Source organism: Rhizobium sp. J15 (genome assembly GCF_002531825.1).
Lineage (GTDB): Bacteria > Pseudomonadota > Alphaproteobacteria > Rhizobiales > Rhizobiaceae > Rhizobium.
This window is the reverse complement of record NZ_NWSX01000050.1, coordinates 1-44,838: the sequence shown is the minus strand read 5'-3', so window position 1 is coordinate 44,838 and position 44,838 is coordinate 1. Positions and strand designations below refer to the sequence as shown.

Here is a 44,838-nt window from a genome sequence, read left to right as displayed (position 1 = left end):
TTGAAGATCTTGGAGAAATGGCCGGAATGCAGCACCAGCAGGCCCATGCCCTCCCAGACGCGCTTGGCGACACGCTCGACGACGATGTCGGAGACCGCGCCATGATCCTTGTGGCCCCACCAGGTCAAGACGTCGGTCTCGGCAAGCCGGGCTTCGCTCAGCCCATGTTCCGGCTCCTGCAGCGTCGCCGTCGTCGCGGAGATGGCAGGATCGGCATTCAGCGCATTGGCGATCGTCGTGTGCATGCCCTCGGGATAGATGCCGCGGACGATTTCATTGATATTTTCGTGGATGTTTTCACCCCACACAACGGTGCGAATGGTCACGTCGTTCTCTCCTTGTCGTAAAGCGGATCGAGTCTTGGGAGGAACATCGATCCTGGGAAGGTCAGGCAGCCTGCATAGATTGACGCTCGAGCGCCCGGCCCGAACGGTCGAAACGGTGGACATGGCCGGCAAGCGGGGCAAGGCCGAGCATCTGGCCCGGCTCGTGGCGGGAGACGCCGGCCTCGCGCACGATGAGCGGCTCGTCCGTTCCGATATCCACATAGACGAAGCTGTCGGAGCCGAGGATTTCCGAATGGACGACCGTGCCGCTCCAAACCGGCGAGTCGGACGTGATGCGAATGTGCTCCGCACGTACGCCGATCGTATGGCAGCCATAGGATTGCGCCAGTTCGCCCGACAGAAAGTTCATTTTCGGCGAACCGATGAAGCCGGCCACGAAGAGCGAGTTGGGGCTTTCGTAAAGCTCCAGCGGCGTGCCGATCTGCTCGACGACGCCGTCCCGCAACACACAGATCCGGTCCGCCAGCGTCATGGCCTCGACCTGATCATGCGTCACATAGATCATCGTCGTATTGTGCATGCTGCGATGAAGCTTGGCGATCTCAAGCCTCGTCGCGACGCGCAGCGCCGCATCGAGATTGGACAGCGGCTCGTCGAAGAGAAAGACCTTGGGGTCGCGGACGATCGCCCGGCCGATCGCGACGCGCTGGCGCTGACCGCCGGAAAGCTGCCGCGGCAGACGCTCCAGATAAGATGAAAGCTGCAGCATGCCGGCCGCCTGTTCAACCCGCTTGCGGCATTCGTCCTTGCTGCGTCCCGACAGTTTCATGCCGAAAGCCATGTTGTCGAAAACCGTCATATGCGGATAGAGCGCATAGGACTGGAACACCATGGCGATCCCCCTCTTCGAGGGCGCTTGCCGGTTCACCATCACGTTGTCGAAGGCGAGCGTTCCCGACGTAATGTCCTCGAGGCCGGAGATGAGCCTCAGCAGCGTGGACTTGCCGCATCCCGACGGCCCCACGAACACCATGAACTCGCCGCGGCGGATGTCCATCGTCACGCCCTTGATCACCTCGAAAGCGCCGAAGCTCTTGCGGATGTTCTCCAGTCGGATTTCTGCCATGTCCTACTCCCTCAACCTTTGACGCCGCCGGCGGTCAGCCCGGAAATGATGCGGCGCTGGAATATCAACACGAGCACCACGACAGGCACGGTGACGATCACCGATGCCGCCATGATGTTGCCCCAGGGGATCTCGAATTCGCTGTTTCCCGAAAGCAGGGCGATGGCCACCGGGACGGTTCGCTGTGTATCCGACGATGTGAATGTCAGCGCAAAAAGGAACTCGTTCCACGCGGTGATGAAGGCGAGCAGCCCAGTCGTCACCAGTGCCGGCCACATCAACGGCATGAATACCTGGGTGACAATGACCCATGGCGAGGCGCCATCGACGATCGCCGCCTCCTCGATCTCGATCGGCAATTCGCGCATGAAGGTCGTCAGCACCCAGACGGTGAAGGGCAGCGTGAAGATCATGTAGGAAAAGATCAGCGCGAAGGGCGTGTTGAAGATGCCGATCCAGCGAATGAGCTCGAAGAGGCCCGCAAGAACCGCGATCTGCGGAAACATCGACACCGAGAGAATGGTCAGCATCAACAGCGCCCGCCCGCGGAAGTGCACCCGCGCCAAAGCGAAGGAAGCTGTGACCGAAAGCAACAGCGACGCCGAAACCACGATGCAGGCGATCATTGCGGAGTTTGCCAGACTGCGGACGAACCCGCCCTGGCCCATTACCGATGTGTAGTTGCCGAACGAGATCGAGGTCGGCCAATAATCGACCTGGAAAAGCGCCGTGCCGGTCTTCAGGCTCGTCAGGATCGCATAGTAGAACGGAAAGACCGCAATGATGACGATAATCGTGACGAGCAGGTAGAAGAGCGTATTTCTGGTGATCGACAGCAGCATTAGCGTTCCTCCCCGCCGAGCCTGACGCGGCCGAGCCAGATATAAAAGACGGTGACGGAGGCGATGATCAGGAAGAGCACCGTCGACGCGGTGGCGCCGTAAGCGAACTTGTCGAAGTCGAACAGGTTCTCCCGCGCCATGACCGACATGGTCTTGGTCTGTGCATTGTTGGGCGTCAGAACATAGATCAGATCGAAGATGCGCATCGCATCCAGCATCCGGAAGATCACGGCAACCATAATGGCCGGCCGGATCAGCGGCAGCGTCAGACGCCAGAAGACCTTGACCGGATTGACGCCGTCGATCTTGGCAGCCTCGTATATGTCTCCCGGAACCATCTGCAGCCCGGCAAGGATCAGAAGCGCCATGAAGGGCGTCGTCTTCCAGACGTCGACGATCAGCACGGCCACCATCGCCGTCTCAGGATTGGCGGTCCAGGCGATCTTTTCGCTGATCAGGCCGAAGCCGAGCAGAATGTCGTTCAGGATGCCGAACTGGTCGTTGAGCATCCAGGCCCACATCTTGGCCGAGACGATCGTCGGGATCGCCCAGGGAATGAGGATTGCGGCCCGAACGATCCCGCGCCCGACGAAGCGTGCGTTCAACACCAGCGCGACGATCAGCCCAAGCATGGTTTCGAGCACCACCGAAAGGAGGGTGAATTTGGCGGTGTTCCAGACGGCTTTCCACCAAACCGGATCGGCAAGCAGCCCGCGATAGACGGTCTTTCCGCTCTTCAGCGTCACCCACGACAGATAGTTGTCAAAGCCGACGAAGCGAGCATTGCCGAGATCGTTGAGCGATGCATTCGTAAAGCTGAAATAGATCGTTCTGAACAACGGCCATCCCGCGACGATCGCCAGGATCAGCAGCGTCGGCGCCAGAAACATCCAGGCCGATCGAACCCGCTCGGATCGCAGCTCCGTAGAGGTTCTGAGAGCGGAAATCCTTGGTTCAATTGCTTGCGAAACTACGATTTCAGTCATGAAACGCCTCTCCCGTTCGCTCGTTCGAAACCGGGCCGGCGGCTACACAGCCGCCGGCCGGAATCTTACCAGGCGTCGCCCTTGAGGGTCGTGAGGTCGGCTTCGAGAAGCTCGAGGTTCTCGGCAGCCGAGCCGCTGCCGGACAGCGTGTTGTGCACCGCCGTCCAGAACTTCGAAGACACTTCGTTATACTTCACCTTTGCCGTCGCCGAAGGACGCGGCACAGCATCCTGGAAGATGGGTTTCCAGTTCGGCATGAAGGGCTGCGCGGCGGCAACGTCCTTGTCGTCATAAAGCTCGCTCAGCGTCGGCAAGTTGGACAGCTCGATGGCGCGCGCCTTTTGAACGTCCTTCGACGCCAGGAACTTTACCAGCGCGACGGCTGCTTCCTGCTTTTCAGAATATTTGGACACCGCCAGATTCCAGCCGCCAAGCGTCGAGGAAGGCTTGTCGCCGGCCGCCGCAACCGGCAGCGTCATCACGTCGAACTTGCCCTTCACGGCGCTGTCGGCGCCATTGCCGAGGGCATAGGCATAGGGCCAGTTGCGCATGAAGACGGCGTTGCCGGTCTGCCAGACACCGCGCGATTCTTCTTCCTGATAGGCGAGCACGCCGGGCGGCGAGATCGTGCCAATCCAGCCCTTGGCGCGTTCAAGCGCAGCCGCCGCCTTCTCGTTGTTGATTGAGATCGTCCCGTCCGGCTCGACGATCTGGCCGCCGCCCGAAGACTTCACCCATTCCAGCGCGTTGCAGGTCAGCCCTTCATAGGAATTGCCCTGGAAGACGTAGCCCCAGAGGTCCTTTTGTCCGGCCTGGCGTTCCTTCTCCTGAACTTCCTTGGCGGTCGCGGCCATCTCGTCCCAGGTCTTCGGCGGCTGCTTGCCATATTTTTCAAGCAGATCCTTCCGATAAAACAGCGCCGGAGCATCGGTAAACAACGGCAGCGCCACGAGCCGGCCATTGACCGTCTGCGAGGCGATGATCGACGGGAAGAACTGGCCGGCCACGTCCTTGGTGGCTTCCTTCAAATCCACGAATTGATCGGCGAGCTGCGGCGCCCAGATGACGTCGGTCTGATAGACGTCGATGTCCTTGTTTCCGGCGGCAAGCCACAGGCGATATTGGGAGAACTGCTCGCTGCTCGATGACGGCATGGTGACGAGCTTGACCTGATTGCCGGTCTCCTTCTCGAAAATCGCCAGCTGCTTGTTGAGAAATTCGACGTTCTTTCCCGTGGTGTTGGCGGCAAACGAAATCTCAGCGGCACGGATCGGACCGGCGACCGCGATGGCCACACCGAGCGCCGACAGACCTAATGCAAACTTTTTCATGATCTCCTCCCAGAAATTGAAATCGATTTGGCCCGCAGACAATTGCAAAAGGTTCCGGCGCCGTCAAGCCGCCAAATTGGCACTTTTTAGTTGTTCACACCGACGAAAAATGCAGCTTTAAAGGCAATTCAAGGCTTACCCACGCCTGACTTCTCGGCAAATGAATTGAAACCGTTTTCAATTATCTTCGAATTGGCACTTGGCCGTTGCGCATCGTCAACGCATCGTCCATTGATTTCCCGGACAAAGAAGACACCGATGAAACTTCGTGAATTTGCAAAGCAGCTAGGGCTTTCTCCGACGACGGTCAGCCGTGCACTCAGCGGCTATCCGGAGGTGAGCGAAGCCACGCGTGCGCGTGTCGCAACCGAAGCAATGCGGCTCGGCTATCGTCCCGACATCAATGCCGTGCGCCTAAAGACCGGACGAGCCGGAGCGATCGGCGTTATGATGGGACGTTCGGGAGAAATTCATTTCGCTGAATTCGTGTCGGGAATGGCGCAGCGCCTGGAAACGGCCGATACGGATATTCTCATCACGCCCATCACCGCACACAATGATGACGACGAGATCCAGGCCTATCGACGCCTGGTCGAAAGCCGCCGGGTCGATGCAGTGATCATTCATTCGCCACGCCCCCAGGACCCTCGGATCGAGATGCTGAACAGCCTCGGCGTGCCTTTCCTGGTTCACGGCCGCTCGGAGACCGAGCACGTTCATGCCTGGCTCGACATCGATAATGAAGGTGCCGTGCGCAGGTCCACCGAACACCTGCTCGATCTCGGGCACCGCCGCATCGCCATGATCAACGGCCTCAGGGGCAAAACCTATTCGATCCATCGCGAACAGGGTTTTCGGCTCGCCCATCAGGAACGTGGGCTCACCGCCGATCCCAACCTGATGGTGTGCGACAAGTTCTCCGACGAGAGCGGCTTTCGCCATGCCCGCTCCTTCCTCGAGAGAGCGAATGCGCCGACCGCCATCGTCGCCGGTTCCACGATGACGGCGCTTGGGGTTTACCGCGCCGTCCGCTCGCTCGGAATGACGGTGGGACAGGATGTTTCCGTCATCGCCCATGACGACGTCTTCCCTTATCTGACGGCCGAAAACATGGTGCCGTCGCTCTCGACAACGCGATCCTCCATGCGTGCCGCCGGCACACGCTGCGCCGAACTGGCGCTGCAGCTGATCGCCGGACGCGCCGCCGAGGAGATCCATGAATTATGGCCGGTCGAACTGATCCTGCGGGAAAGCACCGCGCCGCCGCGCTGACTGGGCAGTTCCTGTCGCCGCAACCTTTCGTCCAGCCCGCCAATCGGAGTGGAAACAGCTGAGTTGACCGGATGAGGCAACGGCGCAACCGCGTTGCAGCTGAAATCCATCACCCAGCATGTCGTCGTACCCCGCCATTCGCCCGCACGAGCGCCATCAGCATCGGACCGATCGCAAACTCGCCTCTCTCGGTCCTGCGGGTGAGATCGCGGAGATAGCCGCCCGGCGAATTGATATGCCCTCCCCTCTCCAGGATGCAGGCGATCACGGTGGCGGCGTTTTCCGGCCCCATGCCGGCACAGGCTTCCTCATAGGCCGAGGGGCTGACGCCGAGCATCGAGCGCACGACGACGGCGGCCGACATCAGGTCGCGCCAATTGCCGATCGCGCCACCCGGCCCATAATCGAGAATGGCAGGGCAGGCCTGCAGAACGAGGCCGAGCGGGAAGGATTTCAGGCCGTGGCCGGCGACCGCCGCAGCGGCATCCGGCATCTTGCCAGCAGGTCCGGCGAAAGGCTTCGGCGGTTTCAGCCTTCGCACTTCCGGCGGTTCGGCCATCCCATCGTTGTTTGCCACCGCCGTTTCGCCCTGCTTCGTTTCGAAGCTTGGTTCAAGTTCATAAATGGAGTCGGGGTTTGAATTGTGTTTGTGGCGCTCAATTTGAGACTCATTGGCGTCTATTTTTTCTCTTTTAATGTGTCTTTCCAGCAGGTTGACGGCTTCGTCGCGCAGCAGGCCCATCTCGTCGAGCAGCGAGGCCAGTGCTTCAACGCTCGCCACACGCGGAATCCTGGCGACAAGATCGCGGAACATCATCGTCATCTGCTCCCAGTCGCCGGGAACCACTTCGTCGATGGCCGTGGAGATCAGCTTGGAGATATCGCGCCGGCAGACCGTCAGGCGTTCTCTCGTCGCCCGCAGCAGCTCCCGGTCGGCAATCGCCTGGGCCGCGAGGTTTTCGATTTCGACGGCGCGGGCCAGAAGCGGCGCGACGCTGAAGCCGAAGGCCTCGCCGATCGCCCCTGCCCTGTCGCGGCGGGCATAGCGCTTCCCATTCGGGCTGTCCTTGCGCAGGATCAGGCCGGCCTCGACCAGGACGGCAAGATGGCGCCGAAGTGTGGCCGGCGTCATACCGCGGGCACGCAGCGAAAGCTGCGCGTTCGAGGGAAAGACGATCAGGCCCTTCTCCTCGGAAATCTCGTCATCGGGATAGAAGGTCAAAAGCGCATCGAGCACCGTCAGCGCCCGGTCGGTCACGCCGAGCGCCGGCCGCGCTTCGCAGATCGCCCGGAACAATTTCCACTTGCTGCGTTTCATCCCCGGCTCGATCGTCTCGGCCAGCTGCTGGCTTGCCAGCATGCCAAGCGACATCGGCCGCCGCCCGAAGGGCGTCGTCACATATCCACTCTCCATTGCCTTCACCTTCGTTCAGGCAAAAGAAAACCGTCCACCACTTTGGTGCCTAAGACGCTTGACTGTGATTCGTGGAAATGCGATTCTCGATGTGCTTAAGATCTGAGAAGGGCTTCCACGACGGCGTCGTTGGGGGCCTTTTTCTTTTGCGCGCTACGCTCCTCTGTGCTTTTTGAACTCCTGGAACAGGCCCTGCAGCCTTTCCTGGACGAATTGATCGAAACCGGGCGCGGTCTTGCCGTCGAAGACGAATGTCGCGCCGGATGCTGTCTTCTTGATCGTCACAGGCACGCCGCTGACTTCGGATTTGGCCGCCGCCGGCTTCGGCGCCGCTTTCTTCTTCGCCGCCAGAGCAAATGCCTTATGAAACCGCTCGTCGCTCGACATCCTGCGCGCGTCGTCCGCGGACAACTCGGCAATGATCTTGCCGATATCGGCGCTCTCGAGCTGCTCGCCGAACTCCAGCCACCGCCGGCGGCCGATATCGGGTGCCGCGCCAATGGCGTTGATGAGCTCCAGGGGAACCTGGCGCATGACGATCAGCATTCTCGACAGCGCCGCCTTATCGACGCTGAGAGCGGCCATGATCGTATCCCGGCCGAAGCCTCGCTCTTCGAGCCGCGACGCAAACAGCGCGCGCTCGATATAGGAGAGGTTGGTCCGGGCGCTGTTTTCCTGTCCCTGGCTGACGACCAGCTGGCCGTCGGTGAGATCGCGGACGACCGCGCGCACCCGGATGCCTATCGCTTTGGTGGCTGCCAGACGGCGATGGCCGTAGGCGACCTGATAGCGTCCCTTGGTTTCGGGGTGCGGACGCACGAGAATCGGAACTTGCTGCCCATGCTCGCGGATCTGCTCGACGAGATCGGCCAGTTCCGCCGCGTCGATCGCAAGGCGGTCGCTGACGAAGGAAGCGTCGATCAGGCCAGGATCGAGCTCGACGATCATCTGGCCCGCTGCAAGCTGCCGTTCCAGCTCGCTCGCCCGCTCCATCTTCTCGGTGATATTGCCGAGCGTCTTCGTAATGCCGCCGACCGGCGCGCCGACACGCTCCTGCGGCACGAAGCCGGCGATCGGGCGATTGTCGCGCGGCGCGACCGCTTCCACCCTTGCCGGGCTCGGAGCAGAGATTTCGATCAGGTTCTTGCGCGCCATTTCTATCTTCTCCCCCAGGTGGAGCGAAGATGCGCTTCGATCTCACCATTCACGAGGTTCAGCGACTCCAGCGCCCGGTCATAGGTTCCGCGCGTGAATTGCGACCGCTCGACCTCATAGAGGGTCTGCTTGGTGACGCCGGCGTCGGAGACCGCCGTCGATTTGACCATGGCGTTGTGGAGCATGCGATTGCCGAAGATCGCCCGCATGAAGCCGGTCATCTGGCTTTGCGGCCCGTCATTCGGTTCGAACCGCGTCACGAGGTAGCGCATCCAGTCATAGCTGGTGCGCCCGCCGGCCTTCTCGACGACCGACATCAATTCGCTGGTCATCGTCAGGAACTGCGACATCGACATGACGTCGAGCATCTGCGGATGGACGGTGATCAGAACCGAGGTCGCGGCGCAGAGCGCCGACATTGTCAGGAAACCAAGCTGCGGCGGGCAGTCGATGACGACGACGTCGTAGAGACTTTCGATGTCCGTCAAGGCCTCGCCGATCCGGGCAAAGAACATCGTCTCGGCCGTGCCCGAGGCCATGGCCTTCGGCGTCTCGTGCTCGAATTCCATCAATTCGAGATTGCCGGGGATGAGATGCAGGTTCGGGGTGTAGGTGGCGCGCACGATGTCGGCGATCGGGCGTGGATCCTCATAGCGGATCGCGCCGTAGATCGTCTCGCCCTCGCCGACGTCGAATTCCGGCTGATGGCCGAAGAGCGCCGACAGCGAGGCCTGCGGATCGAGGTCGACGGCGAGCACCCGGTAGCCCCGGAGCGCCATGAACTGCGCGAAATGGGCGGCGGTCGTGGTCTTGCCCGAGCCACCCTTGAAATTCATGACGGAAACGATCTGGAGCTTTTCGCCTCCCCTGCGAGCCGGCACATATTTCGGCGTTCCGTTGCGCTCGTCGAGGACGCGGCGGATCCGGTCCATATCGGTTGCGCTGTAGAGCCGCCGTCCGTTTGCCAAAGGATCCGGACCATGACCGTCGGCCGCTACCTGCCTGAGATAGCCTTCGCCGATGCCGATGAAGGCTGCGGCCTCGGCCGGAGAAAATGTCCTGATCGTCTTTTGCGACAGCGGGGGAAAGATTTTGGCCTGATGCTGCTGAAGTTGATAGGATAACTCCTTGGCATCCGTTGCCAGAAGCGACGGGAGGTGCTCTTGATCATCTTGAAGAGCAAGACTCGGCTGCATGATCTTTTTCCCAAGTAACTGCGCAAATTTGAACGAAAGCGCTTCAGTTGCGCAGTTACTATATGCCGCGATTCGTGACCGAATTACAAATGCTTAACCAAAGCAGGCCTCGAGGCATGCCAAACCAGCCCGCAAATCCAGCGAATTAGCCGACAAACAGGCAGGTGATTCGCACCGGCCCGAGGTTCTGGCAGACAAGGCCGATCTCCTCTTTATGCACATGAAATTCATTGATTTTCACAATGCCGCGACGAGCCGGAAATAAAGGCTCCGCTCGGCTATTGCCCATCATCCTTCAGATAGTTCTGGCCGTTGAAGAGATTGCCCTTGCCGGCCTTCCTCCAGCCGGAATCGGGCTCGGGCAGCGTCACCGTCAGGCCGCCGATATCGGTGGGCGCAGCGAATGCGAGCGGGCAGGAAAAGAGGCAAATGAAGCCGAGTACGAAGGCTAGGGCCGATTTGCTCCATCCAGTATACCTGCTGCCCATGCGCCCTCCCCTCCCGTTGCGGCAATCGCCGACGAGATTTGGAGCCGCTCAAAAGCTTTTCAACCCGGAGCTTCCATGAAGATTTCCTGAACCTCGCGCAGATTGCGCACAACTACGCCTCAGGAACCGGCGTAATCAATTTCAACGAGGGGAAATGGCTGCGATAACGGCCGACATCTCGTGTCAGCAGCGGCAATTGCTGTACGGCAGCATGAGCACCGATGAAAAAGTCGGGAAGCACGCCGGTACGCGTCCCGCCAGCCTTGCGAGATTGCGTGAACACCTTACCGGCAAGAAACAAGGCGGGCTTGGGTATAGGCCTGAGGTCGAGGCCAGCTTCTTCTACAAAAGCCTCCAGCGCCTCGATCCTTTCGTATCGAACCGCAAGTTCGGCATAGATGACATCGTTGATCAGCAGTGGTCCTTCGATACTCGCCGCTTCGAGCTGGGCGACGGGCCAATCCGACCACTTCGGGTCGTTGGTCACGAGGTCCAGGATCACATTGGTATCGACGAGCGTCACGTTTCGCCGCGCGTCAAAGCCATGATGGCATCCGTATCGAGGCCCTCGCCAGCATGGCCGCGCAGTTTCTCAAAGCGGCTGGCTGGCCGCTTCTTGTCGGCGCGCGTCAGAACCACGCTGCCGTCGGCAGCACGATGAAAATCGACTTTGCTGCCTGGAACGATGCCGAGCAGATCCCGGACAGGCCGAGGGATGGTCACCTGTCCCTTCGCAGTAAGGGTTGTGGCCATAGCGAACGCCTTGTAATACTCTTTTGACAGAAGGTATTACTTCAATGGATGACTTTCAAGACGGCCGCTAAGCCGCCATCGATTGGTAGAGCCAGTCGGACAGCTTCTCACTCGCCAAGCGCGCGCCAACGCCCGGAAGCAGCACATCGTCCGTCAGTTCGACGCCGAAATAGGAGGTGGACCGATCGGTGATCACCTGCCGGCCGTCTTCATTTGCGGCGAGATAGATCCGGGCGATTTCGTCGATGCCGAACTGTTCCGGGCCACCGATCTCGACGATATCGCCCGAGGGCCTGCCCGCTGTCAGTTCGGCAAGGAATGCGGCGACGTCGTGGGCCGCGACCGGCCGCATGAAGGCCGGCGGCAGGTGGAGCACGTTGCCTCTGGCACCGATGTCGATCAGTCCGTTTATGAACTCGTAGAACTGGGTGGAGCGAAGGATCGTGTAAGGTCTGCCCGCAGCCCGGATGAGATTTTCCTGCACCATCTTGGCGCGGAAATAATCGCTCTCCACCAAGCGCGGCGTGCCGACGACCGAGAGTGCGAGATAGTGCCCGACATCGGCTTCGGCCGCCGCGGCGAGCAGATTCTTCGTCGAGGCGCTGAAGAAATCCAGGGCCGAACTGTCACCGAACGATGCGGCGTTGGTCACATCGACGACGGCCTCGGCTCCCGCCATGACCGCTTCCAGGCCCTTGCCGGTTACCGTGTCGACGCCGAGCGACAATGACGCGGCCGTGACGTCGTGGCCCGACCGGCGCAGCTTTGCCGCGAGTTCAGTTCCGATAAGCCCGCTTGCTCCAACGACGGTGATTTTCATGCCGGCATCCTCTGCTTCATCTCGTCCGTACGCCTCGCGCGGATCGACAATGGCCGCAAAGCCGCACGCCTTCCATCATGCCCGAGGTCCGGCGCCCTGGACGCAGGGCGTAGCAGAGCCAGACCGAAGTCTAGGACGCCTTATCGGAAAAACAGGATTGCGCGCTCGCCCGAAAATTCCCGGCTACATTCCCGCGCAATGCATGGGTTTCCATGAGTTGCGGTTGTGGTGCGGCGGGATTACGGTTTGAGCATGAGCTTGCCAGCGCCGAAATCGACACAGACTGCTGTAGGAAATGCTGACGATCCCCTGGCCTTCTCTGCCCGGCAGGAGCGGTTGCTGAGAAGCGTCTGGTCGCATCGTCCCCGCTTCCTGCATCTGGCGCTCTTCTTTCTCGGCTATGTCCTTGCCTGCGGCTTTGCACAGTCGCTCGCAATCGTGCCGGGAACGGGTATCTCCATCTGGCCCCCGGGCGGGCTTTTCGTCGCGACACTCATCCTCGCCCCCCGGCGTAGCTGGCCATGGTGGATCCTGTCCGGCTGCCTGGGGGAGATGTTCGCCAATGCCCTGTGGTTCTTCAGTCCAGTCCTGGCCGCCTTCCTGATCTATGTCGGCAACGCCCTTGGAGCGGTGGTCGCGGCATGGCTGGTCAACCGGACGCTGAAGCAGCCGGTTCGGATGGAGACTTTGCAGGAGGTTCTGACCTTCGTCATCCTGGCCGCCGGCATTGCGCCGATCGTCAGCGCGACCATCGGAAGCGCCACATTGGCCTGGTTCGCGATCCAGTCGCAATCCTTCGCGACCGCCTGGCCCCTATGGTGGGTGGGAGACGCGACCGGCATCCTGATCGTCGCGCCGCTGGCGCTGGTCCTCTTCCATAGCTGGCGCGGCAAGACGCAGCTGTCGGCCGCGCAATGGGTGGAAGCCGGCGTGCTGGGCCTGATCTTTCTCGGCGTCGCGGCTCTGTCGCTGAGCGGCTATCTACCCTTCGCCTATATCATCATGCCGCCGCTTCTCTGGGCCGCGGTCCGCTTCGAGTTCAAGGGCGCTGCCGTCTCGCTCGCTCTGCTGGCCCTGATCACGGCGATCTTCACGATCACGGGCGTCAGCCAATCCGCCGGCGATCCGGAAGCCCAGAGGCACAGGCAGATCATGCTGCAGCTGTTTCTGGCGATCTCGGCCTTTTCGGCGCTCATCGTCGCGGCCATTTCCAGACAGCACCAGCTGGCGGTGCTCACATTGCGCCAAAACGTCGAGACCTTGCGCGACCGGGAACGGGAACTCTCGCAGCTCGTGGATATGGTGCCGAGCCATGTCTGGCGGCTGACGCCCGAGGGCGTGCCGACCTTCTTCAACAGGCGGATGGTCGATTTCCTCGGCATCGATGTGGCGGATATGGACAGGCCCGGCATCAGCCGGCTGGAGGCGCTTCAGGCCGCCGTCCATCCCGATGATGCGGCAGGCTTCGGCAACGCGCTTCGCCATTGCCTCGCCACCGGCGAAAACTTCGTCATGCGCTATCGGCTGCGCCGCGCCGACGGCAGCTACCGCTGGATGTCGAGCCGTGCCGAGCCGATGCGCGACGAAGCCGGAGACATCGTCCAGTGGTACGGGCTTTGCCATGATATCGACGATCAGGTGCATGCCGAAGAGGCGTTGCGGCGAAGCGAGCAGCAGCTCCAGCAGATGATCGATGCCGTGCCTGTCCGCGTCTGGAGCGTGGAGCCGGCGGGCGGGTCGATGTATTTCAACAAGCGTTATCAGGATCATTTCCGCTCCGTCATCGCCGATTTCGACACTCGCGGCGAGCCGCGCATCGAAGATCTGCTGCAGCAGCTAATTCACCCCGAGGATGCGCCCGACGTCCAGCGAACCTTGCAGAACTGCTTCGAAAGCGGCGGCGGCACGGCGATGCGGTTTCGCTGGCGCGAACAGGACGGCGTCTATCGCTGGGCCGAATGCCGCGTCGAGCCGCGGCGTGATGATGACGGCAAGGTCGTGCAATGGTACGGCGTTTCGCTCGATATCGACGAGGAGGTGCGCGCGCTGGAGACCCTGCGCGAGCGCGAACGCGAGCTCTCGCAGCTCGTGGACATGGTCCCGGTCCAGATCAGGCGCCTGACGCCGAAAGGCGAGCCGGTCTTCTTCAACAAGCGGCTGATCGACTTTTTCGGTGTCGATGTCGGGGATATGGACAGGCCGGGCATGAGCCGTCTCTCGTCGGTCATCCACACACTCGTCCATCCCGACGATGCATCGAGACTGCTGGAGACGGTCCAGCGCTCCCTCGTCACCGGCGATCCCTTCTCGATCAAATACCGCATGCGCCGTTTCGACGGAGCGTATCGCTGGGTCGACGGCCGGGCCGAGCCGCTGCGGGATCAGAACGGCGCGATCACGCAATGGTATGTCATATCGGTCGATGTCGACGACGAGATGCGCGCGCAGGAAGCGCTGCGCGACCGGGAGCGGGAGCTTTCGCAACTGGTGGACATGGTTCCGAGCCTGCTCTGGCGGCTCGATCCGCAGGGCAATCCGACCTTCTTCAACCAGCGCCTGATCGATTTCCTCGGCGTCGGCATCGCCGATATGGAAAAGCCGGGCGTGAGCCCGCTGGCCGCACTCATCGAAGCGGCCGTCCATCCGGACGATGCCGCCAGCCTCGCCGAAGCGCTCGAGCATTCCTTCGTCACCGGCGAGCGCTTCTCGAAACAGTATCGGCTGCGGCGCGCCGACGGCGTCTACCGCTGGGTGAAAGGCAGCGCCGAACCGTTGCGGGATGATAATGGCCGGATCGTACAATGGTACGGTCTCTCGCACGACATCGACGATCAGCTGCGCACCGAGGAGGCCCTGCGAGAGAGGGAACGTTCGCTCTGGCAGATCGTGGAGACGCTGCCGGTCATGATCGATTGCGCGGCTCCTGACGGAGAGCCGGTCTATCGCAATCCGCAGCTTCGCGACTTTCTCGGATACAGGCTCGAAGATCTCGACGGAACCGGCAAATCACGGCTCGCCGGCACGCTCGATGCCGGCGTTCATCCGGACGACCTCGCCGACGTCAAGGAGAAATACGCCCTTTCGCTCGCCACCGGCGAACCCTATGCGCGCAAGCATCGCCTGCGGCGGTTCGATGGCGAATATCGCTGGGTCGAGACGCGCGCCGCGCCGATGCGCAACGCCGAGGGCGCGATCGTGCAATGGAACGTGATCTGCCTCGATATCGATGGCGAGGTTCAGGCGCAGGAAGAGCTGCGCCTGACGCAGGAAGGCCTTGCCCGGGCAAGCCAGGCGGCGAGCCTAGCCGAGCTTTCCGCTTCCATCGCCCATGAGGTGAACCAGCCCCTGGCAGCCGTCGTGGCGAATTCTCATGCCTGCCAGCGCTGGCTGATGGCCGAGCCGCCGAACATGGAGCGGGCGCAGAGAACGGTCGAGCGCATCATCCGGGACGCCAATTCGGCCGCCGAAGTCGTCAGCCGCATTCGCGCCCTGTTCAAGCAATCCGCAGATACGAGAACTCAAACGACGCTCTCCGGCATTATCGACGAAGTGCGCAGCCTCATGGCCGACGAGGCCTGGCGGCGGCGCGTTCGCATCGAGGCCGATGTCGACGCCAATCTGCCGCTCGTCGCCATCGACCGCGTCCAGATCCAGCAGGTTCTGATCAATCTCATCCGCAACGGCATCGAGGCGCTGGACGTGGCAACGAGCGACAGGGTGGTCGAGATACGCTCACGTCACATCGGCAATGCCGTCCAGACCGAGGTCAGCGACCTCGGCCGCGGCATCGAGTCTCCCGAGAAGATGTTCGAGCCCTTCTTCACCACGAAGCAGAACGGCATGGGCATGGGGCTGGCGATCTGCCGCTCGATCGTCGAATTGCACGGCGGAAGATTATGGGCGGAGAAGAACGAACCGCGCGGAGCGACGTTGATCTTCACATTGCCCGTTGAAGTGAAGGCGGCGCCATGAAGGCCGACGACCATATTGTCTTCATCGTCGACGACGATGAACGTATTCGCGAGGCGCTTGGCGAGCTGCTGGCCTCGCACGGCATGCACGCCGTCGCCTTCGAGTCCGCCGGCGATTATGTCACGGCGGACAAGCCGGATCGGCCTGCCTGCCTCATTCTCGATATCGAGCTGCCCGATATCAACGGCCTCGACCTGCAGCGGCAGATCGCCGATGGCGATCATCCGCCGATCGTCTTCATTACGGGACATGGCGACATCCCCTCCTCGGTGCGCGCGATCAAGCGCGGCGCGGTGGATTTCCTCACCAAGCCGTTCAGCGACGAGGATCTCATGGCGGCAATCCACGCGGCTCTCGCCCAGGATCGGGAAAAGAGAGCCGAGCGCGCCGAACGCGACATGCTGAAACAGCACTACCTCGACCTGACGCCGCGCGAGCGCGAGGTGCTGCCGCTCGTCGTCAGCGGCCTGCTCAACAAGCAGGCGGCAGCAGAACTGGGGATCAGCGAGGTCACGCTGCAGATCCATAGAAGAAACGTGATGCAGAAGATGGCGGCGGCGTCGCTCGCCGACCTCGTGCGCATCGCGGAGAAACTGGAAATACCGATAACCCACTCGCGCCGAGTGGGAGGGAATTGAACATGAACAAGACAAGACATGTCGTGGCAATCGTCGATGACGATCCGAGGCTTCTGGAATCGATGGGCGACCTGCTGGAATCGGCCGGCTATGTCGCCCGCAGCTTCTCGTCGGCCGGCTCGCTGCTCGTCAACGGGCTGTCGGACCTCGACCTGCTCATCACCGATATCGGTATGCCCGGCATCGACGGCTTCGAGCTTCGCGACCTTGTCAGGAAATCGCGTCCGGAGCTGCCGGTCTTCCTGATCACGGGCCGCCACGAGATCGCCGATCAGGGCCGCGCTCAAGGCGCCGGCGGTTTCTTCCGCAAGCCTTTCGATGCCCAGGCCCTGCTCGCGGCCATCGCCAATGCTTTACACAAATCAAGAGATGGAGGGTGACATGAGAGTTGACCAGCCGTTCGTCCGGAGATCGGCGCCGTTATCAGTGCAGCGCGGATGTGAGGAGGATCAGCCGCTCGTCATCATCGTGGATGACGACGCACCCCTTCGCGAGGCATTGTCGGAGCTGATCCTGTCGGCGGGTTTCCAGCCGGTCAGCTTTGCCTCGACCCGCGAGTTGCTCGATGCGGATATATTGGACAGGCCCGGCTGCCTGATCCTCGATGTGCGCATGCCGGGGGCAAGCGGTCTTCATCTGCAGAGCCATCTCGCCGAAAACGGCGTCGTCAAGCCGATCATTTTCCTGACAGGGCACGGCGATATCCCGATGACCGTGCAGGCGATGAAGGCCGGTGCGGTGGATTTCCTCACTAAGCCGGTGCGGGATCAGACGCTGCTCGATGCCGTGACCGCAGCCATTGCCATGGACTGCGAGCGACGGGCGGAAGCGGCGATCGCCAATCGCAACATCGAGCGGCTGGAGACGCTGACGCAGCGCGAGCGCGAGGTTCTCCATGAAGTCGCCCGCGGACGGCTGAACAAGCAGATCGCCTTCGATCTCGGCATCAGCGAAGTGACGGTCAAGCTGCATCGCAGCAATGTCATGCACAAGATGGAGGTTGGCTCGATCGGCGAGCTGATCCGGGCATGGGAAACCCTGCCCGCGCAAATGCGCCAGAGCGGCTCGCGCTAGCTCAAGCCTCAAGCGCGATCCGAGGTGCGTAGGACGCCGGTCCTCGCGCATAAGCTGCCGCCGCTGTCCAATTTTTGCGAGTCCTATCCGATTCGCGCCAAAAACGACCACGCGGCGCCGGCAATGGGTTTCGGCATCTCACCCATGCGTTATCTCTAAATTAAAGCTCGGGGATTTGCCTGGTTCCCGCCTTTGGTTCCCTAAAGGAGATCTCGCCTTGAACAATCAACCGTCCGCCGCGCCCTCCCCTGAGGTCAACCCCTTCGACAACGAGGCAAATCTCCTGTCGGCCATGGGCAATGCCAAACGGCTTCACATCCTGCATCTGTTGGGCGAGGGCGAAATGTCCGTCTCCATTCTGGCCGACGAAGTGGGATTGAGCCAGTCTTCGACGTCCCAGCATTTGGCGATTCTCCGAGAACAGGATCTCGTACAGACCCGAAGGGCCGCCCAGACCATCTACTATTCGCTTCAATCCGGCGCGGCGAGAGCCGTGCTCGATACGCTCGCCGACATCTTCGGATCGCACCATCGCACCGTCGTCGAGCGCGTGCAGGCCGTAAACGCCTGACGAAATGACGGAGCACTGCTCTTGCCGCCATCCCTGATGAACGTTTGATGTACGCCTCCTAGACCAGGGTGTGATTACGTCTCCATCGCGCTTGGAGATAATGGACCACATCAGGAACGGTCAGGAGGAGACGCCATGAACATGGACAACATCTCCCGCGTCGACCGCGTCCCGACAAGCTGATTCCCTCGCGCCATGCGCTCAGGATCGGCCAACGGCATGGAGATGATCATGGACGTCTATGAGGCAGTCACAAGCCGGCGGTCGGTGCGCGGATTCAAGAACCAGCCAGTGGCGAAGGAGATACTCGAGCGGGTGCTCTCCGCCGCGGCCTGGTCGCCATCGGGATCGAATATCCAGCCGTGGAATACCTACGTGATGACCGGCGCGCCGCTCGCCGAACTCAAGACATCAGCCGTCGAGCGCGTGGCTCACGGCACCGCTTGGGACAAGCGGCAATACGAAATGTATCCGTCCGCGCTGAAGACCCCGTATGGGGAGCGCCGATCCGCCTTCGGCAAGGAACGCTACAGCGCGCTCGGCATCGCGCGCGAGGACTGGGAGGCGCGCCAGCGGGCAGCAATCGCCAACTGGAACTGCTTCGGAGCGCCGGCCGCCCTGTTCTGCTACATCGACCGTGAGCTGGGTCTGCCCCAATGGGCCGACGTCGGCATGTATCTGCAGACCGTCATGCTGCTGCTGCGCGCCGAAGGCCTGCACAGCTGCCCGCAGATGGCGTGGTCACAGGTGCGCGAGACGGTGGCGGAGGCCTTGTCGCCCCCGGACGGGCTCATCCTCTTCTGCGGCATGTCGATCGGGTACGAGGACCCCGCGGTCAATTTTGTCCGTACGGGCCGCGCCCCTCTCGCCGAGACGGTCACATTCGTCGGCGACTAGCGGCTTGCGCCGAGAGCACCAGAAATTCCTTATGATCCTTGCGGGAGAACGCCATGACCACGCTAAAGTAGGCTATCTCATCGGGAGCCTCGCCAAGGGCTCGATCAATCGCAAGCTCGCCAAGGCGCTGGTGCGCCTCGCCCCGCCGGAGCTTGAAATGTCGGAAATATCCTTCAAGGAGCTGCCGCTCTACAGCTATGACTATGACGCCGACTTCCCTCCGGCCGGCAAGGCATTCAAGGCTGATATCGCGGCCGTCGACGCCGTGCTGTTCGTCACACCCGAATACAATCGATCCATCCCCGGCGGGCTGAAAAACGCGATCGACTGGGCGAGCCGCCCCTACGGCACCAACTCCTTCACACGCAAGCCGTCAGCGGTCATCGGCACATCGCCGGGCGCCACAGGCACGGCAGTCGCCCAGCAGAATTTGCGCAGCGTGCTCAGTTTCTGCAACTCTCCCCAGATGAATGCTCCGGAAGCATACATCCAGTTCACGCCGGGCCTGATCACCGATGACGGCGAGGTCACGAACACCGCCACCGCCGATTTCCTCCGCACATTCATGCGAGACTTCCATACCTTCATCGCAAGGGTCCGCTCGGTGCTGCCGAGAGATGCCTAGCAGGCTGCTGACCTGGTCTGTTCTCCGTGGCAGCCAGATAGCCTGCCATGATGGTGCGCCGGTCACCCGAACATTTCGGTGAAATGGAATTTGTGGGCCTATGGGAATGTCCGCACGCCATTCCGTCGCCCTTGGTCTCGCCCGCACGATCTTGATCCCGTCCCTGACCTCGAGGCGGCCGAGGTCGTGGACAATCGATCGGCGTGAACACGCGGTTGCGCTTCGTTCCCGCTGGCCAGGCAGTGACCGCTGCGGACAACGACCAGCTTTCCGCACCATCGGCTATTTCGAACGCATCACGCCGTACTCTTTCTCTTCGGCATCGAAAATCGAACCGGCAGCGTCACACGCCATCGAGTTGTCGCGGTATCTTTCGCGAATATAGTTTTCGCTCTGCTCCATCGCCTGGAACTGCTCCTTGTAGTCTTCCGAGGCGCGCAATTGCTCAAGGGAGCGCCCGCTCCAGGCGATGACCTGCTTGACCGCGGCCTCGTCCACCTTCCACCATTCGCACGGAGTCCGGCGATAAAAGTCCGCCACGGCTATAGCCGAAGCGCCCCAGGCGGCGCGGCTGTCCGGCTCCATGGCGAGGCTCGGGGACGGTGCGAATATTGCCGGGACTATCGCCAACAGGAGCAATAGGCGTGACCCAAAGAACATGCAGGATCCATTCCAGTAGCAATGCGGCCTGATCATCTGTTCAGGGGCGCCCGGCTTCGAGTTCAATGACCGCGGCCCCACGGCCGTCCAGCCCGCGAAGGCTTACCTTCGTCCCATCGAGCGCTTGCGCCCGGACAACGCGCCGTCCACCGTAAGAGATTGAGCCACTAGCTTCTTGAACCCCATGGCTGAACACGAGGGTGATCGTGTCACCGGCATGCATCACGGTCTCGGGCGCGGTCACCGACTCGAACTCGTCAATGTCTCCGGGACTCCGCAGCACTTCTTTCGGAATCGCGAACCGCTGTCCCCTGAAGCGCACTTCATAGTGATAGGCAGTCCCGACGGACAGATGATGGATTCGAACGTAGTAGATCTTCCAGGGCGACGGACGGCTCTCGTACTGGAGCGTACGCTGCGCGCCGGAACAGCCGGCAAGTGTCCCCAGCATCAACAAGGGGATCCCCAGCCACGGCCAAGAGATATTTTGCCAATTTTTCATAGGTGCTTCTACTGCGGATGCCGCGCCGAGTTTAGAGCATGATGCCGAAAAGTGTGAGCGGTTTTCGGACGACATCCTGCTCTAACTCTTTAATTTAGAACAGGATTCGGATTTTAGGCCGAGCGGGCCTAAAATCACCTGTTCTAGTCTTAGCCTTTGATCGCTATCGATGCGGCGATTTCCTCCATCGCATCCTTCAGATCTCCATACTTGTCCTGCGCGGCAGTCCCCAAGAAACCGATCACCGCACCGCTTTCGGTCGCCGCAACGATCTGAACGAACTTCTTCTGAACGCCGTTTTCCGTGAAAGCGCCATGGCTGGCAACGCCGTCGAGCTCGGCGAACATGGTATCTTCCTGCGCTTCAACGGTGACGTCGTCGCCGACGGCGTTCAAGACGATTTTGGCATAGCCCTTCAAATCGCCGATCGGCGCAGCGGTTTCAGTGTAGGTTACAACGATCTGGGGCTGGCTAGCCTCCGGATCGATATCCTTCGGGCCGACGGTCAGGAGGACACCGGTATGGTTCGTGACGCTCGCCAAGCGGAACGGCTCGGCAATATCGAGTTCATAGGGCAGTTCGGCAAGCCGCGGGTCACTCCCCGGCTCGCCCGAAGCGCCAGCAAGTTTCACGGAAGCGAAGGCCGCCTTCATCGCGTCCTCGTCGAGCGCCTTGTCCTTGGGGACCGAGAATGTGACCATAACCACCTTTTCGGCCACATATAGCGCCATCCATTTTTCGAGCGTCACGCCATTCGCTTCCTGACTTCCGCGCAGAAGCGGGATCGTGTCGCCATCAGCGTTGTCGATCTCCTCACGGCTCTCGATCGTGATGCCCTTCTGCGCGAAAGCAGCGGCTGCGCCGCTTTGATCGGAAAACAGGCCCGACAGTTGCGAGGCGGCCTCCGCCGGGAACTCTGCGACGAGGAAACTTCCCTGCTTTTCGACACTCTCGAAGCCAACGAACCCGCCGGCAATCGTAAAGCCCTCGGGGGGTGTCATCATAACCGACGTGCCGGGCACGGCGACCTGAGCGACGGCTAAGCCGGCATGCATCGTCAGTGCGGCTAGTCCTGCTGCAAGCCTTCCAACAAAACGCGAAACGATGCTGGCTGACGAATTCTTCCTTCTGGTCATGCAATGCCCCTGGCTTTTACCTCGGTGTGTTAATGTCGTGTTCCACAAAAGGAACGTCAGCTCTTCCGGCCTGACTGCCCAGTCCAGAATCTCCAGCGCAATTGTCGACCGCGGCACCAGCGAACGGAAGTGTCGAAAGTCATGCCTTGATCGGAAAGGGCATCCGGAACTTCACCACACCCGGACCTCTTGAAGAAGGTGCGTTCCGTTTGCACGCGTCGGGCAAGCGGGGGCGGATCTGGCAAAACTGGGGATGGGCTCTCTACCGTCCGCCAACACGCACAGCGAAGGGGAAGGTCCATTCATTTCCCCAACACAGCTCGTCGGCACACGCTATCTAGATGCCGTCGCAGCGGTCACCTATCCGCGCCTGTGTGGCCGAAGTGATTGCCCTGCCTTCGATGGCGTAGGTTTCGCGATTGAAAACCGGATCGCTCTCAACAAAATCGTAGCAGACCCGGACCGTCGTCCTGTTCGACGATTGAGATTCAACCATGTAGCGGATATCGACGGACCCGAGCGCGTCGCTGTGCTGGCGCATATAGTCCATGAATTCGTCTTTGGTCTGCGTCGAGCCGAACTCCTCGAGAGTGAAGACTGCCCCCGGCGCGATCAGTTTTTCCAGGCCCTCCAGATCGACTGCCTCCAACTTTTCGTACCACTCGCTCAGAAATGCATCTTGTGAGCGGGCGGCGGCCGGCGTGAGAAAAGCCGACCACAGGCAGGCGATGGATACGATCGCGGCGATCGTCGGCGCACGTCGATATTTGGCAGTTGTCATATATCTTCCTCGATATGTCGAAGGGTCTTCATTCTTCTGCATGGGCGTCGCCGCCGTATCCTTGCTGCCCTGAAGCCACGATTCCGCCGCTCGACGGACGCGCCACTGGCAGCACCAGTCGAAAGCGGCTGCCGCGACCAGGGCGTGAACGAACGTCCACCGGGTGATCCAGCAAGCGCGACAGACGGTTGACGACCGACAGACCGATGCCCAGGCCGTGTGCTCGGCCCCTACCGGGAGTGGGAGCCTGATAGAACTCCTCGAATACATGACTCAGATGCTCGGATTCGATGCCGACTCCGGTATCGTGGACCTCGACCCATACACGCTCGCCGCGTACGCGCGCCGTGACAGTTGCGCCGCCGCGCACGGAATACTTCAACGCATTGTCGATCAGGTTTCCCAACATGCGGTGCAGCAACTGCGCATCGCTGCGCACCCACAACCCGCTGGCGCGCACGCGCAGTTGCAGGCCCTTCTGCTCGGCATGAGCCGCGAACATGTGATTGAGGGAAACGAATAGCGCATCCAACTGCACCGGCTGCAGATCGGGCGTCACCACGCCGGCGTCGAGCAGCGAGACATCGAGCATGCTGTCCAGCGATGTGCCCAGCACTCTGACAGCGCGCATCAGGCGTTCGGCATTTTTACCTTCAGGGCGATCCTGCAGCTCGTTTTCGAGCGCGGTGCCGAAGAGGGCAATGGCATGCAGGGGCTGGCGCAGATCATGGCTGGCAGCAGCCAGGAAACGCGTCTTTTCCTCGCTGGCGCGTTCGGTGGCGGCGATCTGCTCACGCAGCCGGGCCGCCAAATGTTCGTTCTCGAAGCGCAGGGTCAGCGACTCTGTCAAGAGCTTGTGTTCCTGCACACCGACGCGCAGCATCATCAGCAGGTAAATGAGCGCGAAGGCCGCAAGGAAGAGGTGCACCCGATCGCCCTGCGCGGCCAGCGCCACGATAAGGCCGCCCATCATGGGCAGGGTATAGCCGATCAGTGCCGCCTTCAGCGGTCGCAGCGATTGCACGGCGCGAGCGCAATTGCCCATCATCAGGACCATCAGCACACAGGTCACGGGCAAATTGCCGGCCGGAACGAAGAGCCAGGGCGCCAGGGCGTCCGCGAAACCGAGCAGGGTCACGGTGCGGATGATCCTGCGTGCCCACATCGCGTTCTCGCCCGCGGACGCCGCAGGGGTCCACCGCGGCGCGAAATACAGGAACAGATAAAGCAGCAGGTGCAGCGCAACGAAAGGCCAGACGAGCGGATGCGGTGTCTGCAAGTGTATGAAGACGCCGAGCACGATGACGAAGAACATCCGGAGAAGGCATGTTGCGTCGTAGATGAAATAGATCGAGGCCAGGTGTTCGCGCAGCACCCGCGGTCCGAACTCGCCGTCCATCGCGGCGTCATGCATTGCGCGGCCTCCGCGCTGGCCGGCACGCATCAACGCAGACTGCTGATCAGTTGGGCCCGCGACCGCATGCCGAACAACAGCAGGATCGTGGACACATGGTTTTTTACGGTGCCTTCACTGAGATTGGAGATGTGCGCGATCTCCTTGTTCGCCTTGCCCTCCAGCACCCAGTTCAGCACCTCCGTCTGGCGCGGCGTAAGCTGCTGCCATACCGAGGCATGCGGCGTCTGAGGCACAGGTTTTCCGGCCGTCCCCGACACAGATGGCGAACCGCCCGCCGCTTTGACGTCGATCAGGCCGCAGGCACGGATGAAATTCACGATCTCGCGCAAGTCTGCCGATTTGGGAAGAAATGCGCTCGCGCCCCACGCCAGCGCATCCCGGGCGAGCGATGCATCAAGCGTGCCGGAGAGAACCACGATGCGCGCCGCTGGATGGCGATCATGGAAAGCCTTCAGGCCGCTCAGGCCTTCGGTGTCGGGAAGCGCAAGATCCAGCAGCACGAGACCGATCCTGTCTTGTGCCGCACCGTAGATGGCCAGGGCATCGGCCAGGCTGCCGGCCTCGAGAACATCAAGAGCCTCACTGGGGTGATTGACCAGAGCCTGCACCAATGCGCGGACACCGAGGCGCAGCAGATCGTGGTCGTCCACAACCAGAATTGCGCGCGGCGAATGGCCGATCATATCACTCCCTTTTGGCTGATCGCACTGAATCGACAGAACTCTCTTGGTCGACACTAGCAAAACTGTGAGGCTGGAACAGCCGTGCCGAAAGTCATGTTCCGCCAGTGCGGGCGCACGCCACCGGCGTCTTGGCGAGATCGACGAAGGCGACGTCGCAGCTGAACGACGGCCGACCCACCGCCGAGATTTCCCGCGTCTTCCTAGGCGCTGCGGCCAAAGGGCCGCTCGCTGATTGTCCTTTAAGTTGGACGTTTTCAGAGCGACGTACGCACCGGGCCTAAAAGAAACTGGCCGCTTCCCTGCGGCAGCGGCCAGTTCCTGGTTTTCGAGTTACGTCTTTAAGCGAAGGCGTACGAACCATCAGGACGCTTCGGCACGCGCCGCTGCCAATGGATGTAGCCTTCCTCCTGCATTGCCTTCTCGTCCATTTCGACGCCCCAGCCCGGCCGGTCGGGACGCAGTTCGAGATAGCCGTCCTTCGGCAGATAGGGATCGACGACATAGCGGGTTTCGCCCTGCCGCTGCTCGATATCGAGCCCGCCATAGACATAGGCCTGTCCCTTGGGAAGCCGGTATTCGAGGATGCGGAAATTCTGCGCCGCGGCCGAGAAATGCACGTTGACGGCGGTGGCCAGCGGCCCCATCGGGTTGTGCGGCGCCACGCCGACGAAGTAGGCTTCGGCGAGCGTGGCGATGCGGCGCATTTCGCTGATGCCGCCGACGACGCAGATATCGGGCTGGATGAGGTCCGCGCCCTTGACCTGCAGCAGCCGCAGGAACTCGTTCCTGTTGTAGAGCGATTCACCGGTCGCAAGCGTGCAGTTGAGGCCCTGCTTCAAGTCGCCCCAGGCCTCGATATTCTCCGGACGCAGCGGCTCCTCGAAGAACAGAGGATCGTAAGGCGCCAGCGCATTGCCGAGCTGGCGCGCGGCGATCGGCTCGAAAATCTTGGCATGGGCGTCGAAGGCGATCTCATATTCGTCGCTGACCGTCTCGCGAAGCGAGCGGAAATAATCCGCCGAGGCCTTCACGACATTGCCCCAGCGATTGGAGTGCATGTCGATCCGCCAGGGGCTGAGCTTGAAGGCGGTGAAGCCCCATCCTTCCTTCAGCCGATCGAATTCCTCGCGGGCTGCCGGCGCATCGGGCGCGGTATAGACCCCGGCATAGACCTTGATGCGGTCGCGCACCTCGCCGCCGAGCAGCTTGTAGACAGGCACGTTCGCCGCCTTGGCCGCAAGGTCCCACAGGCAATGGTCGAGCGCGGAGATCGCGGCAAGGCCGAGCGCGCCGGGCGGGAAGCGGCTCTGCTGGATCAGCAGATTGACGAGATATTCGACGCGTGTCGGGTCCTGGCCCGAGATAAAGCCGTAGAGATAGTCGAGCAGCGGCGGCAGCGCCTTGTCGGGGCCGTGATTGTAGCATTCGCCCCAGCCCGTCAGCCCGTCATCGGTGTCGAGCGCGACGATCACGCGGGGGCGGTCCTTGTCGCGGGTCATGAAAACCCGCATCCGGTCGATCTTCATCATTCTGTCCTTCTAGCGATTGAAATAGCTGCGGCGCGCCACGCGCGTCTGCACGTAGACGTGCTGGTCATGGGTTCCGGGATTGTAGGCGCCGCTTCCCTCCGGCACGGGCACGGAGACATTGCCGCCGCTCGGGAACCGCGCGACGAACTCTTCGTCGATATCGCAGCCGAGCCCCGGGGCGTCAGGCACCGCGATCAGGCCGTCGACCTGCTGCGGGTGCGGCACGATCGTCTGGCGGCGGCCCTCCCAATCATCGTCGAGCCGTTCGAGTATCAGCGCGTTCGGGATGGCGGCGAGCAGATGCAGCGCCGCATATTCCGCCACCGGCCCGAGCGAGCCGGAGTGCGGCGCCATCTGGATATAATGCGCCTCGGCCATGGCGGCGATCTTCTTCATCTGGGTGATGCCGCCCGCCCGGCCGGTATCCGGCTGGATCACATCGACCAGCTCTTTCTCGATCAGCTCGCGCTCGCCGAAAATGGTGGCCGAGCGCTCGCCGGCCGCAAGCGGCAGATGTGCGGCGTCGCGAATGCGCTTGTAGCCTTCGATATTGTCCGGCGCGATCGGATCTTCCACCCACATGAGCTCATAGGGCTCGAGCGCCCGCACCAGCCGGCAGGCATCCGCGGGTGTCAGCCATGGCGGCCCGTGCAGGTCGATCGCGATATCCATATCGTCGCCGACGGCTTCGCGCAGTGCCGCAACCTTGCGGACGGGATCGGCCACCCCGCCGCATTTGATCGCCTTGATGCCGCGCGCCTTGAGCGCAAGCGCGCCCTCCGGCGTATTCGCATGCGAATAGATCGGGATCCTGTCGCGCACCTTGCCGCCGAGCAGCATCCAGACCGGCACGCCGAGCGCCTTGCCCTTGATGTCCCAGAGCGCCATGTCGATGCCGGTCATCGCGCCGCCTCCGACCGTGCCGAGCATGCCGTGACCCATCATGGCGATATGCATCTTCTGCCAAAGGCGCTCGATATGGGCGGGGTCCTCGCCGATCAGCAGCGGCGCAAGATCGCGGATCGCCGTCTCGACGACGCGCGGCCAGCCCGAGCATTCGCCGATGCCGGTGATACCCTCGTCGGTATCGATCTTCAGGAAGAGCCAGTTCCTGGTGCCGCCGAACGGCTTGGAGGCGCCGCTGCCGGCCTGTCGATCGGATGCCCATTTCGAAGGGTCCGGCTGGCCGACATGCATGAGAAACGTTCTGATGCCGGTGATCTTCATCTCTGAGAGCTCCCGTTCTTCAGGTTCTCCGGTTCGACGTAGCGGAAACGCCTGGAATGATCCCGGTCTCGTGGATCGGGGCGTGGGATCGCCGATAGGAGGGCCTGCGTATAAGCGTGCTCGGGCGTACTGCAGACCTTCTCCGCATCGCCGATTTCGACGAGCTGGCCCTTGTACATGACGCCGACGCGGTCGCACATGTAGCGGATGACGCCGATATCGTGGCTGATGAAGATATAGGCGAGGCCAAGCTGATCCTGCAGGCGCATCAACAGGTCGAGCACCTGCGAGCGCACCGAGACGTCGAGCGCCGACGTCGCCTCGTCGGCAACGATGACGCGGGGATCGAGCGTGATGGCGCGGGCGATGCCGATGCGCTGGCGCTGGCCGCCGGAGAAGGCGTGCGGATAGCGCTCGCGCGCCCTCGGATCGAGGCCGACCTGCTCCATGAGGTGGCAAACGCGCTCGTCCAGAGCCCGTCCCTTGGCGATGCCGTTGACCAGCAGCGGTTCGCCGATGATCTGCGAGACGGTCATGCGCGGATTGAGAGAGCCGAAAGGATCCTGAAACACCATGCGCAATTCGCGCCGCGCGGCGGCAAGCGTGGGCCCTTTCGCCGTCGCCAGATCGATGATGTCGCCGCCGGCGTTGCGATAGAGGATTTCGCCGGCGGAGGGATCGATCAGCCGCATGATCGAGCGGCCCATGGTCGTCTTGCCGGACCCGCTCTCGCCGACGATGCCGAGGGTTTCGCCCGGCAGCAGCGAGATGGAGACATCATTCAGCGCTTTCACCTCGCCGAAATCCATCGAGACGTTGCGCAGTTCGAGGATCGGCGCCTTCGTCCTGTCGAGCGGCGGGCGCGCCAGGCGGATCTCGGCCTTTTGCTCCAGCTTCAGGACCGAGCCGATCAGCATGCGGGTATAATCGTCCTGCGGCGCGTGGAAAATCTGCTCGACCGGCCCGTATTCCTTCGCCACGCCATTGTGCATGACCAGCACGTCGTCGGCGATCTGCGCCACCACGCCCATGTCATGGGTGATGAACAGCACGGCCATGCCGTTGGCCTTCTGCAGCCGGCCGATCAGGTCGAGGATCTCGGCCTGGGTGGTGACGTCGAGGGCGGTGGTCGGTTCGTCGGCGATCAGGAGCTGCGGCTTGCAGGCGAGCGCCATGGCGATCATCGCGCGTTGGCGCATGCCGCCGGAATATTGGAAGGCATAGCGGTCCAGCGCCTTTTCCGGCGAGGGAATTTCCACCTGCTTCAGCAGCGATATGGCCTCGGCACGCGCCTCCGCCTTGCTCATTCGGGTGTGAAGGCGAAGCGCCTCGACGATCTGGTTGCCGACCGTGTGGATCGGCGACAGCGACGACATCGGCTCCTGAAAGATCATCGCGATATCGCGGCCGCGGATCGCCCGGATCTGGCGCCCGCGCGGATTGAGGCTGGTGAGATCGGTCGAGCCGCCCTTCTGATCGTTCAGGACGATCGATCCACCGGCAATGCGCCCGGGCGCATCGACGATCTGCAGGATCGAGCGCGCCGTCACCGATTTGCCGGAGCCGCTTTCACCGACCACGCAAAGCGTCTTGCCGGGCTCGATCGAGAAGGAGAGATCGCGAACGGCGCGGAAGACGCCGGTGCGCAGAGGGAATTCGACCGTGAGGTTCTTCACCTCGAGCAGCGGCCTGCCGGCAATGGGAATGATATCGGTCATGCCGGCCTCATTTGTTGTAGGGGTCGGCCGCATCGCGCAGGCCGTCGCCGAGAAGGTTGAGCGCCATGACGGCGACCACGACGGCACAGCCCGGCATGAAAAGCCAGGGCGCGGTGGCGATCGAGCGGATGTTCTGGGCCTCGCGCAGAAGCACGCCCCAGGAGATCGTCGGCGGCTGCAATCCGAGCCCCAGGAAGGAGAGCGAGGTTTCGGCAAGGATCATTGCCGGCACCGCAAGCGTGATCGAAGCGATGATGTGGCTCGCGAAACTCGGCAGCATGTGGCGGAAGATGATGCGCCTTTCGCGAACGCCGTCGAGCCTTGCGGCGGCGACGAACTCCTCGGTGCGCAGGGACAGGAAGCGGCCGCGCACGACGCGGGCGAGCTGCGCCCAGCCGGTCAGCGACAGGATGATGGTGATCATCATATATTGCAGCGTCGCCGGCCAGTCCTGCGGCAGGGCCGCGGCCATGGCGAGCCAGATCGGGATCGTCGGCAGCGACAGCACGAAATCGATCAGCCGCTGCATGAAGAAATCGATGCGGCCGCCGTAATAGCCCGAAATGCCGCCGAGCACGATGCCGAGCATCAGCGAGAAGAACACGCCGACAAGGCCGATCGACAGCGAGACCTGTGAACCCTGCACCGTCCGGCTGAAGACGTCGCGCCCAAGCCTGTCGGCTCCGAAGAGCAGCAGCGGCGTGGTCTTATCGGGCGAAGCGAGGAGATGGATGTTCGTATTGAACAGGCCGAACACGGAATATTCGTAGCCGCGCCCGAAGAGCTGCACGTCGATCCGCTTCGTCGTATCTTCCTTGAAGATGGCGGCGAGCGTTTCGGGATCGCGGGTCAGCTTCATCGGATAATAATGCAGGCCGAAGGAGAAGCCGTTCGTCGTATCGATCAGATGCACTCTTTGCGGCGGGTGGAAGGTCGCCCGCGCATTCTGCAAGTTCGGATCGTTGATGGCGAAAAAGCCGGGAACAAGCGCGACGATATACATCATCACGGTGACGACGAGCGCCACCATGGCGAGGCGATGCCGGCGGAAAGCCCACCAGATGAGTTGCCATTGCGATGCGACGGCGGCACGGTCCGGCTGTAGATTTGTAATGGTAATGTCGGCCACATCAGCCTCCTATTCCAAGCGGATGCGGGGATCGACCAGCGCCAGAAGAATGTCGCTGATCAGGGAGCCGATCAGCGTCAGCGCGCAGATCAGGAGCACGAAGGCGCCGGCGAGATACATGTCCTGCGCCATCAGCGCCTGCAACAGCAAGGGAGCCGCCGTCGGCAGGTTGAGGACGATCGCGACGACGACGGAGCCGGAAATCAGGTTGGGAAGCAGCCAGGCAATCGTCGAGATGAACGGGTTGAGCGCGATCATCAGAGGATATTTCATCAGCAGCCGGAATTCGGAGAGGCCCTTCGCCCGTGCCGTGACCACATAGGGTTTCGGCAGCTCGTCCAGCATGTTCGCGCGCATGACGCGGATGAGGCTTGCCGTCGAGGAAACGGCGAGAATGATGACGGGAAGCCAGAGATGGGTCAGCAGATCGAACATCTTGGCGATGCTCCAGGACGCGGTCTCATATTCCGGTGAAAACAGCCCGCCGACATCCTGGCCGAATTCGACCGCCGCCACATACATCAGCACCAGCGCCAGCAGGAAGGACGGGATGGAAAGGCCGAAGAAGGTGAAGGCAGTGAAGAAATAGTCGCCGATCGAATATTTCTTCACGGCGGAATAGACGCCGATCGGCAGGGCGATCGCCCAGGTGGCGATCAATGTCGAAAGGGCCAGAACCAGCGTCAGCGCCATGCGCTCCCAGATCAGATCCGAGACCGGCTGCTGCCATTCGAAGGAAATGCCGAAATCGCCGCGCGAAAGGATGCCCCACATCCATTTGAAATATTGGATGAGCATCGGATCATCGAGGCCGAAGCGTTCGCGCAGCTGCGCGGCCGTGTTCTGGTCGACGATCTCGTTGGATGCCGCAAGCGTCGCGATATAGGTCGTGACGTAATCGCCCGGCGGCAGCTGGATCAGCACGAAAGCCAGGAAGCTGACGGCGAAAAGCGATGGAATCATCCATAAAAAGCGTTTGGCGATGAACACCAGCATTGAGGCGTCTCCCGACGTGGACGCCGCCCTCCGACCCCTTCGGCTTTGAGGGCCGGCAAGGTTTCGGAGGGCGAACCTGAATGAAAGCGCCGTGCCCGAGGGTACGGCGCTCGAAGATCGAAATCAGCTCGTGAAGGTGAATTGCTGCGGCAACGCGGGACCGGGATTGGGCCAGGACCAGCTGTCCGGCTCCTTCTCGGGCACATTGCGCAGATTGTTGCGGATGATGCCGAAGCCGCCGACGGCGAGGCAAAGGCCGACGGTCTCGAATTCTTCCGCGGCGATATCGAAGATCTGCTTCATGATCGCGCCGCGCTTGTCGAGATCGGCCGTCGACCGCGCCTCGTCGAACAGCTTCATGCGCTTCTTCTGGCTTTCCGGCGGCTCTTCGCCGCGCGCGCCGTTGGACGTATACCAGAGCGTCCAAGGAATGGCGTAGCGCGATCCCTGCGGATGGAAGGCGAAGAAATCGCGCGGATCGAGCATCGGGTCGAGACCGCCCGGCCCCGGCCAGACCGCCGCATCATGCGCATTGTCGTCGCCGCGGGTATAATAGAGCGCCCGCTCGATCGTGTTGACCTTCATGTCGACGCCGATTTGGGCCCAATGCGCCTTGACCAGTTCGAGCGCGTCGACGAGGTCGGGATAGAGCGTCGGGATGACGTCTACCGAGAAGAACACCTTCTGCCCGTCCGGCCGAACGCGCATGCCGTCGCCGCCCTTCTTGTAGCCGGCCTCGTCAAGCATGGCGCCCGCCTTGTCGGGATCATATTCGGTGAACTGGCGCGCATATTTCTCATTGTACCAGGGATGAGTCGGACGCGGCCCGGCCTGGTAAGGCTCGCTCTGGCCGAAATAGACGATATCGATCAGTTCCTGGCGATTGATGCCGATCGACAACGCCTGCCGGAACGCCTTATCCGCAAACATCTTGCGCATGGCAGGATCTTTGTGGGTGATGTTGAAATAGATCTGGCACTGCTGCGAGGCGGAGGGAACGAGCGTCAGCAGGCGATAATCGCCCTTCTGCATGTTCTGGGAGAGCGTCGGCTTGTTGGCGAGCACGCTGATATGGCGTTCCTGAATGTCGATCTTCCCGGAGATGACGTTCAGCATCAGCGATTCCACATCCTGCGAAATGCCGAAGTTGACCTCATCGATGTAGGGAAGCTGATTGCCCGATGTATCGACCTGCCAGAAATAGGGGTTGCGGGCCATGACGACGCGCGTCGCGCCCCCGACATAGGGCTCCTTGACGACCCAGGGATCGAGCGTCGGCTTGTCGACATTGCCCCATCTGGTCGGGATCTCGATATCGCCGCAGCGGCTGCGGAAGAGTTCCGTCCAGCTGGTGACGCCCGCCTTCTTGGCATCGGCCTCGATGTTCGGGTTATATTTCGGCAGGAACTGGCTGCAGTAATGCTTGGGGAAGAGCGTCGGATGCTGGCCGAGCGGCGTGGCGAGGTTTTCCAGATAGAGCGCGTTGGCCGCGGCAAAGGTGAATTTCACCGTGTAGTCGTCGATCTTCTCGACATTGACCGCCTTGCCGGCGACGGAAAGCTGTGCCGGTGTGGCGCTGTAAAGCTCGGTGTTCTTGACGCAGTCCTCGATCGCGAAAACCACGTCGTCTGCCGTGAAGGGATGGCCGTCGGACCAGCGCACGCCTTCGATCAGATGGAAGGTGAACTGCGTCGCGTCGTCGCTGACCTCCCAGCGCTCGGCGAGGTTCGGCTGCACGGCGGTAAATTCCAGATTCCAGCGCACGAGGCTCTGGTTGCCGACCATGCGCAGAATGCCGTTATGGTCGGATGAACCACGCAAGCCGCGGCGCAGCGTACCGCCATAAGTGCCGACCTTCTCGAACGGCGTCACCACCATCGGCTTCTTCGGCAGGCGCTCGGCAAGCGGCGGCAACTTGCCGTCCTTGACGAGTTGCGCAAGAGCCGGCGCTTCGCCGCCCGCCGCAAAGGCGCGGCCGGCGATGGACAGCGCCGCAGCACCGGCCATGCCGCCGAGAACGGCGCGGCGGGTGACACCGCGAGACAGAATTTCATTGGGCATCGATTCCTCCCCTTTTATGCCGGAACAGGCTTGTCCCGCTTGCCACGGCAGGCTCCCGACCTGCCGTTTTGCGCCCTCCTCGGCGCTGGGAGGAAACCATAGACACGTTCCCAGATGATTACAAGAGTTGACAGATAATTACAGATTCGATAGCGATGCAGCATCAAACGGGGCGCCCAAGCCGTTGGGAAGATAGCCTTGGGGGAGAAAAAACGGCTGATCTGTCAGATGCTGTCCAGCAGCCACACCGTGGCCGCGGCGGCGCGGCGCCATCTCGCATGATCGGGCAGGCATATTCGGCTTCTGCTCGCCAGCCGGAAAGGCGACGGCTGAATTTGCCGCGTGGCGGGAGAGAAAAGGACGATAATGACATTCGCAGTCGATGCCGTTCCCAACAGAGGCGCAACGCGCTTCAGCGACATCATCTACGAGAAGATCGTAGGGATGATCGCGGACGGCAAGTTTCCCGTAAACGAGCGACTTCCATCGGAAACGAAGCTCGCCACCGATTTCGGCGCGTCGAGGCCCGTCGTGCGCGAGGCCCTGGAGCGGCTCAGAACCGACGGCTTGGTCGTCTCGCGCAAGGGGTCCGGCTCCTATGTCCGGCAACGGCCGGATTCGTCGATGCTGAAGATGGTTCCGGTCGGCTCGCTTGCCGACGTGCAGCGTTTCTTCGAATTCCGCGCCGGGCTCGAGGCCGAGGCCGCGGAGCTTGCCGCACGCAACTGGCAGCCGGCCGACAAGGAGCGGATCACGGCGGCACTGGTTGCGATCGAGCAATGTCTGAAGAACGGCGAGCTCGGGGCCGAGGAAGACCAGGCCCTGCATGACGCGATCGCGATGGCGACCGGCAATCAATATCACATCACCGTGCGCGAATGGTTCCGGCCGCATTTCGCCATCGGCCATTCGGTGACGCGAAGCCTCAGCCTGAAGCGCACGCCGGAGCAGATCCGCAGCGTCCAGGACGAGCACGCGGTGATCGTGGAGGCGATCTTCGCGCACCGGGAAACCGAAGCGCACGATGCGATGAAGAGACACATACTGAATGCGCGCGCCCGCATGTTCCAGGGGGTTTGAGCGATGACGGGAGAAAGAACGATGAGACGGGTTGCTGTGACGGGTGCCGCCGGACGCGTCGGGACGCTGCTTCGCCCGCTCCTTCGCCAGCATGCAGAGCAGTTGCGCCTGATCGACATTCATCAGCCCGCCGACATGGCCGAAAACGAAGATTTCGTGCGCGCCGATCTTTCGAAGCTCGACGAAGCGACGGCGGCCCTCAGAGAGGTCGACGGCGTCGTTCATCTTGCCGGCATCGCTAGCGGCGTCGACATGAACGCCATTTTGCAGGCCAATGTGCTCGGGACCTACAATCTCTACGAGGCCGCCCGGATCAACAAGGTCGGGCGGATGGTCTACGCCTCGAGCAACCATGCGACCGGCTTTTATCCGCGTGGCGAAGTCGTATCGCCGCTCGACCCGATGCGGCCGGACAGTCCCTACGGGCTGTCCAAATGCTGGGGCGAGCTGGTGGCCGGGCTTTACTACGACACCTCAGGCATTCGCTCGCTTTCCATCCGCATCGGCAATGCCGGCACCTATCCCAACAGCGAACGCTCGATCGCGATCTGGATCAGCGCCCGGGATCTCGCGCAGTTGGTGCGGATCGGGCTCACCCACCCGTCGATCGCCGCGACGGTGGTCTACGGCGTGTCCGATACCGACGAAAAATGGTGGGACAACGATCTGGCGAGGCGGCTCGGCTACCAGCCGCAGGACCGGCCGCGTGATCACGCCCGCATCGAGGACGGCGCGGAAGGACGGATCGCCCGCGCCTTCCAGGGCGGCGGTTTCTGCGAATTCAATCACGACGGCGAGATCCGCATGCGCGATGCCGAGGGGCTCGCCAAAGATCTGGAGAAGGTCTCGTGATGGCGCCCCGCATCATCGAGCCGAAGATCTGTCCGGTGCTGCAGCAGCCGCTGACGGTCGGTGAATCGCCGGTATGGGACGACGAAACCGGCGCGCTCTGGCTCGTCGATATCCTGGCGCCGGCGATCGTCCGGATCTCGCCGGATGGCAAGGCCGACCGCTTCGACATGCCGGCGGCGGTCGGCTGCCTCGGGCTTTGCCGCGATCACAGGATCGTCGTCGGCCTCCAGACCGGCGTCCATCTCTTCGATCCCGTTTCGCGCCATCTCGAATTTCTCTGCGATCCAACCGGGCGCGAGATGGTCGGCCGCTTGAACGACGGCAAAGTCGGTCCGGACGGGCATTTGTGGGTCGGCTCGATCAGCGAGGCCAAGCCGCAGGTAAACGATGCGGCGCTCTTCCGTGTCGGCGCCGATGGCAGCATGCGGACCGTCGCAACGGGACTGACGAGCTCGAACGGCCTTGCCTGGTCGCCGGATGGCCGGCGCATGTATCACTCCGACAGCCGGCAATGTTTCCTGCAGGCCTTCGATTTCGATCCCGGGACGGGAGAACTCGGCGAAGGACGCCGCCTTCGCAGCTTTACCGAGGAACAAGGGCGGCCGGACGGCGCGACGACCGATCGCGACGGCTTCTACTGGAGCGCCGGCGTCTCCGCCGGCCGTCTCAACAGAATATCTCCCGAAGGCGAGATCGTCGAAATCTACATTCTGCCGGTCGCAGCACCGACAATGCCGTGTTTCGGAGGGCCTGATCTCGGCACCCTCTACGTCACGAGCCTGTCGACCGACCGGACCGGCCGTTTCGAGGCAGGCACGGTCATCGCCTTTGACGTGGAGGCGGAGGGGCTGCCGCCCTTCCGCTTCGGCAAACAGTCATCTTGATGGAAAGCGAACGGGGTAGAAAAATGAGCATCGCGATCATGCGCAAGGCGCTTACGGGCGTGTCGGGCGTGCCCGTCACAGCTTACGACGGGGGGGGCGAAGTCGAACCCCGGATTACCGCGGAGGTTTATGCGCGGGTGGCGGCGGCGGGCATTCACAACATCGTCGCAGCCGGCAATACTGGGGAATTCTACGCGCTGACGCCGCAGGAGATCCGGATCGTCCACGAGGCAGCCGTCGCCGGCGTCGACGGCCGTGCGCCGGTGACGGCGGCAGTCGGCCGGTCGCTGCGCGAAGCGATCGGCATGGCCAGGGATGCCGCCGCGATCGGCGCATCGGCCGTCATGTCGCACCAGCCCGTCGATCCTTTCGCAGCCCCTTCGGCGCAGATCGATTATTTCTGCAATCTCGCCGATGCGTCCGCCCTGCCGCTCGTCGCCTATGTAAGGGCCGAGGGTTTCAGCGTCGCGGAAATCGTCCGCCTCGCCAATCACGGCAATATCGCCGGCATCAAGTTCGCCACAACAGATCTGATGCTGCTGTCGCGCGCGATTCCCGCCGCCGATCCCAACGGCGCGCTCTTCGTCTGCGGCCTGGCCGAAAGCTGGGCGCCGACCTTCACCGCGGCCGGCGCGCGCGGCTTCACGTCCGGCCTCGTCAACGTCGCGCCGAAGCTATCGCTCGCCGTCCACGACGCGCTCGAAAAGGGCGATTTCGCCGCGGCGAGAGCAATCGTCGGCAAGCTCGAACCCTTCGAGCGGATGCGCACCAAATTCCGCAACGGCGCGAACGTGACCGTCGTGAAAGAGGCCGTCACCTATTCCGGCCTCGATGTCGGGCCGGTGCGCGTGCCGGGACTGCCGCAGCTCGATCAGCAGGACCGCGAGGAGCTGCATCGCCTGCTTCGAGGCTGGGAGGCCGAGGGCGACATTGAAACGCAACCGGACCGGCAGGCCGTGAAGGCTGCCGGTTAAGTTCGAAACATTCTTCTGCAAGCAACAGGCGCGGGATGGCGCCACGAGATTGGGAGGTCTTGAGATGCTGAAACAGCTACTGACGACGATCGCGATTACCGGCGCCCTGGCGGCGGCGCAGCCGAGCCTGGCGGCATCGCCGCCCAACATGCTGGTGATCGGGACGAATCTCACCGGTATCCGCACGCTCGATCCGGCCCAGAACAATGCCCGCACGGTGTCCGAGCTGATCTCGAACCTCTATGACAACCTCGTGCAATTGTCGCCGGACGATCTGAAGACGCTGAAGCCGATGCTGGCGACGCAATGGAGCGTCTCGGACGACGGCAAGATCATCACGCTGACCCTGCGTGACGACGCGGTCTTCCAGAGCGGCAACAAGGTGACCGCCGAGGATGCCGCCTGGTCGATCCAGCGCGTCATCAAGATGGGCCAGGTCGGCTCCACCGACGTCGCCCTCTGGGGCTTCACGGCCGATAACGTCGAGAAGCTCGTCCGCGCCAAGGATGAGCACACGCTGGAGATCGAGCTGCCGCAGGCGGTCAACACCGACCTCGTCCTCTATTCGCTGGCCGGCTCCTCGATCGGCATCGTCGACAAGAAGACGGTCCTTTCGCATGAGGCGAACGGCGATTTCGGCGGCGCCTGGCTTTCGGCCAATTCCGCCGGCAGTGGCCCCTTCAGCCTGGCGCAGTGGCGTCCGAACGACGTGGCGATCTTCAATGCGCAGCCGAAATACTGGGGCGGCAAACCGGCCATGGCGCGTGTCGTCGCTCGCCATATCCCGGAATCCGGCAATCTCCGGCTTCAGCTCGAAGCCGGCGACGTCGATGTCGGCCAGTATGTGGCAAGCGGCGATCTCGATGCGCTCGCCACCAACAAGGACATGGTCATCGAAAACGTCCCGGGTCTCGGCTTCTACTATATCGCTCTCAACCAGAAAGACCCCGATCTGCAGAAGCCGAAGGTTCGCGAGGCCTTCCAATATGCCTTCGACTGGAAGGCGATCTCCGGCAACATCATGCGTTATACCGGCTTTCCCTGGCAGTCGATGATCCCGCGCGGCATGATCGGCGCGCCCGGCGAAACGGCCGTTCGCTACGACTACGATCCCGCAAAGGCCAAGCAGTTGCTGGCTGAGGCCGGATATCCGAACGGCCTGAAGAAGGTGCTCAACCCCTCGGGAGCCCCAACCCTGCCCTTTGCGGAAGCGCTGCAGGCGAGTGCACGCGCCGCCGGTTTCGATCTCGATCTCGTGCCCGGCGAGTTCACGCCCGCCTTCCGCGAGCGCAAGTTCGAAGTGCTGCTCGGCAATTCCGGCGCCCGCCTGCCGGACCCCTTCGCCGTCGCCACGCAATATGCCTTCAACCCCGACAACAGCGACGAGGCGCGCCTCGGGAGCTATTATCTCTGGCGCACCGGCATGAAGGTGGACGAGCTCAACACGCTCATCGACCAGTCGATGCGGGAGCGCGACACGGAAAAGCGCACCGACATCTTCAAGAAGATGGACGGCATCTATGCCGGCATGGCTTCGCCGCTCGTCATCTTCTTCCAGCGAACCGACCCCTATGTCATGCGCGCCAACGTGAAGAATTATCACGGCCACACGACATGGTCGACACGCTGGCATGACGTGACCAAGGAGTAGAGCGCGTGGCGAGCGCCGATCTGACATCGAAGCAGGAGGCAAGCCGCCAGCCGGCGGGGAGCGGGTTCGCCGAGGCGGCCCCGCACCCTCTGCTGAGCCTGCTGCGGCGGCTGGCGGGGCGCGTGGTGGCAGTCGTCACGACGCTGCTCGGCCTGCTTTTCCTGACCTTCTCGATGGGCCGCCTGCTGCCTGCCGACCCGGTGCTGGCAATCACCGGGGCGGAGGTCAGCAAGGAGGTTTACGACCGCGTCTACAATGAGCTGGGGCTCGGGCAGCCGATCTGGATGCAGTTCCTCTCCTATGTCGGCAAGATCGCCACGGGCGATCTCGGCATGTCGGCGACGACGGGCCAGCCGATCCTGACCGATCTGATGACGATCTTTCCGGCGACCATCGAGCTTGCCATCATCGCCATGATTATCGGGGCGATCGTCGGCATTCCCCTGGGGATTACCGCTGCGGTCAAGCGCGGGACGATCATCGACCACATCGCCCGCATCGTCGCGCTTGCCGGCCATTCCATTCCGATCTTCTGGACCGGCCTGATGGCGCTCTTCATCTTCTACGCCAAGCTGAAGCTCGTCGGCGCGTCGGGCCGGGTCGACGTCTTCTACGAAGGCCTCGTCACGCCGATGACCGGCTTTCTCTTGATCGATGCGGCGATCGAGGGCCAGTGGGACGTGTTTCACAATGCGCTCGGCCACATCATCCTGCCGGCGGCAATCCTCGGCTATTACTCCGTCGCCTATATCAGCCGCATGTCGCGAAGCTTCATGCTGGAGCAGCTGAGCCAGGAATACATCATCACCGCGCGGGCAAAGGGTCTCGGCACCCGCAAGGTCGTCTGGCGCCATGCCTTCCGCAATATCCGCGTGCAGCTGCTGACGATCCTGGCGCTGACCTTCGGCGGTCTGCTGGAAGGCGCGGTGCTGATCGAAACGGTTTTCGGCTGGCCGGGGCTTGGCCAATACCTCACCCGCGGGCTGCAGATGAACGACATGAACGTCGTCATGGGCTCGGTGCTGACGATCGGCGCCGTCTTCCTGACGATCAACATCCTGTCCGACGTCCTCTATCGCATCCTTGATCCGAGAACACGGTGACGCCATGACGATCTCCACCGAAGATGCACACAGCAGCCATGCCGGCAGCCTTCGCAAATGGCTGCAGGCGCCCGAGCCTCAGGGCTGGTTCCAGTCGTCGGCGCAGCAGATCCATCAGGGCTGGCAGAAATTCAGCCTGCATCCGCTCGGCCTTGCCGGCCTCGTCATCATCGTGCTCTTGATGGTCGTGGCGACGGCCGCTCCGCTGCTGACGAGTTACGATCCGATCGTTCAGGATATGGCCGGGCGGCTTGCGCCGCCCTCCGCCGAACATTGGCTCGGCACCGACAATTTCGGCCGCGACGTCTTTGCGCGCGTGATCTACGGCGCCCGCACGACGCTCTACATCATCATGCTGGTCACGATCATCGTCGCACCGCTCGGCCTGCTGATCGGCACCTTCTCCGGCTATTTCGGCGGCATCGTCGACGAGATCCTGATGCGCATCACCGATATCTTCCTCTCCTTTCCCGGGCTGGTGCTGGCGCTTGGTTTTGCCGCCGCTCTCGGCCCCGGCATCACCAATGCGATCATCGCCATTTCGCTGACGGCCTGGCCGCCGATCGCGCGCCTGGCACGCGCCGAGACGCTCAGCCTGCGCAAGGCGGATTATATCGCCGCCGTGCGCCTGCAGGGCGCGACGTCGATCGCGATCATCACCCGCCACATCCTGCCGATGTGCATTCCTTCGGTGATCGTGCGCGTCACCCTCAACATGGCCGGCATCATCATCACCGCCGCCGGTCTCGGTTTTCTCGGCCTCGGCGCGCAGCCACCATGGCCGGAATGGGGTTCGATGGCCGCCAGCGGCCGCGAATTCATGCTCGACAGCCCCTGGGTGATCGCCGCGCCCGGCATCGCCATTGCGCTCGTCAGCCTTTCCTTCAATCTCGTCGGCGATGCGTTGCGCGACGTGCTCGACCCGAGAGGTTCGGAATGACGCAGCCCCTGATCGATATCCGCAACCTCGAAATCGCCTATGGCGGCGGCCACATGCGCGCAGTGCGCGGCGTGAGCTTCGCGCTCGGCCAGGAAAAACTCGGCATCGTCGGCGAGTCCGGCTCGGGCAAATCCACCGTCGGCCGGGCGATCATGAAACTGCTGCCGCCGACAGCACAGGTCAGCGCCGAGCACATGCGCTTTCACGACCTGGATCTCCTCAGGGCGGATGAGCGGACGATGATGACGATCCGCGGGCGGCGGATCGGCCTCATCCTGCAGGACCCGAAATATTCGCTCAATCCTGTCATGCGGATCGGCGAACAGATCGCCGAGACCTACCGCTTCCATCATCCCAAGGTGAGCGCGAAAAAGACCTACGCCCAGGCGCTCGACATGCTCGAAGCCGTCCAGATCCGCGATCCCGAGCGCGTCGCCCGCCTCTACCCGCATGAAATATCCGGCGGGATGGGCCAGCGCGTGATGATCGCCATGATGCTGATCGCCGAACCCGAGGTGCTGATCGCCGACGAGCCGACCTCGGCGCTCGACGTCACGGTCAGGCTCGAAATCCTGGCGCTGCTCGACGAACTCGTTTCCCGCCGCAATCTCGGCCTGATCTTCATCAGCCACGACCTCAACCTCATCCGCAATTTCTGCGATCGCGTCCTCATCATGTATGCCGGCCGCGTCGTGGAAGTGCTGGAGGCGCGCGATCTCGACAAGGCCAAACATCCCTATACGCAAGGGCTGCTGGCCTCGCTGCCGACGATCGAGAACCCGCCCGCCCGGCTGCCGATCCTGAAGCGCGATCCAGCCTGGCTGAATGACCTGACAGCGGAGGCGCCGCGATGATCCGGATCGACAATCTCACCATCCGCTTCGGGCACGGCCAGCGGCCTGTCGTCAGGGATGTGAACCTCGCCATCGAGAGCGGCACCGCCTTCGGTCTCGTCGGCGAATCCGGCTGCGGCAAGTCCACGGTTCTCCGGGCGCTTTCCGGCCTCAACGCCCACTATGACGGCCGCATCGCGCTGAACGGCGAGGCGCTGGAGCGCCAGCGCAGCCGGCCGTTCTATCGGCGGGTGCAGATGGTGTTCCAGGACCCTTATGGCTCGCTCCATCCGCGCAAGACCATCCGCTCGCAATTGCAGGAACCGCTGCGCAACCAGGGGCTGCACAGGAACAGCGTCGACTTGAACGCCGTGCTGCGCTCGGTCGGCCTCGATCCGGCGCTCAGCTATCGATTTCCGCACCAGCTCTCCGGCGGGCAGCGGCAGCGCGTGGCGATCGCGCGCGCCCTGATGCTGAACCCCGACGTCCTGCTCCTCGACGAGCCGACATCGGCGCTCGATGTCTCGGTCCAGGCCGAAATCCTCAATCTTCTCCAGGACCTGCGCAAGGAGCGCGGCCTCACCTATCTCCTCGTCAGCCACGATCTCGCCGTCGTCTCCCACATGTGCAGCCGCGTCGCCATCATGGAGGCGGGCGAGATCGTCGAACAGGTCGATATCGAGGCCTTGCGAAGAGGCGCGGTCGAACATCCCTATTCGCAACGCCTGCTGCGGGCGAGCCGGATGTATGGTAGGGCGTAGCTCCGAGCCTCATCGGAACCACAGGACATGACCGCCTTCCCTCTCTTTCACGGCCTCCCCGATCGTCTCGCCGACCGCCGCGCGCCCCGTGCGTGATCTTCGGAGCGATGGCTATTCAAAGAGAATGATGCTTGCCGGCGTTGGCGGCATGGGTTTGACCATGACGCCCGCAAGGCCCGCCAGTCTGGCCATCTCAGTCAACTCGCTCTGCGTATAGGCCTGGCCCGCCGGCGTGCTGGCGAGCATCTCCCAGGAGAACGCCGCCGGAAAAGGCGGCGACACGCCATCTTCGTTCGGCACGAAATCGACCGCAACGATCCGGCCATCCTTTGCAAGGCTCGCACCGACCTTTCGCAACAGCTCTGCGCATGTCGGCAGATCGAAGTGGTGCAGGAAGTTCGGGAGCAGGACGAGATCATAATCCGTGCCCCACTCGACATCGAAGGCACTGCCGGCGATCGTCCGATACCGGTCAGCCACGCCGGCTTTATCCGCATTCTGCCGCGACAGCTCCAATACCGCGGCCCAGTCGACGGCGACGATCTCAGCCGATGGGAAGGCCTTCGCGATTTCGATCCCGAAAATGCCGGGACCCGCGGCAATGTCCAGAACCTTTCTGGGAGAGATCGGCCAGCCGGAGATTTCGTCGGCCAGCAATCTGGCGCTGAGCCCGGTAAAGGAGCCCATGCCACGCGCAAACTTCAGCCAGACGGGGTTGTCCGCCGACATATTCGCAAGCCCGGCCGAACCGCCGTTCCGCACGACCGCGGCCGGATCGCGCAGAAAATTGTCCAGTATTTCGGGTGCGGCGACGAATTCGATGGCGGAGCCCATATAGGCCGGCGAATTGCGATTGAGAAACATTCCGGTCGCGGGCGTCATCCGATACTGCCCGCTCTCCTTCGTCAGGAAGCCATGGACCACGAGATAGTCGCACAGGATGCGCACCCCGCGCTCCGAGGCGCCTGTCGCCGACGCCAGCACGGCCGCCGTCTTGCCCTCGCCGATATGCGTGAACAGATCGAGCTCGATGGCCGCCCGGATCGCGGCCGTCTTTCGACACGCAAACAGCGCATCGACCACGAGTTCGGGCGACACGACGCCGGCATGGGCATCCTCGACGATTGTTTCCATGAGATCCCCCAAGCCATCGATCATTCCTGCCTGGCAGCGACGGCCGGAGAAATTATGCGTACATCCGCATATTCTACAATACTCACCGCACTAACCCTATCGGGCGCCTCTCGCGTCTACAGGCGGCAACGCCTCGTCTCGCCTTTTGCGCACGGCCAGCAGCGGGACGGCGAAGGCAGCGGCAAGCAAGGCCGGACTGAGCGGGCGGGTGAGGAAGGCGCTCGGATCGCCCTTGGAAAAGAGCAGCGTGCTCGTCAGCACGACAGCGAACATCATAAGCGTTGCCGATCCGCATCGCTGGGCAAGCAGCGGCATCTGGTTTTTCTTTCCCAGAATGATCCTGCCGACCAACAGCCAGATCGAGGATGCCGCCGCCACGGTGCATGCAAGAGCAGCGATGGCGGTGAGTGCAGACACCTCCCGCAAGGAGGGGACCATTGTCAGCCCGATGATGAGTGCTTTCGGATTGAGCAGCGTCGTTACAGCCAGCTGCCGGACGCCGACGGCCTCGACAGCGCTCGATCCGACGCCCCAGAGCCGCAGGGCGAGGTAGAATACCCAGCTGGCCGAGGCAAGTTTGACGCCTTGCGCGACCGTGGGATGATCGATGAGAAAAGGGCCAGCGAGACCGGAGGCCGCAAGGACGACGGCGAGATAGGCGAATAGGACCGTTGCAAGCAGCACGACGGCGCGCCCGACGGTCAAACCCTGAGATGCCATCGCCAGCATCGCATTGGTCGGACCGGGCAGAATGAGAAGCGTGAAAACGCCGGCGGCGAAAGGCAGAAGATTCACTGTTACATCTCTCCGTTTTTTCGCTTCTCGCCGATCCGGTCTGTCCAGTCGTTGACAAAGATCATTCCTGGGCCGGAACATTGTCGGCGACGGCTCGTTTATTCTGACCAGGTTTGAGGTGCCGCCATGCCTCGCATGATCCGCTTCATTCTCACTCGATTGGCCACGGGCTTTGCAATTGGATGCGCCGTGGGATTTCTGGTTTGGCAAAACGGTTCCTGGTCCTCCGGCGCCTCGGCACAAGCGCCGGACAGCTACATCGCCCAGGGGCTGTTCATCTACCTCTTCGCCAGCACCATAGGCATGGGGTATCTGGCGACAGCTCTCCTACTGGAGGCAGAATAGTCCGTTTGAACCGGCATCTTTCCCAAGCCGTCAGGCAACCATCCGCGCCAGCGCGCAACGCGACCAGAGCGAATGCAGCGCCTCGACGAGATGGGCGATATCGGCGTCGGAATGCAGCGGCGTCGGGGTGATGCGCAGCCGCTCGGTCTTCTTCGGCACCGTGGGATAGTTGATCGGCTGGACGTAGACGCCGCAATTGT

At 62.4% G+C, this 44,838-nt stretch carries 44 protein-coding genes and 1 pseudogene; 18 read left to right on the top strand and 27 right to left on the bottom strand.

Translation table 11 applies throughout. The features are described from left to right. From CO670_RS27785 to CO670_RS27765, 5 genes are all read right to left on the bottom strand, one after another. The coding region (locus CO670_RS27785; RefSeq protein ID WP_176539036.1) for a ThuA domain-containing protein at positions 1–326 on the bottom strand (326 nt) is incomplete at its 3' end. Positions 327–387: 61 nt separating this feature from the next. Next, positions 388–1,413, bottom strand: a complete 1,026-nt coding sequence (ugpC, locus tag CO670_RS27780) for a sn-glycerol-3-phosphate ABC transporter ATP-binding protein UgpC (protein WP_097593188.1) — start codon at positions 1,411–1,413, stop codon at positions 388–390. 11 nt (positions 1,414–1,424) lie between these two features. Continuing rightward, positions 1,425–2,255, bottom strand: a complete 831-nt coding sequence (locus CO670_RS27775) for a carbohydrate ABC transporter permease (protein WP_097593187.1) — start codon at positions 2,253–2,255, stop codon at positions 1,425–1,427. Then, positions 2,255–3,241, bottom strand: coding sequence for a sugar ABC transporter permease (locus CO670_RS27770; RefSeq protein ID WP_097593186.1), 987 nt, complete (start codon positions 3,239–3,241; stop codon positions 2,255–2,257). The genes CO670_RS27775 and CO670_RS27770 overlap by 1 nt, the downstream gene beginning before the upstream one ends. A gap of 65 nt (positions 3,242–3,306) precedes the next feature. Next, entirely contained in the window at positions 3,307–4,572 is a 1,266-nt protein-coding gene (locus CO670_RS27765; RefSeq protein WP_097593195.1) for an ABC transporter substrate-binding protein, read from the bottom strand. A 258-nt stretch (positions 4,573–4,830) separates the two neighbouring features. On the opposite strand from CO670_RS27765, the gene CO670_RS27760 reads away from it, so the two are divergent. Then, entirely contained in the window at positions 4,831–5,844 is a 1,014-nt protein-coding gene (locus CO670_RS27760) for a substrate-binding domain-containing protein (protein WP_097593185.1), read from the top strand. Between the two features lie 109 nt (positions 5,845–5,953). On the opposite strand, the gene repC is transcribed toward CO670_RS27760, so the two are convergent. The 7 genes from repC to CO670_RS27725 form a co-directional block, all read right to left on the bottom strand. Beyond that, positions 5,954–7,258, bottom strand: a complete 1,305-nt coding sequence (gene repC / locus CO670_RS27755; RefSeq protein WP_097593184.1) for a plasmid replication protein RepC — start codon at positions 7,256–7,258, stop codon at positions 5,954–5,956. A 153-nt stretch (positions 7,259–7,411) separates the two neighbouring features. Further along, positions 7,412–8,413, bottom strand: coding sequence for a plasmid partitioning protein RepB (gene repB / locus CO670_RS27750; protein ID WP_097593183.1), 1,002 nt, complete (start codon positions 8,411–8,413; stop codon positions 7,412–7,414). A 2-nt stretch (positions 8,414–8,415) separates the two neighbouring features. Beyond that, positions 8,416–9,609 (bottom strand): plasmid partitioning protein RepA, encoded by a 1,194-nt coding sequence (gene repA / locus CO670_RS27745; protein ID WP_097593182.1) that lies wholly within the window; start codon positions 9,607–9,609, stop codon positions 8,416–8,418. A gap of 278 nt (positions 9,610–9,887) precedes the next feature. Next, positions 9,888–10,097: a hypothetical protein gene (locus CO670_RS27740; protein ID WP_097593180.1), complete on the bottom strand. Its 210-nt coding sequence runs from the start codon at positions 10,095–10,097 to the stop codon at positions 9,888–9,890. A gap of 112 nt (positions 10,098–10,209) precedes the next feature. After that, complete coding sequence (locus tag CO670_RS27735; RefSeq protein WP_097593178.1) at positions 10,210–10,620, bottom strand: type II toxin-antitoxin system VapC family toxin; 411 nt, start codon at positions 10,618–10,620, stop codon at positions 10,210–10,212. Further along, positions 10,617–10,850, bottom strand: a complete 234-nt coding sequence (locus CO670_RS27730) for an AbrB/MazE/SpoVT family DNA-binding domain-containing protein (protein WP_097593176.1) — start codon at positions 10,848–10,850, stop codon at positions 10,617–10,619. The genes CO670_RS27735 and CO670_RS27730 overlap by 4 nt, the downstream gene beginning before the upstream one ends. A gap of 67 nt (positions 10,851–10,917) precedes the next feature. Beyond that, positions 10,918–11,670 (bottom strand): NAD(P)H-binding protein, encoded by a 753-nt coding sequence (locus tag CO670_RS27725; protein ID WP_097593174.1) that lies wholly within the window; start codon positions 11,668–11,670, stop codon positions 10,918–10,920. Between the two features lie 339 nt (positions 11,671–12,009). On the opposite strand from CO670_RS27725, the gene CO670_RS27720 reads away from it, so the two are divergent. The 7 genes from CO670_RS27720 to CO670_RS27690 all read left to right on the top strand — a co-directional run bounded on the left by CO670_RS27720 (position 12,010) and on the right by CO670_RS27690 (position 19,447). Then, on the top strand, positions 12,010–15,642 hold the full coding sequence (locus tag CO670_RS27720; RefSeq protein ID WP_097593193.1) for a PAS domain-containing protein: 3,633 nt from the start codon (positions 12,010–12,012) through the stop codon (positions 15,640–15,642). Further along, the gene (locus tag CO670_RS27715; protein ID WP_088685893.1) at positions 15,639–16,280 is read left to right on the top strand and encodes a response regulator; all 642 of its coding nucleotides are present in this window, start codon (positions 15,639–15,641) and stop codon (positions 16,278–16,280) included. The genes CO670_RS27720 and CO670_RS27715 overlap by 4 nt, the downstream gene beginning before the upstream one ends. Positions 16,281–16,282: 2 nt before the next feature. Next, entirely contained in the window at positions 16,283–16,660 is a 378-nt protein-coding gene (locus tag CO670_RS27710; RefSeq protein WP_097593173.1) for a response regulator, read from the top strand. A 1-nt stretch (position 16,661) separates the two neighbouring features. Beyond that, complete coding sequence (locus CO670_RS27705) at positions 16,662–17,354, top strand: response regulator transcription factor (protein ID WP_097593171.1); 693 nt, start codon at positions 16,662–16,664, stop codon at positions 17,352–17,354. A gap of 217 nt (positions 17,355–17,571) precedes the next feature. Beyond that, positions 17,572–17,925 carry a metalloregulator ArsR/SmtB family transcription factor gene (locus tag CO670_RS27700; protein ID WP_097593169.1) on the top strand — a complete coding sequence of 118 codons (354 nt, stop codon included), beginning with the start codon at positions 17,572–17,574 and terminating at the stop codon, positions 17,923–17,925. Between the two features lie 231 nt (positions 17,926–18,156). Further along, positions 18,157–18,822 carry a nitroreductase gene (locus CO670_RS27695; RefSeq protein ID WP_097593167.1) on the top strand — a complete coding sequence of 222 codons (666 nt, stop codon included), beginning with the start codon at positions 18,157–18,159 and terminating at the stop codon, positions 18,820–18,822. Between the two features lie 31 nt (positions 18,823–18,853). Next, positions 18,854–19,447 carry an NADPH-dependent FMN reductase gene (locus tag CO670_RS27690; RefSeq protein WP_097593166.1) on the top strand — a complete coding sequence of 198 codons (594 nt, stop codon included), beginning with the start codon at positions 18,854–18,856 and terminating at the stop codon, positions 19,445–19,447. A 282-nt stretch (positions 19,448–19,729) separates the two neighbouring features. On the opposite strand, the gene CO670_RS27685 is transcribed toward CO670_RS27690, so the two are convergent. The 12 genes from CO670_RS27685 to CO670_RS27630 all read right to left on the bottom strand — a co-directional run bounded on the left by CO670_RS27685 (position 19,730) and on the right by CO670_RS27630 (position 33,286). Continuing rightward, positions 19,730–20,032 carry a hypothetical protein gene (locus CO670_RS27685; protein WP_141502415.1) on the bottom strand — a complete coding sequence of 101 codons (303 nt, stop codon included), beginning with the start codon at positions 20,030–20,032 and terminating at the stop codon, positions 19,730–19,732. A 115-nt stretch (positions 20,033–20,147) separates the two neighbouring features. Next, positions 20,148–20,609 (bottom strand): hypothetical protein, encoded by a 462-nt coding sequence (locus tag CO670_RS27680; RefSeq protein WP_097593163.1) that lies wholly within the window; start codon positions 20,607–20,609, stop codon positions 20,148–20,150. A gap of 149 nt (positions 20,610–20,758) precedes the next feature. Continuing rightward, positions 20,759–21,862, bottom strand: a complete 1,104-nt coding sequence (locus tag CO670_RS27675; RefSeq protein ID WP_141502413.1) for a hypothetical protein — start codon at positions 21,860–21,862, stop codon at positions 20,759–20,761. Positions 21,863–22,082: 220 nt separating this feature from the next. Further along, positions 22,083–22,526 (bottom strand): hypothetical protein, encoded by a 444-nt coding sequence (locus CO670_RS27670; RefSeq protein WP_097593160.1) that lies wholly within the window; start codon positions 22,524–22,526, stop codon positions 22,083–22,085. 28 nt (positions 22,527–22,554) lie between these two features. After that, entirely contained in the window at positions 22,555–23,940 is a 1,386-nt protein-coding gene (locus CO670_RS27665) for a HAMP domain-containing sensor histidine kinase (RefSeq protein ID WP_210202696.1), read from the bottom strand. Positions 23,941–23,969: 29 nt separating this feature from the next. Then, positions 23,970–24,626, bottom strand: coding sequence for a response regulator transcription factor (locus CO670_RS27660; RefSeq protein ID WP_097593158.1), 657 nt, complete (start codon positions 24,624–24,626; stop codon positions 23,970–23,972). Between the two features lie 338 nt (positions 24,627–24,964). Further along, on the bottom strand, positions 24,965–26,152 hold the full coding sequence (locus CO670_RS27655) for a galactarate dehydratase (protein WP_097593191.1): 1,188 nt from the start codon (positions 26,150–26,152) through the stop codon (positions 24,965–24,967). A gap of 12 nt (positions 26,153–26,164) precedes the next feature. Then, positions 26,165–27,382, bottom strand: a complete 1,218-nt coding sequence (locus CO670_RS27650) for a mandelate racemase/muconate lactonizing enzyme family protein (protein ID WP_097593157.1) — start codon at positions 27,380–27,382, stop codon at positions 26,165–26,167. Beyond that, on the bottom strand, positions 27,379–29,100 hold the full coding sequence (locus CO670_RS27645) for an ABC transporter ATP-binding protein (protein ID WP_097593155.1): 1,722 nt from the start codon (positions 29,098–29,100) through the stop codon (positions 27,379–27,381). Before CO670_RS27645 ends, CO670_RS27650 begins: the two co-directional genes overlap by 4 nt. Positions 29,101–29,107: 7 nt before the next feature. Next, positions 29,108–30,229: an ABC transporter permease gene (locus tag CO670_RS27640; protein ID WP_097593154.1), complete on the bottom strand. Its 1,122-nt coding sequence runs from the start codon at positions 30,227–30,229 to the stop codon at positions 29,108–29,110. 9 nt (positions 30,230–30,238) lie between these two features. Then, positions 30,239–31,225, bottom strand: a complete 987-nt coding sequence (locus tag CO670_RS27635; protein ID WP_097593152.1) for an ABC transporter permease — start codon at positions 31,223–31,225, stop codon at positions 30,239–30,241. Positions 31,226–31,348: 123 nt separating this feature from the next. Then, positions 31,349–33,286, bottom strand: a complete 1,938-nt coding sequence (locus CO670_RS27630) for an ABC transporter substrate-binding protein (protein ID WP_097593151.1) — start codon at positions 33,284–33,286, stop codon at positions 31,349–31,351. Between the two features lie 366 nt (positions 33,287–33,652). On the opposite strand from CO670_RS27630, the gene CO670_RS27625 reads away from it, so the two are divergent. The 9 genes from CO670_RS27625 (at position 33,653) to CO670_RS27585 (ending at position 42,364) form a co-directional block, all read left to right on the top strand. Next, entirely contained in the window at positions 33,653–34,366 is a 714-nt protein-coding gene (locus CO670_RS27625) for a FadR/GntR family transcriptional regulator (protein WP_097593149.1), read from the top strand. A gap of 21 nt (positions 34,367–34,387) precedes the next feature. Beyond that, entirely contained in the window at positions 34,388–35,218 is an 831-nt protein-coding gene (locus CO670_RS27620; protein WP_097593148.1) for an NAD(P)-dependent oxidoreductase, read from the top strand. Continuing rightward, positions 35,215–36,102: an SMP-30/gluconolactonase/LRE family protein gene (locus tag CO670_RS27615; RefSeq protein WP_097593146.1), complete on the top strand. Its 888-nt coding sequence runs from the start codon at positions 35,215–35,217 to the stop codon at positions 36,100–36,102. The genes CO670_RS27620 and CO670_RS27615 overlap by 4 nt, the downstream gene beginning before the upstream one ends. Positions 36,103–36,125: 23 nt before the next feature. After that, positions 36,126–37,076: a dihydrodipicolinate synthase family protein gene (locus tag CO670_RS27610; protein ID WP_097593145.1), complete on the top strand. Its 951-nt coding sequence runs from the start codon at positions 36,126–36,128 to the stop codon at positions 37,074–37,076. A gap of 64 nt (positions 37,077–37,140) precedes the next feature. Further along, complete coding sequence (locus CO670_RS27605) at positions 37,141–38,727, top strand: ABC transporter substrate-binding protein (RefSeq protein ID WP_097593144.1); 1,587 nt, start codon at positions 37,141–37,143, stop codon at positions 38,725–38,727. A 5-nt stretch (positions 38,728–38,732) separates the two neighbouring features. Beyond that, positions 38,733–39,830, top strand: a complete 1,098-nt coding sequence (locus CO670_RS27600) for an ABC transporter permease (protein ID WP_097593143.1) — start codon at positions 38,733–38,735, stop codon at positions 39,828–39,830. 4 nt (positions 39,831–39,834) lie between these two features. Beyond that, positions 39,835–40,770, top strand: a complete 936-nt coding sequence (locus tag CO670_RS27595) for an ABC transporter permease (protein WP_097593142.1) — start codon at positions 39,835–39,837, stop codon at positions 40,768–40,770. Continuing rightward, a complete protein-coding gene (locus CO670_RS27590) occupies positions 40,767–41,624 on the top strand; it encodes an ABC transporter ATP-binding protein (protein WP_097593141.1) in 858 nt (285 codons plus the stop codon). Before CO670_RS27595 ends, CO670_RS27590 begins: the two co-directional genes overlap by 4 nt. Beyond that, positions 41,621–42,364 (top strand): ABC transporter ATP-binding protein, encoded by a 744-nt coding sequence (locus CO670_RS27585; protein WP_097593140.1) that lies wholly within the window; start codon positions 41,621–41,623, stop codon positions 42,362–42,364. The genes CO670_RS27590 and CO670_RS27585 overlap by 4 nt, the downstream gene beginning before the upstream one ends. A 111-nt stretch (positions 42,365–42,475) precedes the next feature. On the opposite strand, the gene CO670_RS27580 is transcribed toward CO670_RS27585, so the two are convergent. After that, positions 42,476–43,498 (bottom strand): class I SAM-dependent methyltransferase, encoded by a 1,023-nt coding sequence (locus CO670_RS27580; RefSeq protein WP_097593189.1) that lies wholly within the window; start codon positions 43,496–43,498, stop codon positions 42,476–42,478. Positions 43,499–43,750: 252 nt separating this feature from the next. Further along, positions 43,751–44,293, bottom strand: a pseudogene (locus CO670_RS27575) (threonine transporter RhtB); the annotation flags it as partial. A 126-nt stretch (positions 44,294–44,419) separates the two neighbouring features. Here CO670_RS27575 and CO670_RS27570 point away from each other — a divergent pair. Then, positions 44,420–44,638, top strand: a complete 219-nt coding sequence (locus tag CO670_RS27570) for a hypothetical protein (protein ID WP_097593139.1) — start codon at positions 44,420–44,422, stop codon at positions 44,636–44,638. 30 nt (positions 44,639–44,668) lie between these two features. Here CO670_RS27570 and CO670_RS27565 read toward each other — a convergent pair. Beyond that, the coding region (locus CO670_RS27565; RefSeq protein WP_141502411.1) for an aminotransferase class I/II-fold pyridoxal phosphate-dependent enzyme at positions 44,669–44,838 on the bottom strand (170 nt) is incomplete at its 5' end.

Excerpts from the sequence above, each read along its gene's own strand:
- ugpC (WP_097593188.1), bottom strand. The coding sequence starts at position 1,413 with ATGGCAGAAATCCGACTGGAGAACATCCGCAAGAGCTTCGGCGCTTTC.
- CO670_RS27775 (WP_097593187.1), bottom strand. The coding sequence starts at position 2,255 with ATGCTGCTGTCGATCACCAGAAATACGCTCTTCTACCTGCTCGTCACG.
- CO670_RS27770 (WP_097593186.1), bottom strand. The coding sequence starts at position 3,241 with ATGACTGAAATCGTAGTTTCGCAAGCAATTGAACCAAGGATTTCCGCT.
- CO670_RS27765 (WP_097593195.1), bottom strand. The coding sequence starts at position 4,572 with ATGAAAAAGTTTGCATTAGGTCTGTCGGCGCTCGGTGTGGCCATCGCG.
- CO670_RS27760 (WP_097593185.1), top strand. The coding sequence starts at position 4,831 with ATGAAACTTCGTGAATTTGCAAAGCAGCTAGGGCTTTCTCCGACGACG.
- repC (WP_097593184.1), bottom strand. The coding sequence starts at position 7,258 with ATGGAGAGTGGATATGTGACGACGCCCTTCGGGCGGCGGCCGATGTCG.
- repB (WP_097593183.1), bottom strand. The coding sequence starts at position 8,413 with ATGGCGCGCAAGAACCTGATCGAAATCTCTGCTCCGAGCCCGGCAAGG.
- repA (WP_097593182.1), bottom strand. The coding sequence starts at position 9,609 with ATGCAGCCGAGTCTTGCTCTTCAAGATGATCAAGAGCACCTCCCGTCG.
- CO670_RS27740 (WP_097593180.1), bottom strand. The coding sequence starts at position 10,097 with ATGGGCAGCAGGTATACTGGATGGAGCAAATCGGCCCTAGCCTTCGTA.
- CO670_RS27730 (WP_097593176.1), bottom strand. The coding sequence starts at position 10,850 with ATGGCCACAACCCTTACTGCGAAGGGACAGGTGACCATCCCTCGGCCT.
- CO670_RS27725 (WP_097593174.1), bottom strand. The coding sequence starts at position 11,670 with ATGAAAATCACCGTCGTTGGAGCAAGCGGGCTTATCGGAACTGAACTC.
- CO670_RS27715 (WP_088685893.1), top strand. The coding sequence starts at position 15,639 with ATGAAGGCCGACGACCATATTGTCTTCATCGTCGACGACGATGAACGT.
- CO670_RS27710 (WP_097593173.1), top strand. The coding sequence starts at position 16,283 with ATGAACAAGACAAGACATGTCGTGGCAATCGTCGATGACGATCCGAGG.
- CO670_RS27705 (WP_097593171.1), top strand. The coding sequence starts at position 16,662 with ATGAGAGTTGACCAGCCGTTCGTCCGGAGATCGGCGCCGTTATCAGTG.
- CO670_RS27695 (WP_097593167.1), top strand. The coding sequence starts at position 18,157 with ATGGACGTCTATGAGGCAGTCACAAGCCGGCGGTCGGTGCGCGGATTC.
- CO670_RS27690 (WP_097593166.1), top strand. The coding sequence starts at position 18,854 with ATGATCCTTGCGGGAGAACGCCATGACCACGCTAAAGTAGGCTATCTC.
- CO670_RS27685 (WP_141502415.1), bottom strand. The coding sequence starts at position 20,032 with ATGGAGCCGGACAGCCGCGCCGCCTGGGGCGCTTCGGCTATAGCCGTG.
- CO670_RS27680 (WP_097593163.1), bottom strand. The coding sequence starts at position 20,609 with ATGAAAAATTGGCAAAATATCTCTTGGCCGTGGCTGGGGATCCCCTTG.
- CO670_RS27670 (WP_097593160.1), bottom strand. The coding sequence starts at position 22,526 with ATGACAACTGCCAAATATCGACGTGCGCCGACGATCGCCGCGATCGTA.
- CO670_RS27665 (WP_210202696.1), bottom strand. The coding sequence starts at position 23,940 with ATGCATGACGCCGCGATGGACGGCGAGTTCGGACCGCGGGTGCTGCGC.
- CO670_RS27660 (WP_097593158.1), bottom strand. The coding sequence starts at position 24,626 with ATGATCGGCCATTCGCCGCGCGCAATTCTGGTTGTGGACGACCACGAT.
- CO670_RS27655 (WP_097593191.1), bottom strand. The coding sequence starts at position 26,152 with ATGAAGATCGACCGGATGCGGGTTTTCATGACCCGCGACAAGGACCGC.
- CO670_RS27650 (WP_097593157.1), bottom strand. The coding sequence starts at position 27,382 with ATGAAGATCACCGGCATCAGAACGTTTCTCATGCATGTCGGCCAGCCG.
- CO670_RS27645 (WP_097593155.1), bottom strand. The coding sequence starts at position 29,100 with ATGACCGATATCATTCCCATTGCCGGCAGGCCGCTGCTCGAGGTGAAG.
- CO670_RS27635 (WP_097593152.1), bottom strand. The coding sequence starts at position 31,225 with ATGCTGGTGTTCATCGCCAAACGCTTTTTATGGATGATTCCATCGCTT.
- CO670_RS27630 (WP_097593151.1), bottom strand. The coding sequence starts at position 33,286 with ATGCCCAATGAAATTCTGTCTCGCGGTGTCACCCGCCGCGCCGTTCTC.
- CO670_RS27625 (WP_097593149.1), top strand. The coding sequence starts at position 33,653 with ATGACATTCGCAGTCGATGCCGTTCCCAACAGAGGCGCAACGCGCTTC.
- CO670_RS27620 (WP_097593148.1), top strand. The coding sequence starts at position 34,388 with ATGAGACGGGTTGCTGTGACGGGTGCCGCCGGACGCGTCGGGACGCTG.
- CO670_RS27610 (WP_097593145.1), top strand. The coding sequence starts at position 36,126 with ATGAGCATCGCGATCATGCGCAAGGCGCTTACGGGCGTGTCGGGCGTG.
- CO670_RS27605 (WP_097593144.1), top strand. The coding sequence starts at position 37,141 with ATGCTGAAACAGCTACTGACGACGATCGCGATTACCGGCGCCCTGGCG.
- CO670_RS27595 (WP_097593142.1), top strand. The coding sequence starts at position 39,835 with ATGACGATCTCCACCGAAGATGCACACAGCAGCCATGCCGGCAGCCTT.
- CO670_RS27590 (WP_097593141.1), top strand. The coding sequence starts at position 40,767 with ATGACGCAGCCCCTGATCGATATCCGCAACCTCGAAATCGCCTATGGC.
- CO670_RS27585 (WP_097593140.1), top strand. The coding sequence starts at position 41,621 with ATGATCCGGATCGACAATCTCACCATCCGCTTCGGGCACGGCCAGCGG.
- CO670_RS27580 (WP_097593189.1), bottom strand. The coding sequence starts at position 43,498 with ATGGAAACAATCGTCGAGGATGCCCATGCCGGCGTCGTGTCGCCCGAA.
- CO670_RS27570 (WP_097593139.1), top strand. The coding sequence starts at position 44,420 with ATGCCTCGCATGATCCGCTTCATTCTCACTCGATTGGCCACGGGCTTT.